General features: G+C 65.7%; 51 protein-coding genes and 1 tRNA gene (2 of these 52 running past the window's edge). 34 read left to right on the forward strand and 18 right to left on the reverse strand.

Annotation, left to right across the window (positions count from 1 at the left end; translation table 11 throughout):
- Both AB4Z37_RS26170 and AB4Z37_RS26175 read right to left on the reverse strand, forming a co-directional pair.
- On the reverse strand, positions 1-1,215 hold the 5' portion of the coding sequence (locus tag AB4Z37_RS26170) for a M23 family metallopeptidase (protein WP_441519630.1). The gene continues 147 nt to the left of window position 1, outside the view; only the first 1,215 of its 1,362 coding nucleotides appear in the window; its start codon is at positions 1,213-1,215; the stop codon falls past the left edge of the window.
- A 105-nt stretch (positions 1,216-1,320) separates the two neighbouring features.
- Positions 1,321-1,980, reverse strand: a complete 660-nt coding sequence (locus AB4Z37_RS26175) for a peroxiredoxin (protein ID WP_441519631.1) — start codon at positions 1,978-1,980, stop codon at positions 1,321-1,323.
- Between the two features lie 283 nt (positions 1,981-2,263).
- Between AB4Z37_RS26175 and AB4Z37_RS26180 the strand changes: the two genes are divergently transcribed.
- On the forward strand, positions 2,264-5,890 hold the full coding sequence (locus AB4Z37_RS26180; protein ID WP_441519632.1) for a hypothetical protein: 3,627 nt from the start codon (positions 2,264-2,266) through the stop codon (positions 5,888-5,890).
- Positions 5,891-5,952: 62 nt separating this feature from the next.
- On the opposite strand, the gene tyrS is transcribed toward AB4Z37_RS26180, so the two are convergent.
- Complete coding sequence (gene tyrS, locus AB4Z37_RS26185; RefSeq protein ID WP_441519633.1) at positions 5,953-7,206, reverse strand: tyrosine--tRNA ligase; 1,254 nt, start codon at positions 7,204-7,206, stop codon at positions 5,953-5,955.
- Positions 7,207-7,414: 208 nt separating this feature from the next.
- On the opposite strand from tyrS, the gene AB4Z37_RS26190 reads away from it, so the two are divergent.
- Both AB4Z37_RS26190 and AB4Z37_RS26195 read left to right on the forward strand, forming a co-directional pair.
- Complete coding sequence (locus AB4Z37_RS26190; RefSeq protein WP_441519634.1) at positions 7,415-8,518, forward strand: anhydro-N-acetylmuramic acid kinase; 1,104 nt, start codon at positions 7,415-7,417, stop codon at positions 8,516-8,518.
- Between the two features lie 102 nt (positions 8,519-8,620).
- Positions 8,621-9,295 (forward strand): glutathione S-transferase family protein, encoded by a 675-nt coding sequence (locus AB4Z37_RS26195; RefSeq protein ID WP_441519635.1) that lies wholly within the window; start codon positions 8,621-8,623, stop codon positions 9,293-9,295.
- Between the two features lie 64 nt (positions 9,296-9,359).
- On the opposite strand, the gene AB4Z37_RS26200 is transcribed toward AB4Z37_RS26195, so the two are convergent.
- Positions 9,360-10,007: an alpha/beta hydrolase gene (locus AB4Z37_RS26200; RefSeq protein ID WP_441519636.1), complete on the reverse strand. Its 648-nt coding sequence runs from the start codon at positions 10,005-10,007 to the stop codon at positions 9,360-9,362.
- Positions 10,008-10,242: 235 nt separating this feature from the next.
- Here AB4Z37_RS26200 and AB4Z37_RS26205 point away from each other — a divergent pair, with 235 nt between their 5' ends.
- The 8 genes from AB4Z37_RS26205 to AB4Z37_RS26240 all read left to right on the forward strand — a co-directional run bounded on the left by AB4Z37_RS26205 (position 10,243) and on the right by AB4Z37_RS26240 (position 18,227).
- On the forward strand, positions 10,243-11,433 hold the full coding sequence (locus AB4Z37_RS26205; RefSeq protein ID WP_441519637.1) for a cysteine desulfurase family protein: 1,191 nt from the start codon (positions 10,243-10,245) through the stop codon (positions 11,431-11,433).
- Between the two features lie 239 nt (positions 11,434-11,672).
- On the forward strand, positions 11,673-13,154 hold the full coding sequence (sufB, locus tag AB4Z37_RS26210) for a Fe-S cluster assembly protein SufB (protein WP_441519638.1): 1,482 nt from the start codon (positions 11,673-11,675) through the stop codon (positions 13,152-13,154).
- Positions 13,155-13,249: 95 nt separating this feature from the next.
- A complete protein-coding gene (gene sufC / locus AB4Z37_RS26215) occupies positions 13,250-14,005 on the forward strand; it encodes a Fe-S cluster assembly ATPase SufC (RefSeq protein ID WP_441519639.1) in 756 nt (251 codons plus the stop codon).
- Positions 14,006-14,016: 11 nt separating this feature from the next.
- Positions 14,017-15,330 carry a Fe-S cluster assembly protein SufD gene (gene sufD / locus AB4Z37_RS26220; RefSeq protein ID WP_441519640.1) on the forward strand — a complete coding sequence of 438 codons (1,314 nt, stop codon included), beginning with the start codon at positions 14,017-14,019 and terminating at the stop codon, positions 15,328-15,330.
- Positions 15,327-16,574 carry a cysteine desulfurase gene (locus AB4Z37_RS26225; RefSeq protein WP_441519690.1) on the forward strand — a complete coding sequence of 416 codons (1,248 nt, stop codon included), beginning with the start codon at positions 15,327-15,329 and terminating at the stop codon, positions 16,572-16,574. The genes sufD and AB4Z37_RS26225 overlap by 4 nt, the downstream gene beginning before the upstream one ends.
- The gene (locus AB4Z37_RS26230) at positions 16,571-16,963 is read left to right on the forward strand and encodes an SUF system Fe-S cluster assembly protein (RefSeq protein ID WP_441519641.1); all 393 of its coding nucleotides are present in this window, start codon (positions 16,571-16,573) and stop codon (positions 16,961-16,963) included. The genes AB4Z37_RS26225 and AB4Z37_RS26230 overlap by 4 nt, the downstream gene beginning before the upstream one ends.
- Before the next feature lie 72 nt (positions 16,964-17,035).
- The gene (locus AB4Z37_RS26235) at positions 17,036-17,446 is read left to right on the forward strand and encodes a HesB/IscA family protein (protein ID WP_441519642.1); all 411 of its coding nucleotides are present in this window, start codon (positions 17,036-17,038) and stop codon (positions 17,444-17,446) included.
- Positions 17,447-17,531: 85 nt separating this feature from the next.
- Positions 17,532-18,227, forward strand: coding sequence for a TfoX/Sxy family protein (locus AB4Z37_RS26240; protein ID WP_441519643.1), 696 nt, complete (start codon positions 17,532-17,534; stop codon positions 18,225-18,227).
- A gap of 93 nt (positions 18,228-18,320) precedes the next feature.
- Here AB4Z37_RS26240 and AB4Z37_RS26245 read toward each other — a convergent pair whose 3' ends face one another.
- The gene (locus AB4Z37_RS26245) at positions 18,321-19,388 is read right to left on the reverse strand and encodes a GGDEF domain-containing protein (protein WP_441519644.1); all 1,068 of its coding nucleotides are present in this window, start codon (positions 19,386-19,388) and stop codon (positions 18,321-18,323) included.
- A gap of 134 nt (positions 19,389-19,522) precedes the next feature.
- Positions 19,523-21,067: a DEAD/DEAH box helicase gene (locus AB4Z37_RS26250; protein ID WP_441519645.1), complete on the reverse strand. Its 1,545-nt coding sequence runs from the start codon at positions 21,065-21,067 to the stop codon at positions 19,523-19,525.
- Positions 21,068-21,428: 361 nt separating this feature from the next.
- On the opposite strand from AB4Z37_RS26250, the gene AB4Z37_RS26255 reads away from it, so the two are divergent.
- Positions 21,429-22,931 (forward strand): caspase family protein, encoded by a 1,503-nt coding sequence (locus AB4Z37_RS26255; RefSeq protein WP_441519646.1) that lies wholly within the window; start codon positions 21,429-21,431, stop codon positions 22,929-22,931.
- Between the two features lie 131 nt (positions 22,932-23,062).
- Here the strand turns inward: AB4Z37_RS26255 and AB4Z37_RS26260 are convergent, their stop codons facing one another.
- The 3 genes from AB4Z37_RS26260 to parE all read right to left on the reverse strand — a co-directional run bounded on the left by AB4Z37_RS26260 (position 23,063) and on the right by parE (position 26,294).
- Positions 23,063-23,833: a glucose 1-dehydrogenase gene (locus AB4Z37_RS26260; RefSeq protein WP_441519647.1), complete on the reverse strand. Its 771-nt coding sequence runs from the start codon at positions 23,831-23,833 to the stop codon at positions 23,063-23,065.
- A 91-nt stretch (positions 23,834-23,924) separates the two neighbouring features.
- Positions 23,925-24,122, reverse strand: coding sequence for a hypothetical protein (locus tag AB4Z37_RS26265; RefSeq protein ID WP_441519648.1), 198 nt, complete (start codon positions 24,120-24,122; stop codon positions 23,925-23,927).
- 117 nt (positions 24,123-24,239) lie between these two features.
- Positions 24,240-26,294: a DNA topoisomerase IV subunit B gene (gene parE, locus AB4Z37_RS26270; RefSeq protein WP_441519649.1), complete on the reverse strand. Its 2,055-nt coding sequence runs from the start codon at positions 26,292-26,294 to the stop codon at positions 24,240-24,242.
- A 493-nt stretch (positions 26,295-26,787) separates the two neighbouring features.
- Between parE and AB4Z37_RS26275 the strand changes: the two genes are divergently transcribed.
- On the forward strand, positions 26,788-27,318 hold the full coding sequence (locus tag AB4Z37_RS26275) for a DedA family protein (RefSeq protein ID WP_441519650.1): 531 nt from the start codon (positions 26,788-26,790) through the stop codon (positions 27,316-27,318).
- Positions 27,319-27,428: 110 nt separating this feature from the next.
- On the opposite strand, the gene AB4Z37_RS26280 is transcribed toward AB4Z37_RS26275, so the two are convergent.
- Both AB4Z37_RS26280 and AB4Z37_RS26285 read right to left on the reverse strand, forming a co-directional pair.
- Positions 27,429-27,827, reverse strand: coding sequence for an MAPEG family protein (locus tag AB4Z37_RS26280; RefSeq protein ID WP_441519651.1), 399 nt, complete (start codon positions 27,825-27,827; stop codon positions 27,429-27,431).
- A gap of 150 nt (positions 27,828-27,977) precedes the next feature.
- Positions 27,978-29,780 carry a PHA/PHB synthase family protein gene (locus AB4Z37_RS26285; RefSeq protein WP_441519652.1) on the reverse strand — a complete coding sequence of 601 codons (1,803 nt, stop codon included), beginning with the start codon at positions 29,778-29,780 and terminating at the stop codon, positions 27,978-27,980.
- A gap of 311 nt (positions 29,781-30,091) precedes the next feature.
- Here AB4Z37_RS26285 and AB4Z37_RS26290 point away from each other — a divergent pair, with 311 nt between their 5' ends.
- From AB4Z37_RS26290 to recJ, 7 genes are all read left to right on the forward strand, one after another.
- On the forward strand, positions 30,092-30,340 hold the full coding sequence (locus AB4Z37_RS26290; protein WP_441519653.1) for a hypothetical protein: 249 nt from the start codon (positions 30,092-30,094) through the stop codon (positions 30,338-30,340).
- A 185-nt stretch (positions 30,341-30,525) separates the two neighbouring features.
- Positions 30,526-31,743 carry an LL-diaminopimelate aminotransferase gene (locus tag AB4Z37_RS26295; RefSeq protein WP_211970082.1) on the forward strand — a complete coding sequence of 406 codons (1,218 nt, stop codon included), beginning with the start codon at positions 30,526-30,528 and terminating at the stop codon, positions 31,741-31,743.
- A gap of 24 nt (positions 31,744-31,767) precedes the next feature.
- Positions 31,768-33,093, forward strand: a complete 1,326-nt coding sequence (locus AB4Z37_RS26300; protein ID WP_441519654.1) for a homoserine dehydrogenase — start codon at positions 31,768-31,770, stop codon at positions 33,091-33,093.
- A gap of 46 nt (positions 33,094-33,139) precedes the next feature.
- Positions 33,140-34,138: a class II fructose-bisphosphatase gene (gene glpX / locus AB4Z37_RS26305; RefSeq protein ID WP_441519655.1), complete on the forward strand. Its 999-nt coding sequence runs from the start codon at positions 33,140-33,142 to the stop codon at positions 34,136-34,138.
- A gap of 8 nt (positions 34,139-34,146) precedes the next feature.
- Positions 34,147-34,599, forward strand: a complete 453-nt coding sequence (locus tag AB4Z37_RS26310; protein ID WP_441519656.1) for a GNAT family N-acetyltransferase — start codon at positions 34,147-34,149, stop codon at positions 34,597-34,599.
- A gap of 15 nt (positions 34,600-34,614) precedes the next feature.
- The gene (locus AB4Z37_RS26315) at positions 34,615-35,355 is read left to right on the forward strand and encodes a haloacid dehalogenase type II (protein WP_441519657.1); all 741 of its coding nucleotides are present in this window, start codon (positions 34,615-34,617) and stop codon (positions 35,353-35,355) included.
- Positions 35,356-35,392: 37 nt separating this feature from the next.
- Positions 35,393-37,231 (forward strand): single-stranded-DNA-specific exonuclease RecJ, encoded by a 1,839-nt coding sequence (gene recJ / locus AB4Z37_RS26320; RefSeq protein ID WP_441519658.1) that lies wholly within the window; start codon positions 35,393-35,395, stop codon positions 37,229-37,231.
- A gap of 12 nt (positions 37,232-37,243) precedes the next feature.
- Here the strand turns inward: recJ and AB4Z37_RS26325 are convergent, their stop codons facing one another.
- Genes AB4Z37_RS26325 through efp form a run of 3 tightly spaced genes read right to left on the reverse strand, consistent with a single transcriptional unit; the run spans position 37,244 to position 40,844 of the window.
- Positions 37,244-38,473, reverse strand: a complete 1,230-nt coding sequence (locus AB4Z37_RS26325; protein ID WP_441519659.1) for a lytic murein transglycosylase — start codon at positions 38,471-38,473, stop codon at positions 37,244-37,246.
- 51 nt (positions 38,474-38,524) lie between these two features.
- On the reverse strand, positions 38,525-40,219 hold the full coding sequence (locus AB4Z37_RS26330) for a M23 family peptidase (RefSeq protein ID WP_441519660.1): 1,695 nt from the start codon (positions 40,217-40,219) through the stop codon (positions 38,525-38,527).
- A gap of 58 nt (positions 40,220-40,277) precedes the next feature.
- Complete coding sequence (efp, locus tag AB4Z37_RS26335) at positions 40,278-40,844, reverse strand: elongation factor P (RefSeq protein ID WP_441519661.1); 567 nt, start codon at positions 40,842-40,844, stop codon at positions 40,278-40,280.
- Positions 40,845-40,982: 138 nt separating this feature from the next.
- Between efp and epmA the strand changes: the two genes are divergently transcribed.
- From epmA to AB4Z37_RS26350, 3 genes are all read left to right on the forward strand, one after another.
- Entirely contained in the window at positions 40,983-42,035 is a 1,053-nt protein-coding gene (gene epmA / locus AB4Z37_RS26340) for an EF-P lysine aminoacylase EpmA (protein WP_441519662.1), read from the forward strand.
- Positions 42,032-43,105, forward strand: a complete 1,074-nt coding sequence (locus AB4Z37_RS26345; RefSeq protein ID WP_441519663.1) for a lysine-2,3-aminomutase-like protein — start codon at positions 42,032-42,034, stop codon at positions 43,103-43,105. Before epmA ends, AB4Z37_RS26345 begins: the two co-directional genes overlap by 4 nt.
- A gap of 170 nt (positions 43,106-43,275) precedes the next feature.
- Entirely contained in the window at positions 43,276-43,533 is a 258-nt protein-coding gene (locus AB4Z37_RS26350; RefSeq protein WP_441519664.1) for a hypothetical protein, read from the forward strand.
- 40 nt (positions 43,534-43,573) lie between these two features.
- Here the strand turns inward: AB4Z37_RS26350 and AB4Z37_RS26355 are convergent, their stop codons facing one another.
- The 3 genes from AB4Z37_RS26355 to AB4Z37_RS26365 form a co-directional block, all read right to left on the reverse strand.
- Positions 43,574-44,146, reverse strand: a complete 573-nt coding sequence (locus AB4Z37_RS26355) for an HdeD family acid-resistance protein (RefSeq protein WP_441519665.1) — start codon at positions 44,144-44,146, stop codon at positions 43,574-43,576.
- Between the two features lie 127 nt (positions 44,147-44,273).
- Complete coding sequence (locus tag AB4Z37_RS26360) at positions 44,274-45,050, reverse strand: cyclase family protein (RefSeq protein ID WP_441519666.1); 777 nt, start codon at positions 45,048-45,050, stop codon at positions 44,274-44,276.
- A gap of 41 nt (positions 45,051-45,091) precedes the next feature.
- Positions 45,092-46,081, reverse strand: coding sequence for a fumarylacetoacetate hydrolase family protein (locus tag AB4Z37_RS26365; RefSeq protein WP_441519667.1), 990 nt, complete (start codon positions 46,079-46,081; stop codon positions 45,092-45,094).
- Positions 46,082-46,189: 108 nt separating this feature from the next.
- On the opposite strand from AB4Z37_RS26365, the gene AB4Z37_RS26370 reads away from it, so the two are divergent.
- From AB4Z37_RS26370 to AB4Z37_RS26395, 6 genes are all read left to right on the forward strand, one after another.
- The gene (locus tag AB4Z37_RS26370; RefSeq protein WP_441519668.1) at positions 46,190-47,131 is read left to right on the forward strand and encodes an ABC transporter substrate-binding protein; all 942 of its coding nucleotides are present in this window, start codon (positions 46,190-46,192) and stop codon (positions 47,129-47,131) included.
- Positions 47,132-47,149: 18 nt separating this feature from the next.
- Complete coding sequence (locus AB4Z37_RS26375; RefSeq protein WP_441519669.1) at positions 47,150-47,842, forward strand: GntR family transcriptional regulator; 693 nt, start codon at positions 47,150-47,152, stop codon at positions 47,840-47,842.
- 65 nt (positions 47,843-47,907) lie between these two features.
- A complete protein-coding gene (locus AB4Z37_RS26380; protein WP_441519670.1) occupies positions 47,908-48,666 on the forward strand; it encodes an ABC transporter ATP-binding protein in 759 nt (252 codons plus the stop codon).
- Positions 48,663-49,427: an ABC transporter permease gene (locus AB4Z37_RS26385; RefSeq protein ID WP_441519671.1), complete on the forward strand. Its 765-nt coding sequence runs from the start codon at positions 48,663-48,665 to the stop codon at positions 49,425-49,427. The genes AB4Z37_RS26380 and AB4Z37_RS26385 overlap by 4 nt, the downstream gene beginning before the upstream one ends.
- Complete coding sequence (locus AB4Z37_RS26390; protein ID WP_441519672.1) at positions 49,424-50,194, forward strand: ABC transporter permease; 771 nt, start codon at positions 49,424-49,426, stop codon at positions 50,192-50,194. Before AB4Z37_RS26385 ends, AB4Z37_RS26390 begins: the two co-directional genes overlap by 4 nt.
- A gap of 188 nt (positions 50,195-50,382) precedes the next feature.
- Positions 50,383-50,457: transfer RNA gene (locus AB4Z37_RS26395), tRNA-Glu, on the forward strand.
- Positions 50,458-50,491: 34 nt separating this feature from the next.
- On the opposite strand, the gene AB4Z37_RS26400 is transcribed toward AB4Z37_RS26395, so the two are convergent.
- On the reverse strand, positions 50,492-51,526 hold the full coding sequence (locus AB4Z37_RS26400) for a nucleoside-diphosphate kinase (protein ID WP_441519673.1): 1,035 nt from the start codon (positions 51,524-51,526) through the stop codon (positions 50,492-50,494).
- Positions 51,527-51,607: 81 nt separating this feature from the next.
- Here AB4Z37_RS26400 and AB4Z37_RS26405 point away from each other — a divergent pair, with 81 nt between their 5' ends.
- The 5 genes from AB4Z37_RS26405 to AB4Z37_RS26425 all read left to right on the forward strand — a co-directional run.
- The gene (locus tag AB4Z37_RS26405; protein WP_441519674.1) at positions 51,608-52,039 is read left to right on the forward strand and encodes a hypothetical protein; all 432 of its coding nucleotides are present in this window, start codon (positions 51,608-51,610) and stop codon (positions 52,037-52,039) included.
- Positions 52,040-52,256: 217 nt separating this feature from the next.
- Entirely contained in the window at positions 52,257-53,120 is an 864-nt protein-coding gene (locus AB4Z37_RS26410) for a hypothetical protein (protein WP_441519675.1), read from the forward strand.
- Positions 53,121-53,220: 100 nt separating this feature from the next.
- Positions 53,221-54,366 carry a hypothetical protein gene (locus AB4Z37_RS26415; protein WP_441519676.1) on the forward strand — a complete coding sequence of 382 codons (1,146 nt, stop codon included), beginning with the start codon at positions 53,221-53,223 and terminating at the stop codon, positions 54,364-54,366.
- A gap of 91 nt (positions 54,367-54,457) precedes the next feature.
- A complete protein-coding gene (locus tag AB4Z37_RS26420) occupies positions 54,458-55,489 on the forward strand; it encodes an amino acid--tRNA ligase-related protein (protein WP_441519677.1) in 1,032 nt (343 codons plus the stop codon).
- Between the two features lie 103 nt (positions 55,490-55,592).
- Positions 55,593-56,321, forward strand: the 5' portion of a protein-coding gene (locus AB4Z37_RS26425) for a class I SAM-dependent methyltransferase (protein WP_441519678.1). The gene runs 210 nt beyond the window's last position; only the first 729 of its 939 coding nucleotides appear in the window; the start codon lies at positions 55,593-55,595; its stop codon lies off the right edge, out of view.

Raw genomic sequence — 56,321 nt, forward strand, 5'->3', positions numbered from 1 at the left:
GTCGCCGACCTTGACCTTGATGTCAGAGAGATGGCCGTAGCGGGTGGCGAGCCCATTGCCATGGTCGATCTCGATCATCCGGCCGTAGCCGCCGCTCCAGCCGGCACTCTCGACCCGGCCATTGGCGGTGGCGCGAACAGGGTCGCCCATCGACGCGCGGAAATCGAGCCCGGTGTGCATCGCCGGACGGCCGAGGAAGGGGTCGGTGCGAACCCCGAAACCGGAGGAGAACTCGACCTCGCCGAGCACCGGCTTGCGGTATGGCACGAGCGACAGGGTCCGGTTGAGCCGGTCGATCTGTGCCCGCGTGATGCTGATCCGGTAGAGCTGGCGGTCGAAGGTGTCGGCATCCTTCGAGGGCGGTTTGACAGGAACGAACGGGCCGCCGATTCCGCCCTTGGGGGTTGCGCCCTGCATCTGGTTGAGGTCGAGCCCGAGGTCGGTGAAGACGCCGCGCATGCGGCGAATCCGCCCCTCATACTGGTCTTCCACGGCATTGAGGGTCGCAAGCTGGCGGGTTTCGACCTGATCGAGCGAGGTCTGCAGGCGCACCAAGGCGGTGTCGAGGCCCTGGACCTTGGCGAACTGGGCTGGCTGAGCCGCGACCGTCGGCGGCGTGCGGGATTCGAGCCGCGCCTCACGGTCGGGCGGAGCGACGAATATCACCGTGTCGTTGATCGGCGACGGCTTCGGAATCGCCGAGAGACCGCCATCGGTCGCCGCGCCCCGTGCTGGCGGTTTGATCGAACCGGTAACGGAGACGTCGGGCAGGGCGTTCATCGCCGCTGCCCGGGACTCCAGCGCCGACTGGCGGCGCACGATCTGGTCGAGCTTCTGGTCGAACTGCTCCTGGTCCAGCAACTGCCGGCTGGTGGTGCGATCGAGCCGCGCCCGCAGTTCAGCGATCCGGTCCTCATAGGCATACTGCATCGAGGCCTGCCGGGCGATCAGCCGGGTCAGCACGTCGTCGCGAAAGGCGAAATAGGTGGCGGTGGCTGCCGACCAGGCACCCATCACCGTGACGGTGCCGACCACGATCCAGAACACCACGGGTCCGATCCGCACCTGCTTGCCGGCATGGGCAATGGTGTAGCTGCTGCGGCTGGACGCCTGGGGGGCCGGGGAATGAAGCGGAGCGGGGCGGCGGACATGGGGCCGCGCGTGGTCGTGCGGATGAGACGAATGGTCAGTCTGGCGGTTCGATCGGTACGACATCGGCACTCCCGGAACCCGCCACGGACTCATATGCGGCGGGTCTCTACTCCCGGGGGGCGATTTGACCTGGGCATGGTTAATATTCGGACAATGAGCGTGCTCGATTTAGAGCGCGCGGACCGCCTCCAGCACCGCGTCGGCATGGCCGTCGACCTTGACGTTGCGCCAGACGCGCAAGATTTGACCGCTCCCGTCAATCAGAACTGTTGTACGAAGAATCCCAAGGAAGGTCCTGCCATACATCGATTTTTCGCCCCAGGCGCCATACGCGGTCAGCATCTCCTTTTGCTCGTCTGATACAAGAGGTGTTTTTAATTTGTGTTTGTTTTTAAAGGAGTCTTGAGCTTTCACGGTGTCGCCGGAGACGCCGATGACATCGGTGCCGTGAGCAGCGAACTCTCCGGCGAGACGGGTAAAGTCCATGGCCTCGCGGGTGCAGCCCGGAGTGTCGGCGCGCGGGTAGAAAAACAGCACCAGGTTGCGTCCGGCGTAATCCCTGAGGGACAGGCGCTGGCCGCCGTCGCGTGGCAGGTCGAAGCCGGGAGCCGCCTGGCCTTCGACCAGCGGGATCGCTTTGGTCACCGAGGACGCCGATATGGACTTGGTGGCGGGTTTCCCCGCCGCGGCAGCCTTCTTCGTCGTGGTTGCACGCGTGACGGCCTTCGCACTCGACTTGGGCGCGACCTTCGCCGTCGCCCTGGTCGTGGTCCGGGAGCGCGCGGCTGAGCCCAGTTTCGATGTTTTCTTGCGCGTTTCCTGAGACATACGCCTTCCTTTCGTCGCTTTCGACGGGTCTTTAAATCGCATCCGATTCCTCCGGCGGTGGGCTGGAGCTTGTCGTCGGTCGCGGTGCAAATCTGGCGGCCGAAGGGTAAGGTGGCAAGGGAATCTCTTCCGCCTCCGGTCCTCCGGGCCGGGAGAACGTGAACCTGTGAACCGGGGAATGGCCGCGATGCCGGCAGACGAGCGACCGTTCTCCGCCGACGCTCGCGCTCAGGCTGGCGGTCGCCGCGAACATCAGCGTCAAGAGGCTCGATACCGAGAGGCAATGGCAAGACCTGAGCCGCAGCAGGCCCGGAACTCCCGTGCCGACGATCATCCCGCATGGGATGATGCCGACTGGTCGCTTCACGACGAGGAAGCGAGCGGCGCCCGCGCGCGCCGGCTGCTGGCGCGCCGCACCGGACCGATGTTCGACCATGCCGACGCCTGGCTCCACGGTTTGCGCCGCGCCGTGTTCGGCGCGCGCTGGCTGCGCCTGGTCGCCACCGTCGCCGGCGTTTTTGCGATCGTGGCCGCGAGCGGATTCGGTGTGCTGTGGTGGCGGCTCGGGACAGGCCCGATCAACCTCGACGTCATGACACCGTGGCTGGTTGCGGCGATCGAGGACAATCTCGGCAAGGACCATACGGTCGAGGTCGGCGGTACCCAGATCGAGCGCACCGGGCGGATCCGGATCGCGGTGCGAATCCGTGACATCGTGGTGCGCGACCGTGCGAAGGCCGTGGTGGCCAGCGCGCCGAAGGCCGAGGTCCGGATTTCGCCCACTGCGCTGATGTTGGGGCGGCTGCGCGCGGAGAGCCTTAATCTGGTCGGCGCGGAACTGTCAGTGCGCATCGCGCCCGATGGCCGTGTCATCGTGTCGACCGGCGACAACGCCCGCCCGCTGGCGACCGCGGCCGCGCCGCGTTTGTCCCCTCCGCCGCCCGCGCCGACAGGACCGACTTCGCTCCCTCAGCCGGCGCCGGTCCAGGCCGGTAAGCCCGCCGCGTCCGAGGGCGCCGCCAGGAACGGAGGCGTGCAGGGCATTCTTGCCGGCCTCGACTGGCTCGACGGCCTGAGCAAGAGCGGCCTCGATGGCGAAAACCTCGATGAAGTCGGCCTGAAGAACGGCAACCTGATCGTCGACGATCAGCGCACCGGCGGCAGGCTCACGTTCCAGAACATCAGCCTCAGCCTGCGCCGCCCGCGCGGCGGCGGCGTCGCCCTCAGTCTCGGGGAGGATGGCAAGAACGCCTGGTTCCTGAAGGTGCTGGTCGGGCCCCAGTCGAGCGGGGTGCGCTCGGTCGACGTCCAGGCCGACAAGGTGCCGGTCAAGAACATCCTGCTGGCATTGCGGTTGAAAGAGCTGAATTTTACCGCCGACATGCCGCTGACCGGACGTGTGCGCGGCGAGATCGGCCGTGACGGTCTGCCGACCTTCCTCACCGGCAAGATGGCGATGGGCGCGGGCCAGATCATCGACCGCGACGCGCCTGACTACCCGATGGACATCGATCAGGTCGACATCAATGTCGACTGGGATGCCGCGCGCCGCGTGATGGTGGCGCCGTTCCAGATCGTTTCGGGGGCGAACCGGATCACGCTGCTCGCGCATCTCGAACCACCGAACGACAGTCTCCCGAACTGGCAGCTCGGCTTCAGCGGCGGCACCATCCTGTTCGGCGGCGAGAACGGCTCCGACCCGCTGATCTTCAACCGCATCGCGGTGCGGCTGCGCTTCGACACCGACAATCGGCGGGTGCTCCTGACCCAGGCCGATTTCGGCAATGGCGACATCAGCATTGCCGGCTCCGGCAGTCTCGATTATTCGACGGCCGAGCCGCGCCTGACGCTGGGGCTGGCGGGAACGCCGATGCCGGTGTCGGCGCTGAAGCGGATCTGGCCGATCGTGGTCGTGCCGGAGGTTCGCGAGTGGGTCGTTCAGCGTGTCGACAAGGGCACGTTGCAGCGCATGGAAATCGGTGTGAATGCGCCGGTTCACACGCTGTCGCGCAGCGGGCCGCCGATTCCCGACGATGGCCTCGCCATCACCTTCGTCGGCAGCAACGTGGCGATGCATCCGGTCGACGAGTTGCCGGGCCTTCATGATGCCGACCTCAAGGCCCGCGTGACGGGCCGCACGGCGACCATCAATGTCGGCCAGGCCGCGGTCGATACACCGGCCGGCCGCCGCCTCACCATTTCCGACCTGGTGTTCGACATTCCGGATTTCGTGCCGAAGCCGCCGCCGGCGCGTGTCCGCTTCCGCGTCGATGGACCGGTGCCGGCCGCCGCCGAGATCCTCAATTCCAATCGCCTCAGCGAGTTCAGCAGCAGCGCGCCGATCGACCCGAACACCAGCCGCGGCAACGTCACGGCGCAGGTGATGCTCGGCCTGCCGATCAAGAACGAGTTGACCAAGGCCGATACCAGCTACGCCATCAACATCGATCTCACCGGGTTCTCCGCCGACAAATTGGTGATGAACCAGAAGCTCGAAGGCAACGCCCTCAAGGTCGTCGCCAACAACCAGGGTTATCAGGTCAAGGGCGACGTCAAGATCGGCGGCCAGGCTGCGAGCCTCGACTACCGCAAGCCGACTGACGGCGACGCCGATGTGAAGCTTCAGGCGACGCTCGACGATGCCGGTCGCGCCAAGCTTGGCGTGGACCTGGGGACGGCCATCTCCGGGGCGATCCCGGTGAAGCTCACCGGCAGGATCGGGGCGCCCGAGCGCGAGAACAAGCTCGGCATCGAGGCGGACCTGACCGCGGCGCGGGTCGACAACCTGCTGCCGGGCTGGGTCAAGGCCGCGGGGAAGGCGAGCCGGATCACCTTCAACGTGGTGCAGAAGCCGCAAGCGACTCGGCTCGAGGACATCGCAATCGACGGCAGCGGCGTCCAGATCAAGGGCGCGCTCGAGATCGATCAGAACGGCGACGTGATCAACGCGGCGTTTCCGACCTTCGCCCCATCCGAGGGCGACAAGACCTCATTGAAGGCCGAGCGGGCGCCGGACGGCGTGCTCAAGGTGACAATGCGCGGCGATGTGTTCGATGCGCGCGGCTTCCTCAAATCGGCGATTTCCGGTCGTGACGCCGAGACCAAGACCAAGCAGAAGGCGGCCGATCTCGACCTCGATCTGAAGATGGGCGCGATCGCCGGATTCGATGGCGAGGCGGTGCGGGGCGTCGATGTCAAGCTGTCGCGCCGCGCCGGCGTGATCAAGGCGTTCCAGCTCAACGGCAAGATCGGCCGCGATACACCGCTGACGGGCGATATTCGCGGCAAAGCACAGGGTCGCGAGGTGCTGTATCTCGAGACCAACGATGCCGGCGCGCTGTTCCGCTTCACCGACATCTACAAGAAGATGGTGGGGGGACGGGTGTGGCTGGCGATGGACCCGCCGGCATCGGACGCCTCCGCTCAGGAGGGATTGCTGAACGTCCGCGATTTCTCGGTCAAGGGTGAGGCGGCGCTCGATCGCGTCGTCGCCAATGGTCCGGCGACCGGCTCCAGCGGCGTTGGGTTTTCCCACATGCGGGCCGAGTTCACCCGGCAGAGCGGCCAGCTCACGATCCGCGACGGCATCCTGCGGGGCCCGACCGTCGGCGCGACGATCGAAGGCAACATCAATTACCCGGCCAATCAGGTGCGCATGAGCGGCACCTTCGTGCCGATGTACGGCCTCAATAACATGTTCGGCCAGATTCCGATCGTCGGCCTCGTGCTCGGAGGCGGCAGCAATGAAGGGTTGATCGGCATCACCTACGAGGTGGTGGGCACGCCCGGCGCGCCGGTGCTGCGGGTCAATCCGATCTCGGCGATGGCGCCCGGCGTGCTGCGCAAGATCTTCGAGTTCGGTACCGGCCGTCAGAACGTGCCCAGCGACAATTTCCCGCCGCCGAACTGAGCGGTCGCCGCCGGGGCGGCGACCTCACCGATGTGCTGCAGGCAATGGCGCTATCGTGCCGTTCAGTCCGGTCGAACCAGCACGTGCTTCTTGCGGCCCAGCGACAGCTTGACCACGCCTTCTGGCGTCAGATGGGTGGCGTTGACCACCAGCTTCTCGTCGCCGACCGGCGTGTCGTTGATGCGCAGCCCGCCGCCCTTGATCTGGCGGCGCGCCTCGCCGTTGGAGGCGACGAGGCCGGCCTTGACGAACAGCGCCAGCGCACCGATGCCGGCATCGAGCTCGGCCCTGGGCAGGCCCAGTGTCGGCAGGCTTTCGGCGATGGCGCCTTCCTCGAAGGTGCGGCGCGCGGTGTCCGCGGCGGCGTCGGCGGCTTCGCGGCCATGCACCAGCGCGGTCGCTTCCGTCGCCAGCACCTTCTTGGCCTCGTTGATCTCCTGGCCCTGCAGCGCGCCGAGGCGGGCGACCTCGTCGAGCGGCAGCGTGGTGAACAACTTGAGGAAGCGTTCGACGTCGGCATCCTCGGTGTTGCGCCAGAACTGCCAGTAGTCGTAGACGCTGAGGCGGTCGGCGTTGAGCCAGACGGCGCCTGCCGCGGTCTTGCCCATCTTGGCGCCGCTCGAGGTGGTCAGCAGCGGTGACGTCAACGCGAACAGCTGCGCATTCGCCATGCGGCGGCCGAGGTCGATGCCGTTGACGATATTGCCCCACTGGTCCGAACCGCCCATCTGCAGCACGCAGCCGGTGCGCTTGAACAGTTCGACGAAGTCGTAGGCCTGCAGGATCATGTAGTTGAATTCGAGGAACGACAGCTCGTGCTGGCGCTCCAGCCGCAATTTGACACTGTCGAACGACAGCATGCGATTGACCGAGAAATGCTTGCCGACGTCGCGCAGGAAATCGATGTAGTTGAGCGGACCCAGCCAGTCGTTGTTGTTGATCATCAGCGCATCGGTCGGCCCGCTGCCGAAGCTCAGGAAGCGGGTGAACACCGTGCGGATACCGGCGAGGTTGTGCGCGATGTCGTCGCTGGACAGGATCTTGCGGCTCTCGTCCTTGCCCGAGGGGTCGCCGACACGGGTGGTGCCGCCGCCCATCAGCGCGATCGGCTGGTGACCGGTCTGCTGCATCCAGCGCAGCATCATGATCTGCAGCAGGTGACCGACATGCAGCGAATCCGCGGTGCAGTCGAAGCCGATATAGCCGGTGATGCGGCCCTTCTGCGCCAGCGCGTCCAGGGCCTCGGGTTCCGAGACCTGGTGGATGAAGCCGCGGCTCTGCAGCACGTTGAGAAAATCCGATTTAAAAGCCGTCATGTCTCTTAGGTCTGTTTGATAAAATGGTAACCGCGCTGAACGACGCTGGTCGGGAGCTCTGCCGCAGGGGTGCGCCTTGTGGCATTATAAGAAGTGGAAGTTGGATACAAGGTTCGGTTCCGGTTGAGGCTGCCAAGTCAGGCGATCAAGGCGCGCAGGCGCGCAGGCGCCGGCTCTCGGCGGGAACCCGCTGCGAAGGGCCATTGCCATGGTGATGACGGCAATCGGGCTGATGAGCGGCACCTCGCTGGACGGGGTGGATGTCGCGCTGATCGAGACCGACGGCAAGCAAGTGATGTCGATCGGTCCGTCAGGATACCGCCCGTACAGCGATCCTGAGCGATCGTTGTTGCGCCAGGCGCTGGCGGAGGCCACGCGGCTGTCCCATCGGGAGGCCCGGCCAGGCGTCCTCGGCGCGGCCGAGCATGCGGTGACGCTCGCCCACGCCGAGGCGGTTGCCGCTTTCACCGCCCAGCACCACATCGCACGCGAGGCAATCGATATCGTCGGGTTTCATGGTCAGACCGTGCTGCACCGGCCCGAGCAGGGCCTGACGGTGCAGATCGGTGATGGCCTGGCGCTGGCGCGGGCCATCCATATTCCGGTGATGCATGATTTCCGCGCTGCCGACGTCGCTGCCGGCGGGCAGGGGGCGCCGCTGGTGCCGGTCTATCATCGGGCGCTGGCGACGGCGCTCGGCCGCAGCGGCCCCGTCGCGGTGCTCAACATCGGCGGCGTCTCCAACATCACCTATATCGATGGCTACGACGCATTGATCGCCTGCGACACGGGTCCGGGCAATGCGCTGCTCGACGACTACGTGTTCCGCGCCACCGGGCAACCGTTCGACCAGGACGGCCGGCTCGCCGCCCAGGGCGATCCCGATGCAGACTGGATCGCGCGCGCCCTGACGCATCCGTTCTTCACCCAGCGGCCGCCGAAATCGCTCGACCGTAACCAGTTCGCCGCGCTGCAACTGCCGAATCTGGCGGTTGCCGATGGCGCGGCGACGCTGACGGCCTTCACCGTCGAGGCGATCGTCAGCATTGTTCCCCATCTGCCGAAGGCCCCGACCCACTGGATCGTTGCCGGCGGCGGCGCCCGCAACCTGATGATGATGCGCCTGCTGCGGCACCATCTGGCGCCGGCGCGGGTGGAAACCGCGGACGCGCTGGGGTGGGCGGGCGATGCCCTGGAGGCGCAGGCCTTCGCCTTCCTCGCCGCCCGCAGCCTGCAGGGGCTGCCGTTGAGCTACCCTGCCACCACCGGGGTGCCGGCCCCGACCACCGGCGGCATCATCGCCCGTCCCTGATCACGTCGCCTTGAAGCGGCGCCTGTCGCACATTGACAGGTTTATGCAATTGCATCTTAATGAATGCAGTTGCATGAAAATCGGATCTGCAGGGAGACGCCCATGTCCGCGCCGCTGAAATTGATCAGCCACAAGCTTTGCCCCTATGTGCAGCGCGTCGCGATCGCGCTGGCCGAGAAGGGCGTGCCTTTCGAACGCATCGACATCGACCTCGCCAACAAGCCGGACTGGTTCCTGGCGATCTCGCCGCTCGGCAAGACGCCGGTGCTGCAGGTCGGCGATACCGCGATCTTCGAATCCGCCGTGATCCTCGAATATCTCGAGGAGACGCAGCCGCATCCGCTGCATCCGGCCGATCCGCTGGCGCGCGCCGAACATCGCGGCTGGATCGAGTTCAACTCCGCGGTGCTCGGCGACATCTGGGGACTGGAGACCGCCAAGGACGAGGCGGCGTTCCGCGCCAAGGTCACGGCACTGGAGCAGAAGTTCGCCCGGCTCGAAACGCGCCTGATGGCGCAGCCCTGGTTCGACGGGGCGAGCTTTTCGCTGGTCGACGCGGTGTTCGCGCCAGCGTTCCGCTATTTCGATGTGATCGACCGGATCGGCGATTTCGGCATCTTCACCGGCAAGCCAAAACTCAACCGCTGGCGGGCGAGCCTCGCGGAGCGGCCATCAGTTCAGCATGCTGTCAGTGCGGCCTATCCCGAGTTGCTGCGGGAGTTCATGGCAAAGCATAACGCCTTCGTGCTGTCGCTCGAGGGCCGGGCCGCGGCCTGAAACGACGACGCGGCGCAGGAGGTCCTGCGCCGCGTCTCGACCGATCGGATGCCGGTGGACGGCGTCAGCGGACGTTGGCGAGCCGCATGTCGAGATAGGACGTCACCGATTCCATCAGCGGCTCGAGCTTGCCGTCGAAGAAGTGGTTCGCGCCCGGGATCACCTGGTGGTCGATCACGATTCCCTTCTGCGTCTTCAGCTTGTCGACCAGCGCATTGACGTCCTTCTGCGGCACCACGATGTCCTTATCGCCGTGCACGATCAGGCCGGACGACGGGCAGGGCGCCAGGAACGAGAAGTCGTAGAGATTGGCCGGCGGCGCGATCGAGATGAAGCCCTCGACCTCCGGACGGCGCATCAAGAGCTGCATGCCGATCCAGGCGCCGAACGAGAAGCCGGCCACCCAGCAGGCCCGCGCCTCGGGATTGATGGTCTGCGCCCAGTCGAGCGCCGCGGCGGCGTCCGATAGTTCGCCGGTGCCGTGGTCGAACGAGCCCTGGCTGCGGCCGACGCCGCGGAAGTTGAAGCGCAGCACCGAGAAGCCGCGGGCCACGAACGAGTAGTAGACCTGATAGACGATCTGGTGGTTCATGGTGCCGTGAAACTGCGGGTGCGGATGCAGCACCATCGCGATCGGCGCGTTCTTCTGCTTCGCGGGGTGGTAGCGACCTTCAAGCCGGCCAGCGGGACCGGTGAAAATGACTTCAGGCATTCGGATTCCTTAAAACCCCAGTGGCGGGCGATGCGGTGGCTTGACGGCCACGCGTTCGAGAGCCAGATCGGCGGCAGCCGGGCCCTCAGCGCACGACGCCGGATGAACAGGGCCGCGTTCTAACATAGGGCGAGGGGCAAAAAGCAAGCATATTGCGCGGTTGCCGCGGCGCCCAGGCCTTGCGGAACCGGCAAATGGTCTTAATCCCAGGGGGCACGATCTTCCGGAGCCGACTTTGCCAGAGCCACGCCGACCACGGATCTACCTCGACTGGAACGCCACCACGCCGTTGCGGCCGGAGGCCCGCGCCGCCATGGCGGCGGCGTGGGACGTGATCGGCAATCCGTCGTCGGTCCATACCGAGGGGCGAGCGGCCCGCGCGCTGGTCGAAGGGGCGCGGGCTGCGGTCGCCCGGTCGCTGGGCGCCGAGCCGCGCGGCGTGATCTTCACCTCCGGCGGCACCGAAGCCAACGTCCTCGCCCTGGCGCCGGGATTGCGCGGTCCGGCCGCACCGCCGGTCGCGCGGTTGCTGGTGTCGGCGGTCGAACATGCGTCGGTGCTGGCCGGCGGCCGCTTTCGTCCTGAGGACATCACGCGCGTTGCCGTGACCCCAGACGGTGTCGTCGATCTCGACGACCTGCGCCGGCGTCTTGCCGATGGGCCGCCGGCGCTGGTGTCCGTGCTCCATGCCAACAACGAGACCGGCGCGATCCAGCCGATCACCGAGATCGCCGAGCTGGTGCGTGCGGCAGGCGGGCTGCTGCATGTCGATGCTATCCAGGCGCTGGGGCGGATCGCCTGCCGGCTGCCGGAATTGGGGGCGGACCTGGTCAGTGTCTCGGCGCACAAGGTCGGCGGACCCAAGGGCGTCGGCGCCCTGGTGCTGCGGGACGGACTGGTCCCGGCCGAGCCGCTGATCCGGGGCGGCGGCCAGGAGCAGAACCGCCGCGGCGGCACCGAGAACGTGCCGGGCATTGCCGCCTTTGGTGCCGCGGTGGATGCCGCCATGGCGGGCCGGGAGCACGAAGCCGGGCGCCAGGGCCGGCTCCGGGGCGCGATGGAGGCCGGCTTGATGGAACACCCGGGAACCGTGGTCTTTTCGTCCCACGTTCAGCGGTTGCCAAATACCACTTTGGTGTCGGCGCCCGGGCTCAGGGCGGAAACAACCGTGATTGCCTTCGACCTGGAAGGAATCGCCGTGTCCTCAGGTTCCGCTTGTTCGTCCGGCAAGGTCGCGCCATCTCACGTGCTGGCCGCGATGCAGGTGCCGGCGGACCTGGCCCAGGGAGCCATTCGGCTGAGTATGGGCTGGGATACGACCGAATCCGGCATCGCCCGCCTATTGGAGGCTTGGAGAAAAATCACGGGCGTATTAGGTAGAGGTGTGATCAGAACCGCTCCTGGAACGGTTCTAAAAAAGGGGTGATTTCCAGAACGGAACGCCCTACATAAACTCCGCGCGCGGGGTGGTTCTTCAAGTTCCTCCATGGCGGCATTCAGCTGGGATTTCGGCTGGGTCCGGATGGAAGGGTCGGGGGCCGCGCCGGCACGCACAACAACAGATTTCTGGTGTCCGTTCGAGCTCCGTTCGCTGTCGCAGGCAGGGGAGTTTTATAGGCGCCACCATTCCACCGCGGTCCTTGAAACCGCGAGCGGAGGATGAAGATGCCGGCCGTACAAGAGACGGTCGATCGGGTTCGCCAGATCGACGTCGATCAATATCGCTATGGATTCGAGACCCTGATCGAATCCGAGAAGGCCCCCAAGGGACACTCCGAAGACATCGTTCGCTTCATCTCGCAGAAGAAGGATGAGCCGGCCTGGATGCTGGAGTGGCGGCTGGAAGCCTACCGCCGCTGGCTGACCATGCAGGAGCCGACCTGGGCCCGCGTCGACTATCCCAAGATCGACTATCAGGACCTCTACTATTACGCGGCGCCGAAGAAGTTCGTCGCGCCGAAGTCGCTCGACGAGGTCGACCCCGAGATTCTGAAGACCTACGAGAAGCTCGGCATCCCGCTGCGTGAGCAGGAGATGCTGGCCGGCGTCGAGCGCCCTGAGGGCGAGCGCCGTGTCGCCGTCGACGCCGTGTTCGACTCGGTGTCGGTCGCCACAACCTTCAAGGAGGAGCTGAAGAAGGCCGGCGTGATCTTCATGCCGATCTCCGAGGCGCTGCGCGAGCATCCCGAGCTCGTACGGAAATACCTGGGCACGGTGGTGCCGACCTCCGACAACTTCTTCGCAACCCTCAATTCCGCGGTGTTCTCCGACGGCTCGTTCGTCTACATCCCGGAAGGCGTGCGCTGCCCGATGGAGCTGTCGACCTACTTCCGCATCAACGAGCGCAACACCGGCCAGTTCGAGCGCACGCTGATCATCGCCGACAAGGGCTCCTATGTGAGCTACCTCGAAGGCTGCACCGCGCCGCAGCGCGATGAAAACCAGCTCCACGCCGCCGTGGTCGAGCTGGTCGCGCTCGACGACGCCGAGATCAAGTACTCGACGGTGCAGAACTGGTACCCCGGCAACGCCGAGGGCAAGGGCGGCATCTACAACTTCGTCACCAAGCGCGGCGATTGCCGCGGCAAGAACTCCAAGATCTCCTGGACCCAGGTCGAGACCGGCTCGGCGATCACCTGGAAGTATCCGAGCTGCATCCTGCGTGGCGACAACTCGCGCGGCGAGTTCTACTCGATCGCGATCTCGAACGGCTACCAGCAGGTCGATTCCGGCACCAAGATGCTGCATCTCGGCAAGAACACCACGAGCCGGATCATCTCCAAGGGCATCGCTGCGGGCAAGTCGCAGAACACCTATCGCGGTCTCGTCAGCGCCCATCGCAAGGCGACCGGCGCGCGCAACTTCACCGCCTGCGACTCGCTGCTGATCGGCGACAAGTGCGGCGCGCATACCGTTCCCTACATCGAAGCGAAGAACTCGTCGGCACTGTTCGAGCACGAGGCCACCACCTCGAAGATCTCCGAGGACATGCTGTTCTACTGCGTGCAGCGTGGCCTGTCGCAGGAAGAAGCGGTGGCGCTGGTGGTCAACGGCTTCGTCAAGGACGTGTTGCAGCAGTTGCCGATGGAGTTCGCGGTCGAGGCGCAGAAGCTGATCTCGATCTCGCTCGAAGGCAGCGTGGGTTAAGGCGTCGCCGGCGCGAATGATCGGTCGTCGGCCGCATAGCCGACGGGACCGCAGCCGGCGCAAACAAGCTGAAAGATATTCGGAAAGGCAGACTGATGTCGTTGCTTGAAATCAAGGATCTTCACGTTCGGGTCGAAGAGCGGGAAATCCTGCATGGACTGTCGCTGACCGTGAACAAGGGCGAGGTCCACGCGATCATGGGCCCGAACGGATCGGGCAAGTCGACGCTCAGCCACGTCATCGCCGGCAAGCCGGGCTATGAGGTGACGGGCGGCGAGATCCTGCTGAACGGCGAGGACGTGCTGGCGATGGCGCCGGACGAACGCGCCGCCAAGGGCGTTTTCCTCGCGTTCCAGTACCCGGTTGAAATTCCCGGCGTCGCCACCATGACGTTCCTGCGTACCGCGCTGAACGCGCAGCGCAAGGCGCGCGGCGAGAGCGAGTACTCGACCCCCGATTTCCTCAAGAAGGTCCGCGAGGTCGCCGGCCGTCTCAACATTCCGCAGGACATGCTGCGTCGTGGCGTCAACGTCGGCTTCTCCGGCGGCGAGAAGAAGCGCAACGAGGTGCTGCAGATGGCGCTGTTCGAGCCGAGCCTTTGCATTCTCGACGAGATGGATTCCGGCCTCGACATCGACGCGCTGCGCATCGCCGCCGACGGCGTCAATGCGCTGAGGTCCCGCGATCGCGGCATGATCGTCATCACCCACTACCAGCGCCTGCTGAACTACATCGTCCCCGACGTCGTGCACGTCATGTCGAAGGGCAAGGTGGTCAAGAGCGGTGGCAAGGAGCTCGCGCTCGAACTGGAAGCGTCCGGCTACGCGCAGTTCGAAGACGCGGCTGCATAAGCGGGCCCATCATGAACGTGGCTTTGGTGAAATCGACAGCTGAACGGCCGCTCGAGGAGATCTTCGCGGCGGCGCATGGCCGGTTGCCGGGAACGGGCGCTGTCGCGCAGGCGCGACAGGCGGCGTTCGACGTGTTCGCGCGGCAGGGACTGCCGCACCGGCGCATCGAGGAATGGAAGTACACGGACCTGCGCGTGCTGCTGCGCGAGGTGGCACCGCTCGCCGATGCCCCCGACGCGGCTGCGCTGACGCGCGCCAAGGCGGCGGTCGCGGCGCTCGATGTCAAGAACACCCGCACACTGGTGCTGGTGGACGGCGTGTTTGCGAGCGGCCTGTCCGACCTCGCCGGGCTGGAGGCTGGCCTGCGCGTGCGCTCGCTGCGCGAGACGCTCGAGGCTGGCGACGCAGCGGTGCTGCAGTCGGGCGCCGCCACCGACAGCATGACGGCGCTCAATGCAGCGCTGGCGACCGACGGTGTTGCGATCGAGGTCGCTGCAGGCGCGACGCTCGACAGGCCGCTGCATATCGTCCATGTCGCTGTTGCCTCGACCGCAGCGGCGTTCACTCGCTCGCAGGTCGTGATCGGCAAGGGCGCGCGCGTGACGCTGGTGGAGAGCTTCGTCGCCGCTTCGAGCGCCGGCGCCTATCAGGCGAGCGATGCGCTGTTCGTCACGATCGCCGACGAGGCGGAGCTGCAGCATGTGCGGCTGATGGAAGATGCGCGCGACGCAGCCAACATCACGACGGGGGTGTTCACCCTCGGCGCTCGCGCGAAGTTCAACACCTTCAACCTGACCAGCGGCGGCGGCGTCAGCCGTTACCAGGGCTTCATCGCCTTCAACGGTGAAGGCAGTGAACTGACCACCAACGGCGTCAATCTGCTGGGCGGGCGGCGCCATGGCGACACCACGCTGGTGGTCGATCATGCTGTGCCGCATTGCACCAGCCGTGAGGTTTTCCGCTCGGTGCTGGACGATCGCGGTCACTCGGTGTTCCAGGGCCGCATTATCGTGCGGCCGGACGCGCAGAAAACCGACGGCAAGATGATGACGCGGGCGCTGCTGCTGTCGGACGAGGCCGAGATCGACAACAAGCCCGAGCTCGAGATCTTCGCCGATGACGTCACCTGCGGCCATGGTGCGACGGCGGGCGCGCTCGACGAGAGCCTGCTGTTCTACCTGCGGGCCCGCGGCCTGCCGGAGAAGGAGGCGCAGGCGCTGCTGATCGCCGCGTTCGTCGGTGAAGCCATTGAGTCGATCGTCGACGACGATCTGCGCGACGTCGCGGTGAACGCGGCCGAGCGCTGGCTGACGGCGCGAGGCTGATCATGCACCCCGCGGTCGCCAACGGAACATACGATGTCGAACGGGTGAGGGCGGACTTCCCCGCGCTCGCCATGAAGGTTTACGGCAAGCCGCTGGTCTATCTCGACAATGCGGCGTCGGCACAGAAGCCTCAGGCGGTGCTTGACCGCATGACCAAGGCTTATATGTCCGAGTACGCCAACGTTCATCGCGGCCTGCATTATCTCGCCAACGCCGCGACCGAAGGCTACGAGGGCGGCCGCGAGCGTACCGCGCGTTTTCTCAATGCGCGCCGCAACGAAGAGATCATCTTCACCCGCAACGCCACCGAAGCCATCAACCTCGTGGCGTCGTCGTGGGGTGCCCCCAATATCGGCGAAGGCGACGAGATCGTCATCTCGATCATGGAGCATCACTCGAACATCGTTCCCTGGCATTTCCTGCGCGAGCGCCAGGGCGCGGTGATCAAGTGGGCGCCGGTCGACGACGACGGCAACTTCCTGCTCGACGAGTTCGAGAAGCTGCTGACGCCGAAGACCAAGCTGGTGGCGATCACCCAGATGTCCAACATGCTCGGCACCATCGTGCCGGTGAAGGACGTGGTGAAGCTGGCGCATGCCCGCGGCATCCCGGTGCTGATCGACGGCAGCCAGGCCGCTGTGCACATGGCGATCGACGTCCAGGACCTCGATTGCGACTTCTACGTTTTCACCGGGCACAAGCTCTACGGCCCGAGCGGCATCGGCGTGCTCTACGCCAAGTACGACCATCTCGTGGCGATGCGGCCTTACACCGGCGGCGGCGAGATGATCCGCGAGGTCAGCCGTGACTGGGTGACCTATGGCGACCCGCCGCACAAGTTCGAGGCCGGCACGCCGGCGATCGTCGAGGCGATCGGGCTGGGCGCGGCGATCGACTATGTCAATGCGATCGGCAAGGACCGCATCGCGGCCCACGAGCACGATCTGACGCTCTATGCCCATGAGCGGCTGCGGGAAATCAACTCCCTGCGCATCATCGGCAACGCCCGCGACAAGGGCAGCGTGATCTCGTTCGAGATCAAGGGCGCGCACCCCCACGATATCGCCACCATCATCGATCGTTCGGGCGTCGCGGTGCGCGCCGGCACCCACTGCGTCATGCCGCTGCTGGAACGATTCAACGTGACCGCGACGTGCCGGGCGTCGTTTGCGATGTACAATACCCGGGACGAAGTCGACCAGCTCGTACAGGCGTTGATCAAGGCGCAGGATTTGTTCTCATGAGTGATGCTCAGCAAGTGGTCGAGGCGGCTGCCGTCGAAGCCCCGAACCGGGTCGATACCCGCTCGGCGCTGCCGCCGGAGGAGACCGAGCGGCTCGGTGCCGACATCGTCGGCGCGCTGAAGACGGTGTACGATCCGGAAATTCCGGCCGACATCTACGAGCTCGGCCTGATCTACAAGGTCGACATCAAGGACGACCGCACGGTCGACGTCGAGATGACGCTGACCACGCCGAACTGCCCGGCTGCGGCCGAGCTGCCGACCATGGTGGAGAATGCGGTCGCGAGCGTCGCCGGGGTCGGAGCGGTCAACGTCAAGATCGTGTGGGAACCGGCCTGGACGCCGGAGCGCATGTCCGACGAGGCGCGCGTCGTCCTGAACATGTGGTGAGGTTGTTGCAACTTTGGCCGTCTCCCGCAATGATCCATGCACGGGCATTGAAATCCCGCCGGACATGACCAGATGACTGGAATGACACCGAATACCTCAGCCCCCTCGAGCAAGCCGGTGCGCCGGCCGCGGCCACAGGTCATGCGCCTCACCGAGGCCGCAGCAGCGCGGATCAGGGAACTGACCGCACGGGCGGACTCGGAGATCGTCGGCCTGCGGGTCGGGGTCAAGAACGGCGGCTGCGCCGGCATGTCCTATACGGTCGAGTACGCCCACGACATCCGCCCGACCGACGAGGTCGTCGAGGACAAGGGCGTCAAGATCCTGGTCGATCCGAAGGCCGTGCTGTTCCTGCTCGGCACCGAGATGGACTTCAAGGTCGACAAGATGGCGGCCCAGTTCGTGTTCAACAACCCCAACCAGACCGGTGCCTGCGGTTGCGGCGAATCGGTGCAGCTGACCCCGGCCAAGCTGCCCGCGTGATCGTGGCGTCGCGGTTCTGACAGCCGCCTGGAAGGCGTGATGCCGAAGCGACTGTCAGGGCGGCCATGCTAGAGCGGTGGGCGCCATGGATCGCGAATTTCTGCAGGACCTGTTCTCCGCGTTCGGCCCGGTGAGCCTGCGCCGCATGTTCAGCGGCTACGGCGTGTCCGTGGACGGGGTCAATTTCGCCCTGGTGCTGCGCGGCGCCATCTATTTCCGGACCGACGAGCACAATGTGGCGCGCTTCGAGGACGAAGGCGTCAAGCCGTTCCAATACGCGGCACGCGGCAAGCTCGTGACCATCAATTCCTACTGGCAGCTGCCGGACCGCCTGTACGACGATCCTGAGGAGCTCGCGGAGTGGGCGAGGGCGTCGCTGGGCGCTGCCGAACGTGCTGCGGCCGTCAAGCGCTCCAGGGCGGCCCGCAACGCCGCCAAAGGCACTGCGAGGGGGCCAGCAAAGAGCGCGGTCACCGCAACCGGACGCGCCGGGACCGGCGCCGAGGCGAAGCCCTCAGGCAGGCCCGCAAAGGCGCCGGCGGCCTCGCGTCCGGCGAGGCCGCCCCGCGCCGGGAAAGCCGCGTCAGCCGGCAAGACGGCGTTGGTCGGCAAGGACAAGGGCAAGGGCAAGGGCAAGGGCAAGATCTCGGCTGCGACCAAAACCCCGGTCCGTCCGAAGGCCACGCGCAAGGGCGGCGTCCGCACCGCCCCGGCCAAGGCGACCAAGCCTGGTTCGGGCTTACCGGCGCGAAAATCGCCTTCCGGTCCAACGCGGCGGTAGCATCGCGAACGGCGAGTGCGCCGGCAGCCCGCCCTCGGGCGAATACGCGTTGCAAGCAGAAGGGGGCGGGCCGAAGACTTCAGGCCGAAGACTTCAGGCCACCTGGATGTGGTCGGTCGGAGAATATTCCGGATCGGCCTCGCAGACGACGCGGTTGCGGCCGTTGCGCTTGGCGGCATAGAGACAGGCGTCGGCCCGCTCGATCAGCGAGATCGTGTCATCGCCGTTCTGCAGCATCGACACGCCCACCGAAATCGTCACCCGGCCGAGGATCTCGCCGGTCGATTTCTTCTTCAGCTCCTTGGACATCACGGCACGGCGGATGTGGTCGGCGACGGTCAGGGCCTGGCGCAGCGCTGTGTTGGGCAACACCACGGCGAATTCCTCGCCGCCATAACGGGCGGTGATGTCCTGGCCCTTGATCGTGGCGCGCAGTGACAGCGCGACGAGGCGCAGCACCTGGTCGCCGGTGAGATGGCCGTAGTTGTCGTTGAACGACTTGAAATGATCGATGTCGAACATCAGCAGCGACAGCGGCTCGCCATGGGCTTGCGCGTGGGTCACCGAATCCTCGATGGCGCGGTCGAAGAACTTGCGGTTGCCGAGCCCTGTGAGCGGATCGGTCAGCGTCTCCGCGCGGATCGCCTCCAGGCTCTGCTGCAGATTGTTGATCTCCTGCTTGGAGACCGTCAGCCGCGCTTCGAGCGCCTTGTTGTGCTCGCGCATGTCCAGCGTCGATTTCACCAGCGACTGCACCACGCTCATCACGGTGCCGTGGTCAGGGGCGCTGCCGAGCTTCTGCGTCGCGCCATCGAGGCTGTGGCCGAATGCGGTCGTCATGCTGAGCGCGTCCGACACCAGCGTCATGACATCGTCGATTTCATTGATGACGCGCGCGCCGACCTTGTCGATGCGGTCGGTGGTGCGCAGCTGGGACAGGTAGGTTTCGTAGATCTGCTCGAGATCGGACTCGGTCAGCTTGCCCTGGCGCGCCAGCGTCTCGTTGATGATCTTGTTCAGCGGGGCATTGTAGCCCGTCGCATAGACGTACCAGATCTCATAGTTGCGCGGCACGGCAGGCTGCCGCAGCGACCTGATCTGGCCCAAGGCCACTTCGGCGAATGCCAAAGTGCGCTGATGTTCGTCCAGCAGTCCAATCACGATGGCGTCCCCGAGGATGAGCAACCCGGCTCATCGCAACGACCCGTAACAGCCACAAAAGCTAAAACAATGACAACGAGGTTACGGCACGAGGGTGAACGGGTGGTTAAGCAATCGCTCCCCGCCCGGTATCATTACACGCGTGCGCGTATCGGCCGCAGCAGGAAGGCCGGCAGATGCGAATGATCGCCCGGTTCGGAGTGCTCGCGTGGCGTCGCAGCCATCGGCGTACGGCCGATCGACGGCGGCTGATTCGGAGCAGACGGCTGGTTCGACGCAGCGGGGGCCTTGCGCCTGGAGCGCTCGCCACGGCCACCACGCTCATCGCGGTTGCCGCGTTCTTCACGCGCGCCACGCTCTTCACGGCTGCCGCGCTCTTCACGGCTGCTGCGCTCCTCGCGGCCACCGTGCTCACCACGGCCACCCTCGCTGCGGGCGCTGGCCTCATCGCGGCCAGAGCGTGAACGTCGGCCATCGCGGCGTGGCTTGCGGTCGCCTGAAGGACGGGCGCTGGTTTCGGACGCCTCGTCGGCTGTGTCCACGGTTGCTGGTCCGAGATCGGCTTCGAGACGTGGAATGGCCTGCCCGATCAGCTTCTCGATGGCGGCCAGCGACTTGCTGTCGGCCGACGTGACGATCGAGATCGCGGAGCCGAGGCGACCGGCTCGGCCGGTGCGGCCGATGCGATGGACGTAGTCGTCGGGATGATGGGGAACGTCGAAATTGAAGACGTGGCTGACCTCGGGAATATCGAGACCGCGAGCGGCGACATCGGAGGCGACCAGTAGCGGCATCTCACCCTTGCGGAACTGATCCAGTGCCGCCATGCGGGCCGACTGGTCCATATCGCCATGCAGGGCGACGACGCCGAAACCGTGACGCTGCAACGAGCGGTGAAGCAGGGCGACGTCGCGCTTGCGGTTGCAGAAGATGATCGCGTTCTTGAGGTCCTGGGCGGAGCGGATGAGCCGGCGCAGGGTGTCGCGCTTGACATGCGGGGCGCTGCCGCAGCTGACGAACGACTGGCTCACAGTCACCGCGGTCGAGGCCGGGCGCGAGACTTCGACGCGCTCAGGATTGTGCAGAAAAGTTTCGGTGATCCGGCGGATCTCGGTCGGCATGGTCGCCGTGAAGAACAGCGTCTGCCGGGTGAAGGGGACGAGCTTGCAGATCCGCTCGATGTCCGGAATGAAGCCCATGTCGAGCATGCGGTCGGCTTCGTCGATGACCAGCAGCTCGACACCGGTCAGCAGCAGCTTGCCGCGCTCGGAGTGGTCGAGCAGGCGGCCCGGGGTGGCGATGAGGACGTCGACGCCCCGCATCAGCTTGTTGTTCTGATCCTCGAACGAGACGCCGCCGATCAGCAGGGCGACGTTGAGTTTCTGGCCGGCGCCGTACTTGTCGAAGTTCTCTTTGACCTGGGCGGCTAGTTCACGGGTCGGTTCCAGGATCAGGGTGCGGGGCATGCGGGCCCGGGCGCGGCCCTTTTCCAGCAGGGTCAGCATCGGCAGCACGAACGCCGCCGTCTTGCCGGTGCCGGTCTGGGCGATGCCCAGCACATCCTTGTGCGCCAGCACGTGGGGGATGGCCTGAGCCTGAATGGGGGTCGGCTGGGTGTAGCCGGCAGCCGCGACAGCGGCCACTACCTTGTCGGACAATCCAAGATCGGAAAAAGACATTGAGCCTCGAGTCGAAACCGCCGTTCGGATTCTCGGGAATAACTGTCGCGCTCAACCCCGGAACGGCACGCTCTTTGGCACGGGGAGGGAGTTACGCAGACAGGCGGCTCACCGGGACATCGCGTGTCGACTCCGCGCCGCGTCAGGCCGGAACATAGGGGCGAAATGGCCAAAGTCAATGTGTTCTGGCGTGACAACCGCAAAAACCTCATCATTTTCGGGCGAAACAGGCCTGATTTGAGCGTTTTGGCGGCGATTCCGTCTGAACCGTGGACAGGCGGGGGCCGACTATGCAGGAGTGCCGATAGCGGCCGTCCGGCCCGGTCGGGGCCTGGCCGGTCCCGATAGTCAGGAACTTTCGATGATCCCGCGGTTCGCCCTTCGGATGGCAGCGCTCGTCGTCGCCGTGCTCGCCTCGTTCGCAAGCCCCGCGGGCGCCGACAAGCGTATCGCCCTGGTGATCGGCAACAACGAATACGGCAATGTTCCGCGCCTGCAGAAGGCAGTGAACGACGCCCGCGTGATGGGGAACGTGCTGCGCCAGCTCGGCTTTACCGTGATGACGGCCGAGAACCAGACCCGCAAGGGATTCACCGAGACGCTGCTGGCATTCGACCAGGCGGTCGAGCCCGGCGATACCGTGTTCTTCTTCTTCGCCGGGCACGGGTTCGAGATTGGCGGCGAGAATTACCTGCTGCCGACCGACGTCGCGGCCGCGAGCGCCGGTGAGGAGGAGCTGGTGCGTGATGGCGCGATGGCCGCCGAGCGCGTGATCTCGCGACTGCAGAAACGCGGCGCGCGGACAGCGATCTTCGTGTTCGACGCCTGCCGCAACAATCCGTTCGAGCGGCCGGGCACCCGTGCGCTGGCCGGAGGTGGCGGTCTCGCGGCGATGACGCCGCCTGAGGGGGTGTTCGTGGTGTTCTCGGCCGGCGCCAGGCAGACCGCGCTTGACCGCCTGTCGGAGGACGACACCAATCCGAACTCGGTGTTCACCCGCAACTTCGTGCGCGAACTCGTACAGCCCGGGCTCAACCTCGTGCAGATCGCCAAGCGCACCCAGGCTGACGTCCGCGAGATGACGGCGGCGGTGCGCCATGTGCAGACCCCGGCCTATTATGACCAGATCGTCGGTGACGTCGTCTTGAGTGCCGCGCCGGCGGCCAATGCCGGCGAGCGCGCCATCGCCGTGGTGCCGCAACAGCCACAGCTCGCCGCGTTGCCGCCGGTCAATCCGGCACCGCGGCTGCTCGCGCCCGACAGCACCAACGCCCCGATCGCCAGCTTCTCGCGCCACAATGGCGGCTGGACCGTGGTGGTGTCGCTGGCCGATCCGGCGTCGGCGATCGCCTGGCGCATGGGGGAGAGCGGCGAGTTCAAGGACACCGGGTTTCTCGACACCCTCGATCCGCGCACGCGGCGGCGGTCGCCGAATCCCTCGTTCGAGCTGCCCCCGGATGCGGCGGCGGCCACGCTGCAGATCCGCTATGTCGACATCAACGGCGAGATGCAGGGGCCTTTCCCGGTCCGCTTCGAACCGCAGGCGGCGCTTGTGCGCGACCAGCGCAAGATCCTCGACATGACGTCGACGAGCTGGCTGTCGTTCCGCGAGTACAACGGGCTTCTTGTGTACTACACCCACCTCGTGTCCTACCGCTGCGCCATCCGCGAGATGCGGATCGGCATCGACAGCGGCGTGCCGGACAAGGTGATCAAGCTGCCGCCCTGCAATGCCAGGGATCCCGTTGCCATTCCCAGCGATGCGCAGACCTATCTGAAGCTGCCGCCGGCGACACGCTCGGTCTCGGTCGAGCTGACCTTCCCCGATGGCAGCGTCTCGGAGATCAAGAGTTTTCGGCGCTGAAGGCCGCGAGCGCGTTCGCTTTCAATGGAAGCACGACGCGCTCCAATTATTTGTTTGACGCGTTTTCCTAACGCGAACCGGTGCCCACTCCCACGGGTCAAGCCCGTGGGCATGCTGCGCTCGAAAACGCTCTAACCGGACACCGAATAGCCGCCATCGACCGCGATCGCCGTGCCAGTGATGAAGTCCGAGGCGCGGGATGCCAGAAATACGGCGATGCCGGCGAGGTCTCCGGGTGCGCCCCAACGGCCAGCCGGCGTGCGGGCGAGCACGCGATCATGCAGGCCGTCGACCTGCTGTCGCGCGGCCTGGGTGAGCTCGGTGTCGATCCACCCCGGCAGCACGGCGTTGGCCTGGATGTTGTCGGGCGCCCAGGCGCAGGCCAGCGATTTGGTGAGCTGCACGATGCCGCCCTTGCTGGCGGCATAGGCCGGCGCGAACGACGCCCCGAAGATCGACAGCATCGATCCGATGTTGATGATCTTGCCGCCGCCGCCGGCTTTCATTACCGGATAGGCCGCCTGGGTGCAGAGCAGGGCGCTGGTCAGGTTGGTGTCGATCACCTGCTGCCAGTCTTCCACCGCCACGCTCTGCGGCGGCTTGCGGATGTTGATGCCGGCATTGTTGACGAGGATGTCAAGCCGGCCGAGGGCCGCTACCGCATCCTTCACCATCTGCGCGGTCTCGGTGCGGGAGGTGACGTCGGCGGTCAGCGCAATGGCGCGGCCGCCGTCGCGTGTCAGCGCAGCGGCGGCGTCCCGCGACTTTGCCGCATTGCGGCCGACGATGACGATCGCAGCCCCCGCCGCGGCAAGGCCGCGTGCCATGCCGAGGCCAATGCCGCCATTGCCGCCGGTCACGACAGCGACTTTTCCGGACAGGTCGAAGGGAGAGGCGGCCATGGCAGGTGTCCTTGCGGTGAGATGCCGCCGGCGTGCAGTGATGACGTCGTGCGAGGCTCTGCGAGCCGGCGATCGGTGAGCGGGGCCACCGTTAGTGGCGGCGCGTCCAGCCTATCAGCACGAGGCCGGCGAGCACCAGCAGACCGCCATAGATGGCCCAGGGCGTCTGGCGGATCATGAAGCTCGATGCGGGATAGGGAAAGACGCCGCTGCCCTGGCCGATCCAGATGGCGCCGACAAGCAGCGCAAGACAGCCGAGGACCATGGCAAGCGAGTGTCGTCGCGGCATGGCAATGCCTTTCGTTGCGAGTTGGGCGAACGCGCATCCCGCCCGTAACCCCGCTGGACCTGCGAGCGGGATCGCCGCGATGATCCTGAACCGCCGCGCCTCGCGCGGCGGGATGACCTACACGTCGAGCAGTTCTTCGCTGGCGAATTCGGCACGTTCCGAAATAAAGGTGAAGCGGGCCTCGGCCTTCGAGCCCATCAGCCGTTCAACGGAATCGGCGGTGCCTTCGCGATCGTCGGGCAGCAACACCACGCGCAGCAGCGTGCGGTTGGCCGGATCCATCGTGGTTTCCTTGAGCTGTGCCGGCATCATCTCGCCGAGGCCTTTGAATCGGCCGATCTCCACCTTGGCGTTGGCGTTGAATTCCTTCTTCAGGATCTCGTCCCGGTGGGCGTCGTCGCGGGCGTAGAACACCTTGCCGCTGTGGCTCAGCCGGTACAGCGGCGGCACCGCGAGGTAGAGGTGGCCTTCGTCGATCAGCCGCGGCATCTGCCGGTAGAAGAAGGTGATCAGCAGCGAGGCGATATGGGCGCCGTCGACGTCCGCGTCCGTCATGATGATGATGCGGCCGTAGCGCAGGTCTTCCTCGCGGTAATGCGCGCCGGTGCCGCAGCCGATTGCCTGCATGAGATCGGAGATCTGCTGGTTGGCGGCGAGCTTGTCCTTGCCGGCGGAGGCGACGTTGAGGATCTTGCCGCGCAGCGGCAGGATCGCCTGGGTCTTGCGGTCGCGTGCCTGCTTGGCGCTGCCGCCTGCCGAGTCACCCTCGACGATGAACAGTTCGGAGCCTTCGGCCGCGGTGTTGGTGCAGTCGGCGAGCTTGCCAGGCAGGCGCAGCTTGCGCACCGCGGTCTTGCGCGAGATTTCCTTCTCCTGGCGGCGGCGCAAGCGCTCGTCGGCGCGCTCGATCACGAACTCCAGCAGCTTGTTGGCCTGCACTGGGTTGCCCGACAGCCAGTGGTCGAACGGATCCTTGATGGATTGCTCGACGATCTTCTGTGCTTCGGCGGTGGCGAGGCGGTCCTTGGTCTGGCCCTGGAATTCGGGTTCGCGGACGAACACCGACAGCATGATGGCGGCGCCGACCATGACGTCCTCGGACGTGATGGAGGCGGCGCGCTTGGCCTGGCCGACGCGCTCCGCATGGTCCTTCAGTCCGCGCAGCAGCGCGCTGCGCAGGCCGGATTCATGGGTGCCGCCGTCCGGCGTCGGAATGGTGTTGCAGTACGACGACAGGAAGCCGTCGGCATCAGCGGTCCACGCCACCGCCCATTCGCAGGCGCCGTGGGAGCCGTTGCGGCCGGACTTGCCGGAGAAGATGTCTGGGTGCACCAGCGTATCGGCATGGATCGCCGCGGCGAGGTAATCCTTGAGGCCGCCGGGGAAGTGGAAGGTGGCCTCGGGTGGAACGTCGTCGATGCCCTTGAGCAGCTCCGGATCACAATTCCAGCGAATCTCGACGCCGCCGAACAGGTAGGCCTTCGACCGCGTCATCTTGAACAGGCGCTGCGGCTTGAAGGTCGCCTTGGCGCCGAAGATGTCGGTGTCAGGCTTGAAGCGGACGCGGGTGCCGCGCCGGTTATGAACCTTACCGAGCTCCTCGAGCTTGCCCTTGGGGTGCCCGCGCTCGAACGTCATGCGGTAGAGCTTCTGGTCGCGGGCGACCTCGACCTCCAGCAGCGACGACAGGGCGTTGACCACGGAGACGCCGACGCCGTGCAGACCACCCGAGGTCTCATAGACCTTGGAGTCGAACTTGCCGCCGGCGTGCAGGGTGCAGAGGATGACCTCCAGCGCCGACTTCTTGGGGAACTTGGGATGGGGGTCGACCGGGATGCCACGGCCGTTGTCGGTGACCGTAAGGAAGCCGTCGGCGGTCAGCGCCACCTCGATGAAGGTGGCGTGGCCGGCCAGGGCCTCGTCCATCGAGTTGTCAATGACCTCGGCGAACAGGTGGTGCAGCGCCTTCTCGTCGGTGCCGCCGATATACATGCCCGGGCGGCGGCGAACCGGCTCGAGCCCCTCCAGCACCTCGATGTCTGCCGCGGTATAGCCGGCCTCGGCGCTGGCCGGCTTGGCGGCAACCTTCGCCGGCGCCGCGCGGGTCTTGGCGGCCCCTCCGAACAGGTCGTCAGATTTTCCGCTCTTGTTTGATTTCAATGGCTTATTCATATGTCTTCAGATCGTGTGAGGCCCGCCGGGGGCGAATCGCTTGCGCTCAATATGCCATGGATGGGGTCAGCAATGTGGCGCCTCGGACGGTCTCGGAACTTGGGGAACCCCGGGGGGAAGCCGGGGCCCGGGCCAGCGCCGGGATCCGGACCTCGCCGTGGTGCCGTCGTCCAGTCCGGACGGACTCTCGATCGTGCGCGGATCAGGTCGAAACGGCCGTCACGATGACGGCAATCATGTCGACAAGACGCGGAGCGGCACTTGTGCAAAGCATCGGTGCGGCCATGGTCGTGAACTCAGGGCTGGTCGGCAAGTCGGCTCGCGGGATCGCAACCTGCGCCATCGATTGCCGGCAAAAGAAAAAGCAAGGCCCCTGGGCCGGGGATGCGACATCACGTCCCGAAGAGGCTGTGGGCCGTCCAAAACATTTGATTTGGACATCGCAGGGCGTTTTGGTTGAACACCACTCTGGTGGCGCGTTGGGGGAATGGGCATGGAAGACATGGTGCAGGCGGTGATCGGCTTCGTTCGCGATCATCAGGCCTGGGCTGCGCCGATCGTTTTCGTGCTGGCGTTCGGCGAGTCGCTGGCATTCCTGTCGCTGCTCATTCCGGCCTGGGGCGCGCTGGTCGGCATCGGTGCGCTGATCGGCGCCAGCGGCATCAGCTTCTGGCCGGTCTGGGTCGGAGGCGCGCTGGGAGCGGCGTGCGGCGACTGGCTGTCCTACTGGTTCGGCTATACCTTCAAGGACCGCGTCGCGCAGATGTGGCCGCTGTCGCGTTATCCGGACTTGCTGCCACGAGGCGAAGCGTTCGTGCGGAATTGGGGCGTGCCCGGCATTTTCATCGGCCGCTTCTTCGGGCCGCTACGGGCATCGGTCCCGCTGGTCGCCGGCATTTTCGAGATGCCTTATGTGCGTTTCCAGCTCGCCAATTTCAGCTCGGCGTTCGTCTGGGCGGCTACGCTGCTGATCTTCGGCGACATCATTTCCAGGGTGGCAGCCTGGCTCTGGGGCAGTGTCTGAGCTGAGGGCTAAGCGGCCTCTGTTCACCAGGAGGCTCGTTACGCGGTCTGCGGCAGCAAAAAAAGGGGATGACGGGCGCCATCCCCTTCGGACTTCCGGCCGATGGCGGCTCAGAGAATGTTGAAGATCGCCAGCGCCAGCACCGCCTGGGCGGCGAAGCCGACCACGAAAGCGAGGGTGCGGAACACCGGGACCCCGATCGCATACACGATCACATGCGCGACGCGGCTCCAGAAATACACCGCGCTGGCCAGTACGGTCCATTTGCTGGAATAGTCGATCGCATTGAGGATCAGCACCAGCGGCGCGAAGATGACGAGGTTCTCGATCGCGTTGTCATGGGCGAACATCAGCCGGTTGGCCCACTCGGCCTGCGGCTTGTCGTTGCGCGACGGGTTGGCCATGGCGCCGGTGAGACCGCGAACCTGGCAGCGGTTGAGGATATAGGGGACCCACAGCAGACCCGTCAGGATCACCGTGAGGGTCAACCAGAACAGTTCGCGCGTCATTGCATGCTCCCGGCCTTGATGCAGTGGATGGTGGACGGTTCGAAGGGCGTCGCCTTAACTCATAAAGCATTTTGCGGAAAAGTGGAATCGCCCGGCTTCGCCACGCCGTGGCGGCGGAATCCTGTTTGCCACAGGCGTGTGACGCAGGCGTTATGCCCTGACGAGAACATAGCTGCCGGGCGCATCCTCCAGCGCTGGCAGCGCCGCGCTGCCAGCCTCACGCGCCGGTACCTGCTCCGGATCATGCTGCTCGATCCACTGCCGCCAGTCGGGCCACCAGGATCCTTTGTGCTCCTGTGCATCCTTCAGCCAGTCGGCCAGGGTGATGTCGTGGATGTTGTCGTTGGTCCAGTACTGATACTTGCCGAGATTCGGCGGATTGACCACGCCGGCGATATGCCCGGAGCCGCCGAGCACGTAGCGCACCGGGCCGCCGAAGAACTGCGAGCCATACAGCACCGATTCCGCCGGCGCGATATGGTCTTCCTTGGTGGCGAGATTGTAGACCGGCAGCTTGACCTTGGAGAGATCGAGCAGGGTGTTGTCGAGCACCATGGTGCCGGCCGACAGGCGGTTCTCCAGGTAGCAGTTGCGCAGGTAATAGGAGTGGTTTGCCGCCGGCATCCGCGTCGCGTCCGAATTCCAGTGCAGCAGGTCGAAAGCCGCAGGCTGCTGGCCCTTGAGATAATTGCTGACGACGTAGGACCAGATCAGATCGTTCGAGCGCAGCATGTTGAAGGCCATCGCCATCTTGCTGCCTTCGAGCACGCCGGCGCGCTGCATGTCGCGCTCCAGCGCCGAAATCTGATCCTCGTCGACGAACACCAGGAGGTCGCCGGCATGGGTGAAGTCGACCTGGGCCGCCAGGAAGGTTGCCGAGGTGACGCGCACGCGGCGCTTCTCGGCAAGCCAGGCCAGCGTGGTGGCGAGCAGGGTGCCGCCCACGCAATAGCCCATGGTGTGCACTTTCATCTCGCCGGTCGCCTTCTCGATGGCGTCCATGGCGGCGAGGGGCCCTTCCTTCATGTAATCGTCGAAGGTTTTTTCGCCGAGCTGCTTGTCCGGATTGACCCAGGAAATGACAAAGACGGTCAGTCCCTGGTCGACGCACCACTTGATGAAGGACTTCTCGCGGTTGAGGTCGAGGATATAGAACTTGTTGATCCACGGCGGCACGATCAGCAGCGGCGTTCGCAGCACGCTCTCGGTTGCGGGCTGATACTGGATCAGCTGCATCAGGTCGTTCTGGTAGATCACCTTGCCCGGCGTATTGGCGACCTGGTCGCCAAGTTTGAGGTGTGACGAATCGGTCTGGCGGATCCGCAGATTGCCGTGTCCGGCGACGACGTCTTCCGCCAGCATCTTCATGCCGCGCGCCAGGTTGTCACCGCTCGACGCCAGCGTTTCGCGCAGCACTTCCGGGTTGGTCAGCACGAAGTTCGATGGCGACAGTGCGTTGGTGATCTGCTGGACGTAAAATTCTGCCTTCTTGCGGGTGTGTGCGTCGAGCCCATCGGCATTGCGCACGACGTCGAACGCCCACTGGGTGGTCAGCAGGTAGAGCTGCATGACGAAGTCGAAGAAGTTGTTCGACTTCCATTCCGAGTCCTGGAAGCGCTTGTCGCGCGGCGCAGGCGAGATCGCTGGCGCGGCGTTCTCGCCGACCAGGCGGCGCATCGAGGAGCCCCACAAGTCGAGATAGGATTTGCCGAGCTTGAGCTGCAGCTCGGAGGCCCGCGTCTTGTCTGACAGCCAGTATTCCGCCACCGCGGTGAACGTCTTCACCAGCTCCTTGATCTCGGTCGGCGCCTCGTCCGGCGGCTGGCCATCGCGCGATTTCAGATAGGCTGCGAGCGCCTGGCCGCTGCTCTCCAGAGCTTTGGCGAGGTTGTGCGCGAATGCCTCGGCGTCGAATTTCCCATTGGTCTTGGCGTGTTCGAGAACGTCGGTCATCAGCGGGACACAGTTGAAAATGAGCGGTGGCAGAAGCGACGAGCGTTAGCAGTTATTCGCGGAATGATGACATGTTTCGCGGGCTATTCCAGAATTCCTTGTGCTGCACCGCGACAAATTCGTGCTTTCGTCATATTGGAGCCCCACCGCAGCGGTCTATTCATGAAGTTATTAATGCTTTCGCGTGATAGATCGTTCGGCAGTGTGATGGTCAGGATGCAAAAATTTCAAGCAGCGGCACAACGTCGCGAGCGGGACGTGTCGTGATGATGTCCGGCAGTCGCTGGTCGGGACGGCGGGTCATGGCTTGCGTGGCCGCGCTGCTGTGCGTCGGTCTCGGTGCCTGCTCCGTGCCGCTTGCTGACCTGCCGGTCGTCGGAGTGCCTGCCGGGGCGCCGGCCCGGCCGACCGAGCCGGGGGCTTACCCGGCCGTTCATGATATGCCCGCCGCCCGCGTCGAGCCCGTCCTCGATCCGGCCGAACAGGTCAAGGTCGAGAACGACCTCAAGGCGGTGAAGGAGCGTCAGACCGGGGCCGCGAAAGCCGCCGAGCGGCAATAACCGCAAGGCCGTGAGGCGACGGGCGCTGGCGTGAAAAGGCTGCCGGAAGTGGCGTCGGGCGGGAGGCTGCCCTGCCGAAAAAACCCTGAAAACAACTGGTGCTGCGGGTCGACCATGCTAAAAAGGGCCCGATTCAACCGCGAATGAGCGATCCTGCCATTTGCGGGTTCCGGAGCCAAAATCCCATGGAAGAGTTCTACCGTATTCGCCGTCTGCCGCCTTACGTCTTCGAACAGGTCAACCGGGCCAAGGCGGCCGCACGCAATGCGGGGGCCGACATCATCGACATGGGGATGGGGAACCCGGATCTGCCGACGCCGCCTCACGTCCTGGAAAAGCTCAAGGAGACCCTGGGCAAGCCGCGCACCGACCGTTACTCGGCCTCCCGGGGCATTCCCGGCCTGCGCAAGGCCCAGGCGGGCTATTACGAGCGCCGCTTCGGCGTGAAGCTTAATCCGGACACCCAGGTCGTCGCGACGCTGGGCTCGAAGGAGGGCTTCGCCAACGTGGCCCAGGCGATCACCGCGCCGGGCGATGTGGTGCTTGTCCCCAACCCAAGCTATCCGATTCACGCTTTCGGCTTTTTGATGGCGGGCGGGGTGATCCGCTCGGTGCCGGCAGAGCCGACGCCGGAGCTGTTCCACGCGCTGGAGCGCGCCATCATCCACTCGATCCCCAAGCCGATCGCGATGATCGTCTGCTACCCGTCGAACCCGACGGCCTATGTGGCGACGCTCGACTTCTACAAGGACCTCGTCGCTTTCGCGAAGAAGCACGAGATCTTCATTCTCTCCGATCTCGCCTATGCCGAGCTCTATTTTGACGGCAATCCGCCGCCGTCGGTGCTGCAGGTGCCCGGCGCGATCGACGTTACCGTCGAGTTCACCTCGATGTCGAAGACGTTTTCCATGGCCGGCTGGCGCATGGGTTTCGCCGTCGGCAACGAACGCATCATCGCGGCGCTGGCGCGTGTGAAGTCCTATCTCGACTACGGCGCCTTCACGCCGGTGCAGGTCGCCGCGACTGCTGCGCTGAATGGTCCGCAGGACTGCATCAGCGAGATGCGCGAGATCTACCACAAGCGCCGCGATACCCTGGTCGAGGCCTTCGGCCGCGCCGGCTGGGACATTCCGCCGCCGAATGCATCGATGTTCGCCTGGGCGCCGCTGCCGGAGAAATTCCGCGAGCTCGGCAGCATGCAGTTCGCGACCCTGATGGTGGAGAAGTCCGGCGTTGTGGTCTCGCCGGGCGTCGCCTTTGGCGAGCATGGCGAAGGCTACGTCCGCATCGCAATGGTGGAAAACGAGCAAAGGATCCGCCAGGCAGCGCGGAATCTGCGCCGTTTCCTTGAAAGCGGCATCGAAACGTTGCACAACGTGGTTCCTCTCGCCAATCGGCGATAGTTTTTCCGGCTGGTTTTGTCTCGTATGGTCGCACCACTCAGAGTGGGTATCGCGGGCCTCGGCACCGTGGGTGCCGAGGTTGTCCGTCTCCTTGAAACGCAAGCGCGCGCATTGTCGGTGCGGTGCGGACGCAGCATACGCGTGGTCGCCGTCACCGCGCGGTCAAAGGCCAAGAAGCGGGGGATCGATCTGCGCGGGGTGACCTGGGCCAAGGATCCGCTGGCGGTCGCAGGCGATCCGGATGTCGACTGCTTCGTCGAGCTGATGGGCGGGGCCGACGAGCCGGCACTGTCGGCGATCCAGGCGGCGCTGTGTGCCGGCAAGTCGGTGGTCACCGCCAACAAGGCGCTGATCGCCAAGCACGGCGCCAAGCTCGCCGCGCTCGCCGAGGCTCATGGCGGTACGCTCAACTACGAGGCCGCCGTCGGCGCCGCCATTCCGGTGGTGAAAACCCTGCGCGAAGGCCTCGCCGGCACCGAGATCAACCGCGTCTACGGCATCCTCAACGGCACCTGCAACTACATCCTGACTCGCATGGAGCAGGAGGGGCTGTCGTTCGAGGATTGCCTCAAGGACGCCCAGCGTCTCGGCTATGCCGAGGCCAATCCATCGTTCGACGTCGACGGCCACGACACCGCGCAGAAGTTGGCGATCCTGGCCAGCCTCGCATTCGGGACAAAGGTGGCGCAGAGCGCCGTCTATGTCGAAGGCATTTCGTCGATCGCGCCGGCGGATCTTCGTGCGGCGGAGGAGCTCGGCTACCGCGTCAAGCTGCTCGGCGTTGCGGTGCGCACCGCCAAGGGCATCGAGCAGCGTGTTCATCCGACCATGATTCCGAAGTCGTCGTCGATCGCCCAGGTGATGGGCGTCACCAATGCGGTGACAATCGATGGTAAGGGCATTCCGCCGATCACGCTGGTAGGACCGGGTGCCGGCGGCGCTGCCACGGCGTCGGCCGTCGTCGCCGACATCGCCGATGCCGCGCGTGGTATCCGTGCCATGCCGTTCGGTCGTCCGGTCGACAAGCTGCAGCCGATCGCCAAGGCGCCGATGGAGCGCCACGAAGGTGGCTACTACATCCGCCTGATGGCCCGTGACCTCGCGGGCACCGCGGCGACCATCGCCACGCGCCTCGCCGAGCAGAAGATTTCGATCGAGTCCATTGTGCAGCGCCATCCGGACGACGAGGCGTTCGCCGCGTCGAACCCGCGTGGCAAGTCGGCGCCGGTTCCGGTCATTCTGATTACCTATGCAACTCATGAGGACGCGGTGTACCGGGCCCTGAAAGCGGTGCAGCGCGACAAGGTGATCACCGGCCGGCCGCAGGTGATCCGTATCGAGAAGAACTGAACTGGGGTATTTTCACCCCGCCGCTACGTTTTTGGGAGCCAAGACCATGTCCACCACCATTTCCGTGCCACCGCAGCAACTGCTGGAGCGCATCCTGACGCTCGAGATCGTTCGCGTGACGGAGCGTGCGGCGGTCTCGGCGGCGCGCCTGCGCGGCCACGGCAACGAGAAGGCCGCCGACCAGGCGGCCGTCGACGCCATGCGCCGCGAGCTGAACAAGATTCCGATCGAGGGCACCGTCGTGATCGGCGAGGGTGAGCGCGACGAGGCGCCGATGCTGTTCATCGGCGAGAAGGTCGGCATGAACGCCGGTCCGAAGGTCGATATCGCGGTGGATCCGCTCGAAGGCACCACGCTGTGCGCCAAGAACATGCCGGGCGCCATCGCCACCATGGCCATGGCCGAAGGCGGCACGCTGCTCAACGCGCCTGACGTGTATATGCAGAAGATCGCGGTTGGTCCGGGCTATGCCAAGGGCGTGGTCGATCTCGACGCGTCGCCCGCCGACAACGTGCTGCGCCTCGCCAAGGCCAAGGGTGTACCGCCGTCGGCGATCACCGCGCTGGTGCTCGACCGTCCGCGCCACGCCGACATCATCTCCGGTGTGCGTAGCACCGGCGCTGCGGTGCGCCTGATCACCGACGGCGACGTCGCCGGCGTGATCCACACCGCCGATCCCCACAACACCGGGGTCGACATCTACATGGGCACCGGCGGCGCGCCGGAGGGCGTGCTGGCAGCTGCAGCGTTGCGCTGCATCGGCGGCCAGATGCAGTGCCGCCTGATCCTCGACACCGAGGAAAAGCGCGCGCGCGCGTCCAAGATGGGCATTAACGATCCGCACATGATCTACGGCATCGAGGATCTGGTAAGGGGCGACTGCCTGTTCGCCGCGACCGGCGTCACCGACGGCTCGCTGCTCTCGGGGGTCAAGTTCCGCAAGGACGTGATCGAGACCGAGACCGTGGTGATGCGCTCGGTGACCGGCACCGTCCGCGTCATCCGCGCCGAGCATCGCCAGCTCGAAAAATTCCATCTGGATTGAGGTGAGCCATGGGCGGCCCGCTCAACGTTCGACCGGTGACCGGTGCCGATCGGGCGGAGTGGGAGCCGCTATGGCAGGGCTACCTGACGTTCTATGAAAAGCCGCTTCCACCGGAGGTGACCGAGGTCACCTGGAAGCGGTTTCTCGACCCGGTCGAACCGTTGTACGCGCTGGTCGCCGAGATCGACGGCCAGCCGGTCGGGCTTGCGCACTACCTGCTGCACCGTTCGACCTGGGCGCTGGACTGTTATTGCTATCTTGAAGACCTGTTCGTCTCGCAGGCGGTGCGCGGGCACGGCGTCGGGCGCGCGCTGATCGATGCCGTCGCGACGGCAGCCCGCGAGGCGAATGCCAGCCGGCTCTACTGGCTGACGCACGAAACCAATACCCAGGCGCAGGAGCTCTACGACAAGCTCGCCAAGCGCACCGGTTTCATCCACTACGGAAAGCCCATCATTTAAGATGGAGGACGGCACGTGCCGGACCGAGACGCTGCAACGAGTTCTGCGCCCGGCGTGAAGGCGCTGCTGTTCGATGTGTTCGGCACCGTGGTCGACTGGCGCGGCAGCCTGATCGCCGATCTCTCGGCCTGGGCACAGGCGAGGGGCCTTCGCGGGGACTGGGGGGCACTGGTCGATGCCTGGCGTGCCGCCTATGTGCCATCGATGGACGAGGTGCGCAGGCACCCGGAGCGCGGCTTCGTCAACCTCGACGCGCTGCACCGCCAATCGCTCGAGCGTCTCGTCGCGGCGCAACCGATCGAGGGCTTCACGGAAGCGGACTTCGATCACGTCAACCGCGGCTGGCATCGGCTCGATCCCTGGCCGGACAGCGTCTCCGGTCTCACGCGCCTCAAGCGCAAATTCATTGTCAGCCCGCTGTCGAATGGCAATGTCGCGCTGCTGGTCGATATGGCCAAGCACGCCGGCCTGCCATGGGATCTGGTGCTGAGTGCCGAGGTGTTTCAGCATTACAAGCCGGATCCCGAAAGCTATCTCGGTGCGGCGCGCCTGCTCGGCCTGCAGCCGGCGGAGGTGATGATGGTTGCGGCCCACAACAACGACCTGGAGGCCGCGCAGGACTGCGGCCTCGCCACCTGTTTCGTGCCGCGGCCGACCGAGTACGGCCCGCTGCAGAAACGTGATTTCAAGGCCGAGGGCGACTGGACGCTGGTGGTGCGTGACCTCGACGACCTCGCGGATCGGCTCGGCTGCTGATCTCCTCGTGCTGCAAGCCCCTGTTGCCGGATTCATCATGTCGCCTTCGACGCCGCTGCCTGTCCAAGCTCCTGTCGCCTTCCTGGGCGTGACGCGGTCGGCCACCGGCTGCCTGTGGCGCGATCGCCTCGATCCGCGCGGCGCGGCCAAGGCGCTGGCGATCGCGCAGCGTTTCCAGCTGCCCGAGATGCTGGCGCGGGTGGTGGCGGGGCGCGGCATCGAGCTTGACGCGGTCGAGGATTTCCTTGATCCGACCATCCGCAAGCTGCTGCCCGATCCGTTCAGCCTGACCCAGATGGAGGCCGCGGCGCAGCGCATCGCCGATGCGGCGACGCGCGGCGAGAAGGTTGCGATCTTCGGCGACTATGACGTCGACGGCGCCACCTCGTCGGCGCTGATGGCCTGGCATCTGCGCCATTGCGGGCTCGATCCGCTGATCCACATTCCCGACCGCATCTTCGAGGGCTACGGACCGAATGTCGATGCGATCCGTTCGCTGGCGGACCGCGGCGCGACGCTGCTGATCACGGTGGACTGCGGCACCACCAGCTTCGAGCCGTTTGCCGAAGCCAAGCGTCGCGGCATGGACGTCGTGGTGATCGACCATCACCAGGCTGGAGATGAATTGCCGATCGTGGACGCGCTGGTCAATCCGAACCGGCTCGACGACCTCTCCGGGCTCGGCCATCTCGCGGCCGTCGGCCTCGTGCTGGTGACGCTCGTCGCGGTCAATCGTGAGCTGCGCGGCCGTGGTTTCTGGAATGCGGTACGCCCCGAGCCGGACCTTCTTGGACAGTTGCATCATGTCGCGCTCGGCACCGTCGCCGACGTGGTGCCGCTGATCGGGTTGAACCGTGCCTTCGTCGCCAAGGGGCTGATCGCGATGCGCCGGCGCGATCATATCGGCCACACCGCGCTGATGGATGTGGCACGGCTGAACGGACCGCCGGAAGCATGGCACCTCGGCTTCATGCTGGGGCCACGGATCAACGCCGGCGGTCGTATCGGCAAGGCCGACCTCGGCGTGCGCCTGCTGCTGGAAGGCGACGTGTCGGAAGCCGCGCGGATCGCCGCCGATCTCGACCGCCTCAACGAGGAGCGCCGTGCGATCGAGCGGGCCGCTGTCGAACAGGCGGAAGCGGAAGCGCTGGCGTCGCTCGGATTCGAGGATAAAGGCACAGTGATCATCACAGCGTCCGAGGGCTGGCATCCGGGCGTCGTTGGCCTGGTCGCAGCCCGGCTGAAGGAAAAGTTCGGGCGTCCGGCGTTCGCGGTTGCCCTCGAGCCGGGCGGCACCGGAACCGGATCGGGCCGCTCGATCGCCGGCGTCGATCTCGGCAAGGCGGTGCGGCAGGCGGTGCACGATGGCATCCTGGCAAAAGGCGGCGGCCATGCCATGGCGGCCGGCGTGACGCTGAGGAAGGAGCGCCTTGCCGAATTCCGTGCCGCGATGGAAGCCGCGCTCGGCGAGGACGTGCGCAAGGCGCGCCATGTCAACGAACTGCTGATCGACGGCGCGGTCAGCGCGCGGGCGGTGACGCCGGATTTTGTGGCGATGCTGAACCGCGCCGCGCCCTACGGCGCCGGCAATCCAGAGCCGGTGATCGCGCTGCCGGCGCACCAGCTGGTCTATGCCGATCCGGTCGGTGAGGCGCATCTGCGGCTGCGCTTCAAGGCCGGCGATGGCGCCGTCGTCAACGGCATCGCCTTCCGATCCGTCGGGCAGAAGCTCGGCCAGGCGCTGCTGGAGAACCGCGGTCAGCCGCTGCATGTGGCGGGTACGCTGGCGGTGGACCGCTGGCAGGGCAACGAACGGGTGCAACTGCGCGTCAGCGACGTCGCGGTGCCCGATCCGGGGCCCGCGGTGATCCGCTAGACTTGGTTGCGCTCATGATCCCTGGCGCAGCCGCGCGAGCACCTTGAGGCCACCATAACCGTCGGCGGGCGTCAGGCCAGCCTTGATCTGAAAATCCTTGATTGCCTTCATGGTGTCGTTGCCGACACGGCCGTCGGTGCCGCCGGTGTCGAAGCCGAGGCGGGTGAGGCGGGTCTGCATCTCCTGCACCTCGGCGAGTGTCAGCGCGCGCTCAGAACCCGGGAAGGGCTGGATGAACGGGCCGCCGCCGAGGATGCGATCGCCGAGATGCACGATCGCCAGCGCATAGTTCATCGACGGATTGTAGCTGCGCACCGCATAGAAGTTGGGGCCGAGCAGGAACGAGGGGCCGCCCGGCACCGGCGTCCACAGCTGCGCGGTCGCGTTCGGCTCTGGAAACGCTTGCCCGTCGGCGCGGCTGACGCCGGACGCCGCCCAGGCCGCATAGCTGCGGCTGCCGCCGCCGCTCGCGCCGTTCGCCTGCACCTCGTAACCCCAGTGCTCGTTGCGATGATACTTGCCGCGGTTGACGAGGTAGCGCGCGGTCGAGCCCAGCGCGTCGTCGGGCGCGCCGAACGGTGACACCCGGCCGTCGCCGTCATAGTCGAAGCCGACATTGAGCCAGACCTCCGGCATCCACTGGGTGTGGCCCATGGCGCCGGCCCACGAGCCACGCATTTCCTCGGGCGTGCTCCAGCCGCGCTGCACGATCTTGAGCGCGTTGATCAGCTCGGTCTCCCAGTAGGCCTTGCGGCGTGGCTCGTTCCAGGCGAGCGCCGCCAGCGAGGGAAACACCGGGCGCATGTGGTTCTGCTGCACCAGCGGATCGCCATAGGCGCTCTCGACGCCCCACAGCGCCAGCAATGTGCCGCGCTCGACGCCGAAGTCGCGCTCGATGCGGGCAAACACCGCGCCGTGTTGCCGCAACGCGTCCTTGCCGGCGATGATGCGCCAGTCGGAGACGCGGCGGTTGATGTACTGCCAGGTCTGCTCGTTGAATTCCGGCTGGTTGCGCATCTTGGCGAACACGCTCATGTCCGGCTCGAGGCGCCCCATGACACGGCTGTAGGTCGCCTCCGAGATGCCGCGCGCCAGTGCCTTGGCGCGGAACGCCTCGCGCCACTGCTCGAAGCCGGGCGGCGCGGCGTCGCTGGACGAAGGCAGGGCCAGCGTCGTGGCGATGCCGGCGCTGATCCGAAGCAGGGTTCGTCGCGACAGGGGGCAAGAATCGATCGGAGCCATGTCGCCCAGTGTAATGCGATGCTGCGCCAGGCCCAACCGTTAGCCGGTCGGCTATTCGCCGTCGCCCTCCGACGACATGCCGGGTTTCGGCGGCTGCTCCGGTGCGGCATGGGCCGCCGTAGCCGGTGCGGCGGGTTCCATCTGTACCTCGGTTCCGCGCGCCCCGAGCAGCCGTTCATAGGCCGACACTAGGGTGATGTACGGATTGACCCACAGCCAGCCGTCGCGGGTGAACACCTGCAGGTCGAAGTGCAGGTGGCTGGTGGTGCCGCCGGGATAATCCTGATAGTTCGACACGAGGCCGATGGCTTCGCCTTCGCTCACCTGGCGCCCGTTGAGGAGGCCGTCGGCATCCATGCGGGCCGGGGTCATGTGCATGTAGCGCAGCCGCACATGGTCGCGCGCGGTATCGGCCACCACGAACACGGCCTGCTGGCCGCGGCCGCGGACGATCACGCCGTCACGCCCGGCGACAACAGCGAAGTGATTGGACTCGCAGCGGTCGGCGCCGTCGTTGCGCAGCGGACAGGCGGAGGGGCGGATATCCTGTCCCTGATGACCGTAACCGCTTGCGCACTGGCCGACCTCGAAGCTGCGCGATTCACAGAAATTGTCCTGCCAGGGGTAGCTGTAGTTCTCCCTGGCGGATTCATCGAACACCAGCGGCTTGTCGTTGCGCTTGCAGCGATAGGCCGTACCCTTGGCGTGGGGGGTGGTGGTTCGTCCGGTGAAATTGCAGTCGCCCCAGTTGAGGAAGGACTGCGAGTTGGCGAACGCCGGCGTCTCCTTCAGCGGAAAGCGGATCTGGGCGTAGACCGTCGGATCGACCTTGCCCGGCTGGCCATGGGCGCCGCTGTTGGTGACGATGTCGCCGACCGGCCGGTAGGTGAAATCCGGCGAGCGCGCCAGCGGCCGCTCGGCCTCCGCGCTTTCGATATCGCGCCGCGGCGGTTGCGGACGGCCGCCGTCGATCCGCAACGCCTTGAGAAAACGTTCCGCCACCACCGACGCTTCGCGGCAAGCGAGGCGGTTGCGTCGGGGAGCGCTGTCGAGGCAGAGAATGGAGACCACGTAAGGAATGCCGAACCGCGTGAAGGCATATCGCAGGTAGCCTTCACGAACGGTGCGCCGCAGATCGGGATATTGCGATGCCAGCGCCTTGACCGGCTCGCCCTTGCCGGCGAGCGGGTCATCGATCCGGTAGACCAGCGCCGAGCCAGTGATGTGGACTTCCACCGGCTTGGCATAGGTTCGCTGCGGCAGGTTGTCCGCGCCCACGGGCGCAGCCGAGAACACGGCGTCGTAACCGGCGGGGCCGGCGTCGAACATCTCGGTCTGGAAGCCGGACTGATAGTGCGATGGCAACAGACTTGCGGGCAGCCCGCTAAGCCGATTGCCGATGAATTCGGCGGCGTCGAACGGCAGCAGCACCGGAACCGGGCTTCGGCCAATCCCGGGAAAGAACGCCGCTGTGGCGGCATTGAGCTGAAACAGCGCCGGCCAATGCCGCGGGTCGGTGGCCAGATGTCGGTTCGCCGGCGAAAATGTCAGGCTGCCAGTGGCTTCTGGGTGGTTGTTAAATTCAATTCGGAGCTGGTCATGGGCGCTGCGCCAGTCTGCCTGCAGCACCGATATCGCCGGTGTCCGGAAGCCATCCGCGATGACGGATGACGAGGCCAGGGCGACGATGCCAGCAAGGGCGAGGCCGAGAAGCCGCCTCCCGATCGAAACGCCGGGGGCGGCCAATCTCGATTGCGCGCTGCCCCCGGTCAATTCGCCACCTGCCGGCCTCTGTCCGGAGACCTCAGTCCTTGGCGCGCTCGACGTAGGAGCCGTCTTCGGTCATCACCACGATGCGGGTGCCGACGCCGACGTGGGGCGGCACCGCGGTGCGCACGCCGTTGGACAGCACGGCGGGTTTGTAGGACGACGATGCGGTCTGGCCCTTGGTGACCGGCTCGGTATCCACGACTTCGAACACCGCGCGCTGCGGCAAGGTGATCGCGACCGCATTGCCGTCGTGGATCGAGAGCTTGACGGTCAGGTTCTCCTGCAGGTACGGCGCGGCATTGCCAACGGTGTCCTTGCCGACCATGAGCTGGTCGTAGGTCTCGTTGTTCATGAAGTGGAAGCCGTCAGCGTCCTCGTAGAGGAAGTTGAAGTCGCGGTCCTCGATGGTGGCGCGCTCGACCTGGTCGGTGGTCTTGAACCGCTCGGAGACCTTCACGCCGTCGCTGATCCGGCGCATTTCGATCTGGCTGACCGGGGTTCCCTTGCCGGGGTGGATGTTCTCGGCGGTCAGAACGACATATAGCTTGCCATCCATATCGATGACATTGCCCTTGCGAATAGAACTTGCGATGACTCTCACGGATCAGTTTCCTAGCGTTCGGGGCGGAAGCCTGGCCGGGACCGGACGTCCAACGGCGGGCGGAACAGTTTCGGGCCGCAACATACTGATTTGTGGCCCGGATGCCAGCTTTTTGCGCCAGATTGGGGCGGACCGCCCATGACCGGCGACCGACCGACGCTGGCCTGGTGGGCGCCCGCCCGCCATGCCGACCGCAGGGCGTTCCTGCTGGCACGGGCGGCCATCACCCGGGCGCTGCGGGCCTGGTTCGAGGCACAGGGCTTCCTGGAGGTCGAGACCGGTGTGCTACAGGTCTCGCCAGGCAATGAAACCCACCTCCATGCCCCGTCCGCCCGCCTGACACTGCCGTCGGGCGAGCAGGTGACCCGGTATTTCCGGACGTCGCCCGAATTCGCCTGCAAGAAGCTGCTGGCCGCCGGCGAGCGCCAGATCGTGGAGTTCGCCCGGGTGTTCCGCGACCGCGAGCGCGGCGACCGGCACCTGCCCGAATTCACCATGCTGGAATGGTATCGAGCGCAGGCGCCGCTGGACGCCATCATCGCCGACTGCGTGGCTGTGATCGGCGAGGCCGCGCGGGTCGCCGGAACCCGGCAGTTCGCCTTTCGCGGCCAGTCGGCCGATCCGTTCATCGCACCCGAGCGGCTGACGGTCGCCGACGCGTTCCGGCGGCTTGCCGGCATCGACCTGCTGGCGACCATCGTCGATGGCGCGCCCGATCGCGCGGCGCTGGCGCGCGCCGCAGACGGACAGGTCCGCGTCACCGACGACGACACCTGGTCGGACATCTTCAGCAAGGTGCTGGTCAGCCATGTCGAGCCGACGCTGGGGCAGGGCCGCCTGACGGTGTTGCACGACTATCCTGCGCCGGAGGCGGCGCTTGCTCGCGTCAAGCCGTCCGATCCGCGCGTGGCGGAGCGGTTCGAAATCTATGCCTGCGGTGTCGAACTCGCGAACGGCTTTGCCGAATTGACCGACGCGCAGGAGCAGCGTCTGCGCTTCACCGAGGCGATGGACGAGAAGGAGCGCCGCTACGGCGAGCGTTATCCGCTGGATGAGGATTTTCTCGCCGCGGTGGCGCAGATGCCGGCGGCGAGCGGGGTCGCGCTCGGCTTCGACCGCCTGGTGATGCTGGCCGCCGGCGCGGTGCGCATCGACCAGGTGGTGTGGACGCCGCCGGAGGAGCGGGTGTGAAGACGAATCTGCAAGCCCAACCGGCGGCGACGCTGCGCAGCGCCGATGATCTGATCGCCCATGGGCTCGCGCCCGCCGGGGTGCAGGCGGAGCTCACGCGCGTCGCGGCGCGCTATGCCGTGGCGGTGACGCCGGCGGTGGCGGCGCTGATCGATCCGGCCGATCCGCGCGATCCGATCGCGCGGCAGTACATTCCGTCCGGCGATGAACTGGTGACGCGCGCCCATGAGGACCCCGATCCGATCGGCGACCATGTCCATGCGCCGGTGCCGGGTATCGTGCATCGCTATCCCGACCGGGTGCTGCTCAAGCTGGTGCATGTTTGCGCCGTCTATTGTCGGTTCTGCTTCCGCCGCGAGATGGTCGGCCCCGGCAAGGACACGGCGCTGTCGCAGGAGGCCTATGGGGCCGCGCTCGATTACATCCGCGCTCGCCCCGAGATCTGGGAGGTGATCCTGACCGGCGGCGATCCCTTGATGCTGTCGCCGCGGCGGTTGCAGGAGGTGATCGCTGATCTGGCCGCGATCGATCATGTCCGGATTGTCCGGCTGCATACCCGCGTGCCGGTGGCGGATCCGGAGCGGATCACCGACGATGTGGTGGCTGCGCTGCGCGCCCCGGACGTGACCGTCTGGGTCGCACTGCATGCCAATCATCCGCGCGAGTTCAGTGCACAGGCCCGAGCCGCTTGCGCGCGCCTTGTGGAGGCCGGAGTTCCGCTGGTCAGCCAGTCGGTGTTGTTGCGCGGCGTCAACGACGATGCGGCCACGCTTACGGCGTTGATGCGCGCCTTCGTTGAAAATCGCATCAAGCCCTACTACCTGCACCACGGCGATCTGGCGCCCGGCACGGCGCACCTGCGGACCACGATCGAGGAGGGACAGGCCTTGATGCGATCGCTGCGCGGCCGCGTCTCGGGACTGTGTCAGCCGGATTATGTGCTGGATATCCCAGGTGGTCACGGCAAGGCGCCGATCGGGCCGGTCTATCTGTCGCAGGACCCGGTGGATCGATCACGCTACCGTGTGGTCGATTACTGCGGCGACGTGCACGGCTATGCTTCCGAATGATGGCTGGCAATGTGCGGCGCCCTTTGTCGTCACGATCGCGTCATGAGGCCGCGGGAGGCCTCGCGACGTCGCGCTGGTGCAGCGCGTCAACCCATCCCTTCCGACTCGCGTTTCGAGGAATCTCCTTTAGATTGGGAGGTCAGGATGAATGTGACGTCGGGAGGTCCAATATGTCGCGGCTGATGGCAACAATTCTCGTTCTTTCGCTGGCCAGCGGCACTGCTGCTCTGGCGCAGAGCGGCACGGGCAGCGGCACGTCGGCGCGGACGTCCGGCGGCGGTGTTGTGCAAGCTCCGGTCGGTCACCGTCAACCGAGCAAGGCCGACATCGACAGCGCGGAATCGAAGGACAAGCGCGGCCTGTTCGGCTCCGATGCCGACGACAAGGCGCTCGATCGCAAGATCAAGAATATCTGTCGCGGCTGCTGAGCCGCGGTGATCGCCAGCGCGGCCGTGCGCCGGAGCGCCGTCAGGCGCTTCGGGCGGCGAGCGCCATACTGATCAGCGACGCGCCGCCAAACAGCATGTTGATGCCGACGAGAAGGCCGAGCGCCCAGGTCGCCGACCCCGGCAGTCCTGCGACGATCAGCGCTGACACGACAATGTCGGCGATGCCGGCCGCGACCAGCCAGCCCCAGCGCCGTGACAGCTGTTTGCGGTGGTCGAGCGCGTACATGATGGTGGCGACGCCCTCCATCACGAAGTAGACGCCCACCACGATGGTCAGGGACAGCGTACCCTGGACCGGCCACAGCAACAGCACCGCACCAGCGGCGATCGCGAGGATGGCCGATACCAGCGACCAGCCGAAGCCGGGCAGTTGCCGTGCCGCGAAGGTCAGCACCAGTTGGACGATGCCGCTGACGATGAACATCCAGCCCAGGAAGACGGTGACCGCAAGGCTTGCGAGCGGCGGAACGACGATCGCCCCGAGGCCGAGCACCACGAGCACGATTCCTTCGATGAGGAAGGCTTTCCAGTGCGCCTGGATCGCCGCCGTCACCTGCGACTGCAGCTTGTCGATGTCATCGGGAAGGGTCATGGCTTCGCTCCGTCAGCGGATATCGATCATCATGCCCGAAAGCTTAGCCCGCGCATTGTGACGGTGACAACACACGGCCGGTGCGCCCAATCTCGTGCATGGGCGCACCGGCTGACGACGGCGGCGATCAATCGTCGATGATCGCGACCGCCCGCGTCCAGCCGGCCGAAGCGCGCTCGATCTTGACCGGGAAGCATGACACCATGAAGCCGGTCGAGGGCAGCTGCTCGAGATTGTGCAGTTTCTCGATATGGCAGTAGCCGATATGGCGACCGGCCTTGTGGCCTTCCCAGATCAGGCTGGCGTCCTTGGTTTCGGCATAGCGCTTGGCCGTGAACACGAATGGCGCATCCCAGCTCCAGCCGTCGATGCCAGTGAGGCGCACGCCGCGCTCCAGCAGGTACATGGTGGCGTCATAGCCCATGCCACAGCCCGAGTTGACGTAATCCGGCTGGCCGAATTTGACGCCGGCGCTGGTGTTCACCACCACGATCTCCAGCGGTTTCAGCGTATGGCCGATGCGCTTCAGCTCGGCTTCGACGTCCGCTGCGGTGACGACATAGCCGTCGGGAAAATGGCGGAAGTCGAGCTTGACGCCGGGCTGCAGGCACCAGTCCAGCGGCACCTCGTCGATGGTCCAGGCGCGCTCACCGCGATTCATCGTGGGATGAAAATGCCAGGGCGCATCGAGGTGGGTGCCGTTATGGGTGGAGAGGTTGACCTGCTCCACCGCCCAACCCTGGCCGTCGGGCAGGTCCTGCGCCTTCAGGCCGTCGAAGAACTGCAGCATGCGCGGCAGGCCCTGCTGATGGTCGATGTACTGGATGGTCGGGTGATTGCCCGGCGGATCCGCCGGAACATCGTTCTGCAGGGGAACGGAGATATCGATCAGTCGTCGCGCCATGGGTCGTCTCCCGGATTGTTCTGTCAGCGGAGCAGGGCCGGTCAGGCGTCCTGCCGCTCCACCTTGTTCTTGAGGATGCCGATCTTCTCGATCTCGAGCTCGATGGTATCACCATGTTCGAGGAACAAGCCAAGCTCGAGGCCGCAGCCGTTGCCGACGGTGCCCGAGCCGATGAACTCGCCGGGCATCAGGGTTTCGTCCTTGCTGATGTGCGCGATGATCTCCTCGAACGAGAACAGCATGCCGTCGCTGACGCCTTTTGAGCGCGTCTCGCCGTTGACGCGCGCCTCCATGCGCAGCTTGTAGGGATCGCCGATCTCGTCGGGTGTCACGATCCACGGACCGATGACATTGCCGCCGTCGAAGCTCTTGCCCTTGGCGGGGCCGAGACGGCCTTCCATCTCGATGCGCTGGGCGTCGCGGGCGGAGAAGTCGTTGAAGATAGTGAAACCGAAGATGTGGTCGCGCGCCTTGGCCGCCGGAATGTTGGCACCTTTGCCTTTCGTGATCAGGCCGAGCTCGAGTTCGTAGTCCATGATCCGGCTGTAGCGCGGCCATTTCACCGTGGTGTTGGTGCCGCGCACGCTGAAGCGGTTGGTGATGTAGAAGATCGGCTGCTTGCGATAGACCTCGGGCAGTTCGGGCAGGGGCTCGGCCTCGATCCGCTTCAATTCCTCCAGATCGCCCTTGGCGCGGGCCGCGAGCTTGCGCTGGCCAAGCGGCGCCTGGAGGATGTGGATGGGAAACGACATGCCGTCGCGCATCTGCCGCGGTTCGGGGACGGGGGCGAGCAACTCGACCGCGGCGACCGCGACCGAAAGGTCCGCATCCTGGCCGTGGCGGGCAAGGATCTCGCGCGCGCCATCGAGCGCCGCGGGGCCGGCATCGATCAGCGAAAGCATGGACTGAAAAGCGGAATTTGCCTTGCCGGCGCGCAATGCCGCGGCGGCGAGATCGAAGATCCGGGTGTCGTTGTCGTGGACCAGGCCCACCCGTTCGGCGCCGCCGACACGGTATGTCGCAAGCTTCATGAAGCGTCTCCTCTTGTTCTTTCAAAAAATATATGATCAAAAATAATATCGATAAACAAGAGGCGGTGACAGAAATCGCCGACCTTCTGAGTTTCTGGAGGAAACACCATGGGGAAACGTCTCGGCGGCTTAGCTGTCGTGGCCGGCCTTCTGCTTGCGGCCGTCAGCACGCAGGGCGCATTGGCTCAGGGCAAGATCCTGATCGGCTGCACCGCGACCTCCGACTGCGCCTCGGCGATGGTCGCGGCCGATGAAGGCCTGTTCAAGAAGCACGGCCTTGATGCCGAGATGCTGCTGATCGGCCTCAACTCCAACATCCCGGCGGCGGTGCTGTCGAACTCGATCCAGATCGGCGGGCCGACCTCGACCGTGTTCCTGCAGTCGGTGGACGGTGGCCTCGACCTCGTCGCGGTCGCCGGCGCCTCCGCCATGACCGCGACCTCCAACGACGCGATTGCCGCGTTCGTGCGCAACGGCGTCGAGATCAAGCAGCCCAAGGATTTCGTCGGCAAGAAGGTCGGCGCGCCGGGGCTCGGCGCATTTCTACATGTGCTGTTTCGCAAGTGGCTGACCGAGAAAGGCGTCGATCCCAAGAGCGTCAACTTCGTCGAAGTCACGTTCCCGACCATGAACGACGTGCTGAAGTCCGGCACCGTCGACGCGGTGCTGACCGCGGAGCCGTTTGTGGCGCGCATGACTGCGGCCGGCACCGGCTATGTCGGCGCACGCTACGGCGCCGAACTCGCGCGTAGCGAGCCGATCATTTTCTATGCGGCGTCGCGCGACTGGGCCGAGAAGAATCCGGAGGCGATCAAAAAATTCCGCGCCGCCATCGCCGAGGCTGCCGTTATCGTCAACACCGACCGCGACAAGGCCAGCGCTGCGATCGCAAAATTTACCAAGCAGCAGCTCGATCTGGTGAAGACCACTGTGCCGAACCATTCCGAGCCGGAGCTGAAGCCGGAGCAGCTCGCCTGGTGGATCGACGTCATGCAGCAGCAGAAGATGCTGCAGTCGAAGCTCGATCTCAACACGCTGATCCTGAAGTGAGCTGAGGAGGCCGTGGCGATGGCCCTGCCGCACATATCCGCAGGCGAGGTCTCCGATACGCTCAGCGAGCGGGCGGCGAGCCTTGTTCAGCGCGATATCCTGACAGGGCATTTTGCGCCCGGTGCGCGGCTCGGCATCGTCGAGCTGGTGCAGCGCTACGACATCGGCGCGACGCCGGTGCGGGAAGGGCTGTCGCGGCTGGTGTCGCGCGGGTTGATCGTGGCGATCGGCCAGCGCGGCTTCCGTGTCGCCGACGTCAGCCGCGACGACCTTGCCGACATCACCCGCATCCGCACCGTGATCGAGAGGGAGGCGCTGCGCCTCGCCATGGAGAAGGGCGGCGATGGATGGGAGGCCGGAATCCTGGCGGCGCTGCATCAGCTGCGCCGTCATGTCGAGCGCAGCGGCGCCCATTTCAGCGAGGGCGCGGAGGATTTCGACGCCGTCCACAAGGGCTTCCATACCGCGATCCTGCAGGCCTGCGGCTCGCCGCGGCTGCTGACGGCTCATTCCGATCTCTACGACCAGGCCTATCGCTACCGCCGCGTGATGATGCGCGGCTTCGAGGATGGCGGCCACTTCGTCGACGTGCACCAGGCTCTTGCCGAGCGGGTGATGGCGCGCGACATGGACGCTGCCTGCACCATGCTGGCCGAGCATCTTCAATCCACCCTGAATTTCGTCTACCCGCCGGGAGGCGCGCAATCGTGACGGCCCAGATACTCCCCACCAGCCGGCATCCAGAGTCCGCGCCACGCGCGGTCCCACGACCACCGATGATCGCGTTCGACAATGTCACCATCGCGCTCGGCGGCCGGCCGATCATCCACGACCTCAGTCTCGCGGTCGAACCGGGTGAATTCGTCTGCATCATCGGCGCGTCGGGGTGCGGCAAGACCACGGCGCTGCGCCTCGCCGCAGGCCTCTATCGCCCGACCGGCGGCGCGGTGCGCGTGTCCGGCGAGCCGATGGACGGACCGCGCCGCGACGTCGCCATCGTCTTCCAGGACTACGGCAAGGCGCTGCTGCCGTGGCGCACGGCTGCAGGGAATGTCTCGCTGGCACTGGAAGCGGCGGGGGTGGCGGGCGCGGAGCGTCCGGCGCGGATCGCGACACTGCTCGCCAAGGTCGGGTTGCCGGATCATGGCGCGAAATATCCGTCCGAGATGTCCGGCGGCATGCAGCAGCGGCTGCAGATCGCGCGCTGCCTCGCCCAGGAGCCTGTCGTGCTGCTGATGGACGAGCCGTTCGGCGCGCTCGACGCCATGACGCGCCAGGGCCTGCAGGATGAAGTGCTATCGCTGGTGGCCGCAAGCGGCGCCACCGTGATCTTCGTCACCCATGATCTGGAGGAGGCGATCTATCTTGGCGACCGGGTGATCGGCCTGTTGCCGCATCCAGGCCGGATCGGCATCAATGTGAAGGTGGATCTGCCGCGGCCGCGCGACCAGCTCGCGACCCGCGAGATGCCGGAGTTCCTGCGGCTGCGTCGTGAACTGTTCGATTTCATCAAGGCGTCGGAAGGCAGGGCATGATCGCGGACCGCCTCAAGCCGCTGCTGCTGCCGCTCGCCGTCATCGTGGCGCTCGAAGCCGCCGCACGGGCCGTCCATCTGCAGAGCGATTCCCTGGCAGCCCCCAGCCAGGTCGTGCTCGCCTTCATCGACAGCGTACGCGACGGCGAGCTGTGGATCTGGACGCGGGACACCCTGGTCTCGACCTTTGCCGGCCTTGCGATCGGGGCCGCGATCGGCCTGGTGCTGGGGATTGTTCTCGGCCTGTCGCTGCCGCTCGACCGCTGCCTCGAAGTGACCATCGAGAGCATCCGGCCGATTCCGTCGGTCGCCTTGCTGCCCATCGGCCTGATCGCGCTCGGTTTCGGCTATCGGATGGAGATCGCCATCGTGGCCTTTGCCAGCATCTGGCCGCTGCTGATCCTGGCCCGGGCCGCCGTGCGCGGTGTCGAGCCGCGGCTGTTCGAGGTGTCGCGGGCGCTGCGGCTCGGTCCTGTCGCTGAGATCTCCAAGATCGTCATTCCCGCGGCATTGCCGCGCATCTTCGTTGCCTTTCGTCTCGCGGCAAGCGTCGCGCTGATCGTCGCCGTCACCGTCGAGATCACCGCCAATCCGCTCGGGCTTGGCGCCGCGATCATGACGGCGCAGCATGCGTTGCGGCCCGACCTGATGCTGGCGCTTCTGGTCTGGATCGGGCTGCTCGGCTTCGCGCTGAATGTGGTGCTGGTGCAGGCGCAGCGGCGACTGTTCGGGCCGGCAGCGAGCGCGGAGATGGCGCCATGATCAAGCCGTCGGCGCTGGCATGGCGGGCGCTGAGTTTCGCGGTCGCGGCCGGGTTCATCGCGCTGTGGCAGGTCGTCGCCAACCTGCGGCTGGTGTCGCCGGTGTTCCTGCCGGGGCCGGACCGCGCCTGGGGATCGCTGGTGCGGGGCTTCTCCTCCGGCGATCTGGCGGACAAGGTCATCGGCACGCTGCAGCACATGGCGATCGGCTGGCTGCTGGCGTCGTTGATCGGGATCGCGCTGGGCGCGCTGATCGGCTCATCCAGGGCGATGCGCATCTATGTCGCGCCGACGCTCGAGGTGCTGCGGCCGCTGCCGGTCTCGGCGGTCATTCCGGTGGCGATTGCGTTGTTCGGCCTGACGGAGGGCATGGCGCTGGCAGTCATCTCGTTCGGCTCGGTGTGGCCGCTGCTGCTCGCAACCGTGCATGGCTTCGCCGCAGTGGAGCCGCGGCTCTACGAGGTGGCGCGAACGCTGCACATGTCGCGCCTTGCGGTGGTCGCCAAGATCGCGCTGCCATCGGCCAGCCCGGACATTCTGGCGGGCATGCGGCTCAGCCTCACCGTGGCGCTGATCCTTTCCGTCGTCTGCGAGATGCTGGCGGGGCTCGACGGCCTCGGTCACTGGGTGCTGTTGTCGGCCCGCGCGTTCCGTTCCGCCGATCTGTTCGCCGGCGTCATCCTGCTTGGCGTGATCGGTTATGTCACCGCGCTCGCCATGGCGATGGCCGAGCGGCGGCTGCTGGCCTGGCGGGCGAGGGGATATTGACGGAGCGCTTGCGGCAATCACGAAACGTCATTATAGGTGGCGCCACGCTGCGCCGCGGGAATCGGAGCCAGGGAGCAATTGCTCCCTAAAAGCTTGGTTTGACTACGGTTTTCAGCGTGAACGACGCGGCACGCGAGTGCTGCTCAGACGGGAGTACCCTGGGTGCCGCCCGGATGAGCCGACGTTCGGCTCCCTTCGTCTATCGGTTAGGACGCCACCCTTTCACGGTGGAGAGAGCGGTTCGATTCCGCTAGGGAGCGCCACCTTCGCACGCGAGCCGTCGAAGCTGGATTTCGGTCAGCCATCGAGCGGACTGCGCTCGGCAACCTCCAGCCGCCATGCTGCAGCGTCGACGGAAGCGATCGTCTTCGCGACGCCGGGTTCATCGTGAACCGTGAAGGCCGCGCCCAGCAGCGCCAGGTCCCATCGTTCGATATCGATCCCCGCAGCCGCCACCGCGCGGACAAACGGCTGCCAGCGGATCGGTTCGCCGCGGCGCATGGTTGCGATATCGGCGCGGATCTGCTCGGCCGCGACACCACAGATGCCGCGGACCGCATCCGCCATGCGCGCGATCGCCCCCTCGGACTCGAATGGACGCGCGTGCTGCGTGGATGCGACGAGGGTTCGCTCCAGCACTCGCGTATCGATCGCCGACAGTTGCCCCGAAACCATGTTCGCCAGGAGTTGCCGACGAAGCGGCCCGTCGAACAGCACGGCAAGCTCCCGCAAGATGTCGGCGGGTTCGTCGGCGACATGACAGTAGCTGAACAGACGATTGGGTTGTGCGAGAAGGCGCCGCAGACAGCTCGGAGATTGCCGTGCGATGTCAGCGGGCCCCTTCAGGACGCCGAGATGCACCGTTGCAGGTGTCTCCAGCGTGCCGTCATGGCGCAGCAGCAGCACCAGCGCCTGATCGCAGAGAATGAGGTCGTTCACGGCAAGACGATCGAGTGTTGCCGCGGCGAGCTGATACCGCCAGAGCTCCCGCCACTGCAGTCGTGTCAGGAACGGCAGCGTTGCTGCCGCAATCGCAAAACCATGCGCTTGCAGGAAGTCGACAATCGTTCTCGCCTTGCCGCCGGCAAGTCCCTCCGGCTTGATCATGACAAGAGCGCTCCGGTGCAGTATCGCGCCCAGTCGATCGCCGATCACATCCAGCGCATCGGCGACACCTTCGCGAAACAGCGTGTCGTGCTGGTACAGCCGCGCCTTGTTCGGCATGCGGGTGAGCGCGCTCCACGTCAGCGCGGTTCGAGCCGCCGGCGTCTCGCGCAGGTGCTTCCTTTCCGGAGATTCATCATGGCTGTCCGTGAGGGGGTGGACGTGCATTGTGCGTCCTCCTGACGACGACAACGTACACAGCAGCTGAAATGACCGTCAATTTTACAGTCAAGGCGCGTGGCGCCGCGTGTGCGGACAATCATCGTCTGCATCGCGCGATACCGCGCCACCGACGCCGCGCGTTGCCAGGATTTCAGCTTGACGGGATGCGAGCTCGATGCAATCCTGCAACCACGCGTTTATGGAGCTGTCGATTTACCCGAGAAGGGTGTTGTCTTACTCGCTGATGAGGTTTTTCCTCTGGAGGACAATGACATGACCCACGCGCATGACGCCGATCACCAAAAAGTTGTCGAAGCGGCGAAAGCAATCAGTAGCGTTCGGTCGGGGAATTCCATCCCCGTGGTTCTGACGGGGCGCATTGTGAACGGCAAAGTTCACATCGACCAGCATGTTCTGGATGAAATTGCGAAATCCTACCCGAATGCCAATGGCTCGTTCATTGCGGTCAACGCGCCTTTCGATCCGAACGGCTCTGTTTCAAACGGCTCTGTTTCATAAGATTAGCGATACTTCAGGACATTGCGGCTGTCGTTGCTCTGAGCAACGACAAACCAAACGCTTCCATATCTGAGGCAGCTGCGTCGCGTCAGTGTGGGGCTGGCGGCGAAGACGTGTGCTTAGCCTTGCCAGGCCACGACTGCTGTCTGATCCGATAGCAAGCGCTGTCGGCGCACGGGATGGCGTGCTCCGACGCACTGCAAATGGTGCATGACCGATGAACGTCGGCGATCTTCTGAGCGCTGATGCCGAGCCAGCACGCGTCGAACGCGTAGCCATCACGGCGCTGGCCGATGGCGGCATTCATGATCTGTGTCCGAGCTATCTTGCTGCGCTTCGCCGAGCGCTTGCCGATGAACCGCCACCGTTCGGAACGAGAGCATATTCCGAGCTTTACCGGGATGCTGCCTCGGACGCTCGCTGGCTGGCGATCTCGCTCATGACGAACGCCGAGCGTGAAGGGGACGGTGCCAAGCGCCTGTGGTCCCTCGCGGCCTGCTCGACGGATACCGATCATCGGCGGCAGCTCAAGGAACACGCCGTCGATGAATCCCGTCACGCGCTATTCTATCTGGCGTTACTCGACTTTGCCTTTCCAGGATTGACAGAGCCATCATTCCGGCTGGCGCTGCGGCAGTTGTCGCCCCGTTATGCCTTGGACACGGAGCTGGTTCCGGTCAGCGGTTCGCCGTACGCGAAGCCGCCGACGATCGATGATTTCATCCAGATGAACATCGCCGAGATACGCACGGCGATCCATCACCTGATGCAGCGGCCGGCTCTGGCCGCGCATGCACCGGCTGAAAATTTCGCCGGCATGCAGCCGATCCTCGATGCGCTGCTGCGCGACGAATTGCGACATGTCGCTTATACGGCGGCTTTGATCGAGCGTCTGGCTCACAGTCCGGTTCGCCCGGATGTGACAGCGATGGTTCGCAAGCGGCTTCGCGACTTCAACGCCATCACGACGGAGGAACTGGGGCAGGTGGCTTTCGACTGTTCCGTATCGTGCTGCGAGAAGCGGCCGCATTGCCGCGCGAAGGCGGGCGTCGCGACTGCGTTCCTCGACGCCCCGTTCTAGAGCAGACGTTCCAGAGCAGACTTTTTCGGGCCAGGCTTTTCAGACCAGACAATGATGTGACGCCTGGCCATCAGACACACGGGTTCCCGGGACCGTATCGATGGATATCACGGAGTTCTTGCGCATCCGGCATGTCGACCTGGCGGCGATCGCCGCGAGTGCGCGGGCGTCCGTGGGGCTGGAGCCTTGCGATCTCCTGCTTTCCGTCGGGTCTCTTGCGGAGGGGCTCGGCAATGACAAATCGGATCTCGACCTGTTGCTGATCACGTCGCGCGACACCGACGCCCTGCCGGCGCATGAGGTCGCTGTTGTGGTCGGGACATGTCTGTTCGACATCCAGATTATTCCACGGCGCCGGCTCGATGCCGTGCTTGCGCGGTTCGCGGTCTGGGCTGCACGTCCTTGGGATATTACACGTATCGCCGACATCGGTGCCGACGACCGCAGGCTGCTCCACCGTCTGCTTCACTGCGCGGTCGTCCACGCCGGCGGGCGCAGCGATCTCGCTGCCGCGCAACCTGACCTCTCGAGCCTGGCGCGCCTGAAATTGCAGATCGCCCGGCATACCTCCCGAACCATTCAGGTCGACATGGCCGGCCACCTCGAGGCGAAGGATTACGCTTCGCTGGTGTTCGCGTCCCAGGATCTGCTTGGACACGCCGTCGATGCCTTGGCTGCGGGATATCTCCTGACCAACCCGACGGCCAAATGGCGCAGCCGTTTGCTTGCGAGTCTTCCGGCCGAGTGGGAGACGGCGCTTGGAATCCGGCCGTCAGGATGGAGCGCCGCGGAACTATTCTGGAGGTTGCACCGGGCGCCGGAGCGGCCGGATCGGCTGGAGGCAGGTCGGCACGCGCTCAAGATTGCGACCTTCGCGCGTGCCGCGTTCGCATGGGCCGAACAGCGATTGCTGGGCGCGCCCTGTGATGGTCGGCGACCGATCAGATGGCCGCGCGTCGATCGCGTGTCAGAAGATGCGGCCTTGCCGTATCTCGCCATCGACGTTGATTTTTCTGCCCATGGCGACGGCGTGATGATCGGCCGTCTCAACGCATTCGGAACTCCGCTCGGCTTGAGCCGGCGGGAGTTCGAGATGGCGCTGCTGTTCGACGGATCGACAACGCCGCGCGAGGCTGAGATCGCGATATGCGGATCCTATGCCGTCGACGCCAGCAAACGCCTGGTGGACCACATGATATCACGTGTCGCGGAGGCGGGGTTTTCGGTCACATCGGGGCGGAATTGATCGGGACGCATCGTGGGATGCGTGACAACAGAGGGTGTTGCAGGTGTTATCAGCCGAACGTGTTGGGGCAGCCGCCAGAACCGAGGCAGAGGTGCTGCCGACGGGCACGCCGGTGACGCCGCCGCGCGCGTGGCGAAATCCGCCCGAACATTTGCGCGCGGCCATGAGCAATCCCTGGTACGGGCTCGTGCTCGATCTTCAGGATGCGGTCACCCGGGCAACGGTGAACTTCTGGGGCGCGCGTGGTGTTCGTGCTGCCTATCTCCCGATCACCACGGGCAGCATTTCCTCTCCCATGGGGCTCGGCAGCGATTCCGTGCCCGTCGCGGTCCAGTTGCATGGCGAGAAGGTTTATCTCGCCGACTCCATGCAATTCCTGCTCGAATTTGCTGTCCGGCAGGCGGAGCGCGGTGCCTACTACATCATGCCCTCGTTCCGCGGCGAGCAGCACGACGAGACCCATCTCAATGAATTTTTCCATAGTGAGGCGGAGCTGCGTGGCGATCTCGGCGACGTGCTGGACGCCGTCGACGGCTATCTGATCGCTCTTTCGCGTGCGTTGCTCGATGTTCGATCGTTGACGCGGAAGCTGCAGCACGGTGCCGGCCATCTGGAAGCCTTTGCCGCCGGCGCGCGCCCCCGCCGGCTGTCGTTCGACGAGGCCGCTCTCCTGATCGCCGATGTTGCGGGGGGCGTCGTCCGTCATAGCGCGGGCTTTCGGACGCTGACCCGTGAGGGTGAGCGCGCCTTGGCGGCGCGTTGCGGTGGCGCGGTATGGGTCATGTTGTGGGATGCGCTCGCGACGCCGTTCTATCAGGCTACCACCGGGTACGGCTGCAGCTTACGGGCCTTGAATGCCGATCTCCTGCTGGCAGGACCTGGCGAGGTCGTCGGGGCCGGCCAGCGCCATGCCACTGCGCCGGAGGTCGCGGAGGCGCTGCAGCGACGTGGTGTCGATCCCGAGCCATACGCCTGGTATCTGGAGATGAAGCGCGAGGCACCGCTCGCCACGGCGGGATTTGGCCTTGGAGTCGAGCGGTTGCTGTGCTGGGCGCTCGGACACGACGACGTTCGCGATCTCCAGCTGGTTCCCCGTCTGATCGGCGTTCCGAGGACTTTCTGATGCCATGTTTTGCGTATCACGGCGATCCGTCGGGCAGGGGATGCGCGGGAGGTTGCCCGCCCCGTTTCGCGAGGGAGGCGAAGCCATCCGTTCGCGCGGTGCGATGACTGCAGCCGTTCGCGCCGGCCTCGACCAGTCGATCCGACGCGATAGGCTGGACAGGCTGACGCCGGACGACGTGTCTGCGCTCGACTATGTCGGCTTCATCTCCTTGATCCAGGAAACGAACCGCTGCCCGGGCGGGCTGATATCGCTTCGCCGCCAAGCTATCGCCAGCGGAATCGATGCGGCCTGCGAAGTCCTGGAAATCGGCTCGAACACCGGATTTACGTCGATCGAGCTGGTCAAGATGACCCAGTGCCGGGTCACAGGCATCGAACCGAATTTTGCCGCTGTTCAGGAAGCCAGGCGGCGGCAGGCGCTGCTGCCGCCGGAGTTGCGGGACCGCATCAAGTTCGAGGTCGGTGATGCCCGCCGCCTCGGGCGCGCGCGAGGCAGCGTCGATGTGATCGTATGTGGCGGCGCCAACAGCTTCATCGATGGCCGCGACGCTGCATTCGGTGAGTATCAACGGGTTCTGCGGCCGCTCGGCCGTGTGACGCTGACCAACTTCTTCTATCTTCGTCCCCCGCCGGACTCGCTGTTGCGCCGCCTCCGCGAGACGATCGGCGTGGATATTCCCCCCTGGGACCAGCGTCAGTGGCTGCGATTGATTCTGGACGGGTCATTCTGGGAGGTGATCTGCCTCACCACGCATCCGGTGGTGGCGAGGCCCGCGGCGGTCGTCACGGCCTATGTCGACTACATGATTGATCGGCCGGCGCTGCTCGAC

The organism is Bradyrhizobium sp. 2TAF24, assembly GCF_052115025.1.
Classification (GTDB): domain Bacteria; phylum Pseudomonadota; class Alphaproteobacteria; order Rhizobiales; family Xanthobacteraceae; genus Bradyrhizobium_A.

Excerpts from the sequence above, each read along its gene's own strand:
- sufD (WP_441519640.1), top strand. The coding sequence starts at position 14,017 with ATGAACGTGGCTTTGGTGAAATCGACAGCTGAACGGCCGCTCGAGGAG.
- AB4Z37_RS26235 (WP_441519642.1), top strand. The coding sequence starts at position 17,036 with ATGACTGGAATGACACCGAATACCTCAGCCCCCTCGAGCAAGCCGGTG.
- AB4Z37_RS26310 (WP_441519656.1), top strand. The coding sequence starts at position 34,147 with ATGGGCGGCCCGCTCAACGTTCGACCGGTGACCGGTGCCGATCGGGCG.
- AB4Z37_RS26285 (WP_441519652.1), bottom strand. The coding sequence starts at position 29,780 with ATGACCGACGTTCTCGAACACGCCAAGACCAATGGGAAATTCGACGCC.
- AB4Z37_RS26180 (WP_441519632.1), top strand. The coding sequence starts at position 2,264 with ATGGCAAGACCTGAGCCGCAGCAGGCCCGGAACTCCCGTGCCGACGAT.
- parE (WP_441519649.1), bottom strand. The coding sequence starts at position 26,294 with ATGAATAAGCCATTGAAATCAAACAAGAGCGGAAAATCTGACGACCTG.
- AB4Z37_RS26250 (WP_441519645.1), bottom strand. The coding sequence starts at position 21,067 with ATGTCTTTTTCCGATCTTGGATTGTCCGACAAGGTAGTGGCCGCTGTC.
- AB4Z37_RS26240 (WP_441519643.1), top strand. The coding sequence starts at position 17,532 with ATGGATCGCGAATTTCTGCAGGACCTGTTCTCCGCGTTCGGCCCGGTG.
- AB4Z37_RS26280 (WP_441519651.1), bottom strand. The coding sequence starts at position 27,827 with ATGACGCGCGAACTGTTCTGGTTGACCCTCACGGTGATCCTGACGGGT.
- AB4Z37_RS26200 (WP_441519636.1), bottom strand. The coding sequence starts at position 10,007 with ATGCCTGAAGTCATTTTCACCGGTCCCGCTGGCCGGCTTGAAGGTCGC.
- AB4Z37_RS26255 (WP_441519646.1), top strand. The coding sequence starts at position 21,429 with ATGATCCCGCGGTTCGCCCTTCGGATGGCAGCGCTCGTCGTCGCCGTG.
- AB4Z37_RS26275 (WP_441519650.1), top strand. The coding sequence starts at position 26,788 with ATGGAAGACATGGTGCAGGCGGTGATCGGCTTCGTTCGCGATCATCAG.
- AB4Z37_RS26400 (WP_441519673.1), bottom strand. The coding sequence starts at position 51,526 with ATGCACGTCCACCCCCTCACGGACAGCCATGATGAATCTCCGGAAAGG.
- AB4Z37_RS26260 (WP_441519647.1), bottom strand. The coding sequence starts at position 23,833 with ATGGCCGCCTCTCCCTTCGACCTGTCCGGAAAAGTCGCTGTCGTGACC.
- AB4Z37_RS26325 (WP_441519659.1), bottom strand. The coding sequence starts at position 38,473 with ATGGCTCCGATCGATTCTTGCCCCCTGTCGCGACGAACCCTGCTTCGG.
- sufB (WP_441519638.1), top strand. The coding sequence starts at position 11,673 with ATGCCGGCCGTACAAGAGACGGTCGATCGGGTTCGCCAGATCGACGTC.
- AB4Z37_RS26295 (WP_211970082.1), top strand. The coding sequence starts at position 30,526 with ATGGAAGAGTTCTACCGTATTCGCCGTCTGCCGCCTTACGTCTTCGAA.
- recJ (WP_441519658.1), top strand. The coding sequence starts at position 35,393 with ATGTCGCCTTCGACGCCGCTGCCTGTCCAAGCTCCTGTCGCCTTCCTG.
- AB4Z37_RS26195 (WP_441519635.1), top strand. The coding sequence starts at position 8,621 with ATGTCCGCGCCGCTGAAATTGATCAGCCACAAGCTTTGCCCCTATGTG.
- AB4Z37_RS26415 (WP_441519676.1), top strand. The coding sequence starts at position 53,221 with ATGGATATCACGGAGTTCTTGCGCATCCGGCATGTCGACCTGGCGGCG.
- AB4Z37_RS26380 (WP_441519670.1), top strand. The coding sequence starts at position 47,908 with ATGATCGCGTTCGACAATGTCACCATCGCGCTCGGCGGCCGGCCGATC.
- AB4Z37_RS26190 (WP_441519634.1), top strand. The coding sequence starts at position 7,415 with ATGGTGATGACGGCAATCGGGCTGATGAGCGGCACCTCGCTGGACGGG.
- AB4Z37_RS26410 (WP_441519675.1), top strand. The coding sequence starts at position 52,257 with ATGAACGTCGGCGATCTTCTGAGCGCTGATGCCGAGCCAGCACGCGTC.
- tyrS (WP_441519633.1), bottom strand. The coding sequence starts at position 7,206 with ATGACGGCTTTTAAATCGGATTTTCTCAACGTGCTGCAGAGCCGCGGC.
- AB4Z37_RS26355 (WP_441519665.1), bottom strand. The coding sequence starts at position 44,146 with ATGACCCTTCCCGATGACATCGACAAGCTGCAGTCGCAGGTGACGGCG.
- AB4Z37_RS26360 (WP_441519666.1), bottom strand. The coding sequence starts at position 45,050 with ATGGCGCGACGACTGATCGATATCTCCGTTCCCCTGCAGAACGATGTT.
- AB4Z37_RS26365 (WP_441519667.1), bottom strand. The coding sequence starts at position 46,081 with ATGAAGCTTGCGACATACCGTGTCGGCGGCGCCGAACGGGTGGGCCTG.
- epmA (WP_441519662.1), top strand. The coding sequence starts at position 40,983 with ATGACCGGCGACCGACCGACGCTGGCCTGGTGGGCGCCCGCCCGCCAT.
- AB4Z37_RS26230 (WP_441519641.1), top strand. The coding sequence starts at position 16,571 with ATGAGTGATGCTCAGCAAGTGGTCGAGGCGGCTGCCGTCGAAGCCCCG.
- sufC (WP_441519639.1), top strand. The coding sequence starts at position 13,250 with ATGTCGTTGCTTGAAATCAAGGATCTTCACGTTCGGGTCGAAGAGCGG.
- AB4Z37_RS26350 (WP_441519664.1), top strand. The coding sequence starts at position 43,276 with ATGTCGCGGCTGATGGCAACAATTCTCGTTCTTTCGCTGGCCAGCGGC.
- AB4Z37_RS26265 (WP_441519648.1), bottom strand. The coding sequence starts at position 24,122 with ATGCCGCGACGACACTCGCTTGCCATGGTCCTCGGCTGTCTTGCGCTG.
- AB4Z37_RS26385 (WP_441519671.1), top strand. The coding sequence starts at position 48,663 with ATGATCGCGGACCGCCTCAAGCCGCTGCTGCTGCCGCTCGCCGTCATC.
- AB4Z37_RS26375 (WP_441519669.1), top strand. The coding sequence starts at position 47,150 with ATGGCCCTGCCGCACATATCCGCAGGCGAGGTCTCCGATACGCTCAGC.
- AB4Z37_RS26390 (WP_441519672.1), top strand. The coding sequence starts at position 49,424 with ATGATCAAGCCGTCGGCGCTGGCATGGCGGGCGCTGAGTTTCGCGGTC.
- glpX (WP_441519655.1), top strand. The coding sequence starts at position 33,140 with ATGTCCACCACCATTTCCGTGCCACCGCAGCAACTGCTGGAGCGCATC.
- AB4Z37_RS26175 (WP_441519631.1), bottom strand. The coding sequence starts at position 1,980 with ATGTCTCAGGAAACGCGCAAGAAAACATCGAAACTGGGCTCAGCCGCG.
- AB4Z37_RS26300 (WP_441519654.1), top strand. The coding sequence starts at position 31,768 with ATGGTCGCACCACTCAGAGTGGGTATCGCGGGCCTCGGCACCGTGGGT.
- AB4Z37_RS26370 (WP_441519668.1), top strand. The coding sequence starts at position 46,190 with ATGGGGAAACGTCTCGGCGGCTTAGCTGTCGTGGCCGGCCTTCTGCTT.